The following is a 40,802-nucleotide window of genomic DNA, read 5'->3' on the forward strand; positions in this document are numbered from 1 at the left end:
GGTGTTCGGCGAGGACACCTTGCTGCTGTGCATCGTGGTGAATCAAGAAGGACAGAATCCGGTAGCCCGGTGCCTGCAGCTCCGGATGGATCGCTCTGGCGCGTTCGCGGATTGTTTGGCGGGCGCGAAGCAGGGTGGTGGTGAACTCTTTTTCCACCTCGGAAAGCAGCTTTTCATCGTGCATGGTTACCATTCTAGGTATCTCCGGCCCGGTCATCGACTTTTAGCTCGCAAATAAGACCATGGTGCGGTTGCAGACACCGTGCGCAGGATGCGTTTCGCGGCGGGGTGGTGCCATGGATAACAACGCTAATTACTTGAAGCTTCAATAAACTTGAGTGTATCCTTGTCTCATGACGCAGCCAGCAGAACTCCCTCCAGTCCTATTCCTTAGCCACGGCGCACCGCCATTGGCCGATGATGCCCGATGGACCAGCGAATTAGCTGACTGGTCAGGCGCCATCGAAAAGCCCAAGGACATTCTGATGATCTCCGCGCACTGGGAAAATGCTCCGGTGACGCTGAGTGCCACGCAGCAGAAAAACGAACTTGTCTATGACTTCTGGGGCTTTCCGCAGAAGTACTATGACGTACGCTATGACGCGCCTATGGCTCCAGGCCTGGCTGCCGAGGTTGAGCGGCTGACCGCAATACATGGCCACCACGTGGAACGCGATGAGACTCGCGGGCTCGACCATGGAGCCTATGTGCCGTTGAAGGAAATGTTTCCGGATGCCGACGTTCCGGTGGTGCAAATGTCGATGCCGACCTTGGATCCAGCTGGCTTGTTCGAACTCGGAAAGTCACTGGCCCCGTTACGCGACCGCGGAACGTTGATTGTCGGGTCGGGGTTCACCACCCACAATCTGCGTTGGTTCAATCCTGCCGCGGGAGCCGATTCCACTCCGCCGGCGGCCTCTAGCGAATTCGACCACTGGGCCGAAGAGGCGATGGCGCGCGGAGATGTGGACTCTATCCTAGATTTCATGCACAAGGCGCCGGCGGCACGCGAGGCTCATCCTCGCTCCGAGCACTGGGCGCCGCTGTACGTATCCCTCGGTGCCGCCTATGCATCCGGCGGTATCGACGCGAAGACGGCAATCGACGGCTTCTGGTACGGGCTGTCCAAGCGCTCCTGGACGCTGACCTAAGACTCTGCAAGGCCCCAAGTAGCAAAATAACGATCCCGCGGCCCCTTTGGACCGCGGGATCGTTTTTGGTGCCAGATCAAAGGTGGCGTGACGAGCGGTTTGTGCGCCGTTTCTGTGACGGCAGGCCAATTCGGCTGGAAATATTGAGGCTAAATGTAACTGGATCCAGAGAGGCGGAGCTTGGGGTCCGCAGGTTTTCTGGTGAGGTCAGAACTTCAATGCCCCTTCCCCTCGCGGTCCTCTCGGCGGCTGTGGCACAATCCATTGCGTGACTACCCTCACAATTTATGTGAGAATAGGTTATGCTCTTATGGTCAGACCATAGTGGTCTGACCATAAGGTGATTGGTTTCTCGCACTAAGTGAAGCTGCCTGGACGCAGACTGGAACTCTGCGGAAGTATGGTCAGAGAGGATCAGAAATATGGACAACTTAGCTGTGCTCGCGTTGCTCGCGCTGGCGCCGATATTAGTGGTTGGAGTGTTGCTCGCAGGCTTCCGCTGGCCCGCGAAATTCGCGATGCCGGTCGGATATGTCGTTGCGGTGCTGGTAGCACTGTTCGTCTGGAAAATGGACTTCAGCGGTGTGCTTGCAGCCTCGATTGAGGGGCTCGTCGTCGCGGCAACCATGCTCTACATTGTGTTCGGCGCTCTGCTGTTGCTCGCGACGCTTACAGTTGGTGGCGCAATGTCCACCATCAGGGCTGGCTTCAACAACATTTCTCCTGACCGTCGCGTCCAAGCGGTGATCATCGGCTGGCTATTTGGCAGCTTCATCGAAGGGGCCTCGGGCTTCGGTACTCCCGCCGCCGTGGTCGCACCGTTGCTGCTGGCCTTGGGCTTCCCGGCTATGGCCGCGGTGATGGTGGGCCTGATCATCCAGAGCACGCCGGTGAGTTTCGGCGCGGTGGGCACCCCGATCCTGATTGGTGTCCAGCAGGGGCTCGGTGGCGATCCTGCGGTGGCAGAACGCATCAGCGTGCTGGGCGTGACCATGCCGGAGTTCGTGGGCTCAATCGGACTGCAAGTCGCAATAATCCACGCCATCGTCGGCTTGCTCATTCCCTTGATCATGGTCTGCATGCTCACCGGATTCTTCGGACCGGAACGCCGCTTCCGGGACGGTCTGGCCGTATGGCCCTTCGCCATCTACGCATCCCTCGCCATGACGGTCCCCTCCGTACTTACTGCCCGCTTCCTCGGTCCTGAATTCCCTTCGCTATTCGGCGGGCTGATCGGCCTCGCACTGGTCATGTTTACCTCCAGCCGTGGATTCCTGATGCCCAAGGAAGTCTTCGACTTCGGGCCCAAGGAGACCTGGTCCGAGCGTTGGATGGGCTCCCTCGAATCGGCCAAGGCCGTTGACCTTACCGGGCGCATGGGCGTGCTGCGCGCCTGGGCGCCCTATATTCTGATGGGCACTCTATTGGTCGCGACTCGAGTGATCCCGGATCTTAAAGCATTCCTGACGGGACTGGCGATTCCAGTAGCGGACATTCTCGGCACCGGAATCAGCACCAGTATCCAACCGTTCTACCTTCCCGGCTTCGTGCTTATCCTCGCTTCCGTCTTTGCCTTCGTCTTGCATAAGATGAACGGCGCCCAAATTGCGCGCGCATTCAAGGTGTCGGCAGGGCAGCTCTTTGGCACCGCCGTTGCATTGCTCTTCGCCGTTCCGCTGGTGCGCATCCTGATCCAATCGGGACCGGAACTGAATAATTCGGGGCTCTCCAGCATTCCGGTGACGTTGGCCGAAGGGGCCGCGGCGATTTCCGGGGGCTTCTGGCCGCTTATCGCGCCGTGGATCGGTGCGCTGGGAGCATTCGTGGCAGGCTCCAATACGATTTCGAACCTGACCTTCTCGCAGTTCCAATTTTCCACAGGGGCTCAGATCGGGGTTCCTCCGGAGTCCATTGTGGCGGCACAGGCCATCGGTGGTGCTGGTGGCAATCCAATTTCCATCCATAACATCGTGGCCGCCTCGGCGACTGTTGGATTGCTAGGGCGCGAAGGTGACTTGCTTCGCAAGACGATCCTCGTCACGATCTACTATTGCTTGGCTGGCGGCACACTTTCCTTCCTGTTCATTCACGGGTTGGGGCTGAATGCTGGCACAATCATGTTGGCGGTGCTGCTGATAGCCATCGCGCTGATTGTCCGGTGGATGCTCAAGCAAAAGCCATATGCCGCAGGCAAGCATCCCGGCGCCCATTCGCCGAAGTTCTCAGAATAGAAAAAGCGGAGCCCAGGCAAGCCGGCAATCATGCGGGCTTGCCTGGGCTCGCTCGTGTGCTCTGGGTTTTGCGAATCGACCGCGAACGGCGAGGCAGGAGGCTGCACGCTTTGTCGCTCCCCTTGGACAGGCATGAAAACGGCTGAAGCGCACTTTTCATCTGTGCCCAGCCCAGCCTAGCCCAGCAGGAACGTTGCCAGCAGTACTACCGGGATGGTGAGCAAGGTGCTGGTCAGCACCACTTCTCGGGGCACAGCAACTGGCAGTTTGAACTGCTGGGAGAATAGCAGGACGTTTTGCGCGGTGGGCAGCGCCGCCATGATCACCACGCCGAGAAGCTCGATTCCAGCCAGGCCAAAGACGAATCGGGCCACGAGCCAGGCGAGCACCGGCATGAAAATCACCTTGAACGCGGTCGCCAGATAGATTTCGCCTCGCAGGTCCTTATCGGACAGCGGACGCTGGCCGTACAACGCCATGCCGAAGGCCATTAGCAAGAGGGGGATCGACGCGTCGCCGAGCATTTGCACCGGAGCGTGAATGACTTCGGGCAGCCGCAAGCCAAAGAACGAGAAGACCGCGCCGAGCAAGGTAGCAATGGTGACCGGATTGGCGATGGATTTGAGGATCGTCTTCGCGAGCGGCATATTGCCTGTGTCGCCGCGCGGAGCTCGGGAGACCACCGCAAACATGCACAGGTAGACCGGTGCAATGATCAGCAGCTGCGCAATGAGCACCGAGACCACAGGGTTGGTGCTCCCCACCGCGTACAGGGCCAGCGGCACCCCGATATTTCCGGCGTTTACGTAGCTCGTGGACATGGCCGCGGCGGGCAGGCGATGGGCCGGAGTCTTAAAAACCAGCCTTGCGACCATCGCATACAGCGCACCGGTCAGTACCGCGGTGATCAATGCTATCGGGGTGAATACTCCGATAACCGCATGCAGGTCCGTGCTTGCCAGCAGGGTGAACATCAGCGCGGGGTTGGTGATGTAGAAGATGAGTGGGGTCAGCCCCTGGGCAATTGCCACGCGTTTTCGCGGCAAGGCTATCGAGGTCACCAGGCCGATACCGATGAGGATCAGGACAATGGCAAATCCTTGCAATACTCCTTGCATGTTGCCCTTTCTCGCCCAAAGATGGTGCTGCCAGGTCCGAGGTTATTCACGGCCATGGACGGTAGGGATAAGTATGAAATTATCCCCACCGTCCATGGCACATTATTCAGATTCTACTGCTGCCCGCTAGCGAACCAGGGCGGGACTCTTCGCATCGAAGGTCCAGCCGGGGATCAGATATTGCATGGAGACCGCATCATCGCGTGAGCCCAGTCCGTGTTCGAGATACAGCTCGTGAGCTTCTTGCACCCGATCCATATTCAGCGCGACACCTAAACCTGCGCGCTGCGGAACCTTGATTTCGCCATCTCGAATCAGCAGCGAATCCTCGGTGAGTCCCTGGCCATCCTGCCAAATCCAGTGCGTATCCAGGGCAGTGATCTCGCCCGGCGCCGCGGCGCCGACCTGAGTGAACATGGCTAACGAAATATCGAAGTGGTTATTCGAATGCGACCCCCAAGTCAATCCGAATTCGTCGCAGAGCTGGGCGACGCGCACCGAACTGGACATGGTCCAGAAATGCGGGTCGGCTAGCGGGATATCCACCGCGTTGGTGCGCACCGCGTGAGCCATTTCCCGCCAGTCGGTGGCGATCATGTTCGTGGCGGTTTGCAGTCCGGTGGCCCGGCGGAACTCGCTCATCACCTCGCGTCCCGAGAAGCGCCCCTCCGGACCGCATGGGTCCTCGGCGTAGGCCACGACGCCGGCCATGCGCTTGCCCAAGCGGATCGCGTCCTTCAACAGCCATCCGCCATTGGGATCCAAGGTGATTCGAGCCTCGGGGAAACGCTGCTTCAGAGCGATGACGGCATCGACTTCGGCGTCACCATCCTGAACTCCTCCCTTCAGCTTGAAGTCCTTGAAACCGTAGCGTTGCTGGGCCGCCTCGGCCAAGCGGACAATGGCTTCGGGAGTCATGGCCTCTTCCCGGCGCACGCGCCCCCAGGCATCTGCGCCCTGTGGTTCGCGCAGGTACGGAAGGTCGGTCTGATCCGGGTTGCCCACATAGAACAGGTAGCCAAGCATTGGTACCGCATCGCGCTGCTGCCCGTCCCCTAGCAGCTCGGCCACCGGCACACCGAGGAACTGGCCATGCAGATCCAGCAAAGCGGATTCGAGGGCCGTCACCGCGTGCACGGTGGTGCGCAGGTCAAAGGTCTGCGCACCGCGTCCGCCGGAATCCCGGTCCGCGAAACGGGCAGCGACCTGGCGCAGCAGCGTACGGTATTTCGCGACCGGAGCACCGGTAAGCAGTACCCCGGCTTCCTCGATGGTTGACCGGATCGCTTCGCCGCCGGGAACCTCGCCCAGGCCGGTGCGGCCCTCGGAGTCGGTGATGATGGCGATATTGCGGGTAAAGAACGGGCCATGGGCGCCGGAGAGATTCAACAGCATCGAATCATGTCCGGCGACAGGAATGACCTGAATCGAGGCGATAGTTGGCTGGCTGCTCATCGACTACTCTCCGGTGGTTGTCAGGGTGCCGTCAATGCGTCGGGTCAGGTTCCAAGGGTTGTCCTTGGCGATCGGCCGTGGCAGCAGGGCATTGGGGAAATTCTGGTAGGCGACCGGGCGCAAGAAACGTTCGATGGCCAGCGTACCTACCGAGGTGGTCTGCGGATCGGAGGTGGCTGGGAACGGCCCGCCGTGCACCATTGCGTGGCCCACCTCAACGCCCGTTGGCCAGCCGTTGACCAGGATACGGCCAACCTTGGTTTCCAAGGTCGGGAGTACCGCGGCAGCGGTCTCGTGGTCAGCATCGGTCAGCTGCAAGGCCGCGGTGAGCTGGCCTTCCAACTTTGACAGCGCGGTGACCAGTTCGGCAGCAGAATCGTAGCGAATCACTAGCGAAGCCGCACCAAAGATTTCATCCTGAAGCACCGGATTTTCCAGCAGCTGTTCTACCGAGGAGGAGTAGATGGCAGGTGCCGGTGCATTCTGACCGGCTCCTTCGGTACCGCGACCCAACAGCTCGACGCCCGGCTGGCCGCCTAAGGCCTCGACACCCTGTATCCAGGAGTTGTAGATGCCCTCGGTCAGCATTGTCTGCCCCGCGGTATTCGGAGCCTGGCTGCTGATGGCCTGCGCAAAGGCGTCACCGCCAGCGCCGGTAGGCACGAAGACCAATCCAGGTGCGGTGCACAGCTGACCCGAGGAACCGGAGACAGAACCCAGGTAGGCTTTTGCCTGCGCGGCTGGATCTTCGGACAGCGCACCGGCAAAGAAGATCACTGGGTTGATGGAGCTCATCTCGGCGTAGACCGGAATCGGCTCTGGACGTGCGGCCGCGGTAGCCATTAGTGCCGTGCCGCCCGAACGCGAACCGGTAAATCCAACTGCCTTGATCACCGGATCCGCTACGAGGGCCTGGCCGATGGTCGCGCCCGGACCATAAACCAGCGAGAAGACGCCCGGGTGCAGGCCGAAGTCCGCAACGGCCTTGCTGATTGCCCGACCGACAATCTCGCTAGTGCCAGGATGAGCGTTATGTGCCTTGAAAATAACCGGGCAGCCAGCGGCCAGCGCCGAGGCGGTGTCTCCGCCCGCGGTGGAGAATGCCAGCGGGAAGTTGGAGGCGCCGAAGACCGCAACCGGTCCCACGGCAATCTTGCGCTGGCGAATGTCAACGCGCGGGAGCGGGGCGCGATCGGGCAGTGCCGGATCAACGCGGACCCCATGCTGGTCGCCTTGGCGGATCACCTTAGCGAACAGCCGCAGCTGCCCGGTGGTGCGCCCGCGCTCGCCGGTCAGGCGCGCCTCGGGAAGCCCGGTTTCCGCCATGGCGCGTGCCACCAGCTCGGCACCCACGGCTTCGATGTTCTCGGCAATCGCATCCAGAAAATCCGCGTGCTTCGCGGGCTCCAGCGAGCGGAAGGATTCGAAAGCCTCGGCCGCCGCCGCGGTGGCGATCTTCAGCTGATCCAGATGGATAAGCGAGTAAGCCGGCTCCAGCGGTTCATTGGTGGCAGGGTTGTAGCCGTGTACGGCGCGGCCGTTGCCGGTGGTAGCAGCACCCGCAAGGATTGATTGCCCGCTCAAATTCTGAGTATTGGTGGTCATGTTTACTCCTGATTCGACGTGTTGATTTGCCGGTGATGTACGCGGCTTGGCTTAGTGGGTGGCCTCGGCGGGCACAATGCCTGCCTGCTGGATCAGTGCGCTCAGATCCGCAAGGTCCTGCTCGGTGAGGTTCTGCAGCGGTGGGCGGACCGAACCCGAGTCGCGGCCGATGGCCTTCAACCCGCCCTTGACGATGGAGACACCGTAGCCCTTGACGCGGTCGCGGATATCCAGGTACGGCAATACGAATCGGTTGAGCTTTTCATTGACGGCCACGCGATCCTGGGCGCGCACGTCCTTGTAGAAGTCCAGGGCGAATTCCGGGACGAAGTTGTACATCGCCGAGGAGTAGGTGCTCATGCCCAGCTGCAGCAGTGGCAGCGCAAAAGTCTCGGCGGTGGGCAGGCCGCCGAGGTAGAACAAGCGGTCACCGTTCTTGGCATAGACCTTGGTCAGGTGCTCAATGTCCCCGTTGGCGTCCTTGAAGCCGATGAAGTTCTCGTGGTTCTCTGCCAGTCGGGCCACGGTGTCCGCCGAGTAGACGGCGTTGGCGCGGTTGTACACGATCACGCCGGTTTTGGTTGCGGAGCAGATCGAGGAGACATGCTGGTACAGGCCTTCCTGGTCGCACTCGGTCAGGTATGGAGGCAGCAGCAGCAACCCCTCGGCGCCTGCAGCTTCGGCGTCCTGGGCGTTCTGGATGGCTTGCTTGGTCGAACCGCCGGCCGAGGCGAGCACCGGAACTCGTGAGCCCGCTTCTTCCACAGCCATGCGAACAACCCTGGCCGCTTCCTCTGAGATCAGGGCAAAGCCTTCGCCGGTGCCGCCGGCCGCGAACAGGCCTGCGACCTCGAAGCTCGACTGCCAATCCAGATGGCGGCGGTAGGTTGGCTCGTCGATTTCAAGGTCAGCATCAAACGCGGTGACCGGGAAGGAAAGCAGTCCGTCTTTGAGCTTGTCGGCGAGTTCGGCGGGAGTGTACTGAGCCATGGGGGATGGTCCTTTTCTTGATCCGTCGCAAGGTGCATCGACGGAAGGTGGGTGGATTGAATCCGTTGTCCCCAGCGTATGGAGCAAGCATGATGCCTGTCCAAGCCCATATTTATATTGTTTGATACCCTACGAGCATCATTAGCCGTGGAGTGATCCGCGCACAATCTCCACCAGGCGTTCGAGGGCCGGGTTGCGGGAGGTCTTGCTCCAGATGGCGTGCAATTGCACGGGATCGTCGGTGACCTCTCCTAGCCGCAGGTAGCTGACCCCGTGCACGCCCAGCAGCTTGGCGCTTTCCGGAACAATCGCGATACCGCGCCCGGCGGAGACCAAGGCGATCATGGTGAGGATCTGGCTGACGGTATGGCGCACGTTCTTGTGCTCGACATCCAGCCGGCGGACCACCAGATCGTAGAAGTAGCGCGCCTTGGTCGAAGAGTGCATGATCAATGGTTCTTCGCGGAGGTCATCAAAAATGAGTTCTCGCTGCAGCAGGTCAAGCCGATGCCCCGTAGGCACCGCGGCGAACAGGCCTTCGGAGAAGAGCAAGGTGGATTCGAAGAGCTTCTCGTCAAAGGGCGGCCGGGCGAGCCCCAGGTCCAGATCCCCGTCGAGCAGGGCGCCTACCTGCTCGCTAGTAACCATTTCCACGAGATCCAGATGGACCTCGGGCATTTGTTCGGTGATTTCGGCCAGCAGCGGACCTAAGAGGCTAAAGCCCGATGCGGCGGTAAACCCGATGCGAAGTTCACCGAGCTGGCCCGCTGCAATGCGCCGCGCGTTATCCGGCGCCCGTTCGGCGGCAACCACAAGCCGCCGGGCATCGGCGAGGAATGCGTGGCCGGCAGCGGTGAGTGACACTCGGCGGTTATCTCGTTCGAGCAGCTCAACTCCGACGGATCTTTCCAGTTTTTGAATCTGCCGACTCAGCGGAGGTTGCGTCATATTGAGACGTTCAGCGGCCCGTCCGAAATGCAGCTCTTCTGCTACCGCAACGAAGCTGCGGGCCTGATCCAGAGTGAACACTTGATACCTTTCGGGAATCATTCCATGCATAGTTGACCTTGGACATGCATCATATCCGTTTTCTAGGCTGTACCGGAGACCTAAATGGTGAGCTGACTCACGAGATCGGCTTTATTAGGACTCATACACTCGAAACCATAGGAGATCTTCCCGTGAAAAATCGCATGACCCGACGCACTCTCCTCTCAATCTCCGCAGCCGGCGCGGCTCTGGCTCTGACCGCATGTGGCGGCAACGTGGGCGGCGGCAGCTCTTCATCCGCTGAGTTCCCAAGCGGACCGGTAACGCTCACCGTGGGCCAGGCTCCTGGCGGTTCCACCGACCTGATTGCCCGCGCCGCCGCCGAAGGCATGGCCGAATCACTAGGCGTTGCTATGCCCGTCGTGAATAAGCCCGGTGCCAACGGCGCCTTGGCTACTCAGGAAGTAGCGGCCTTGGATGCCGATGGCCAGAACCTGATCCTGCTCAACGCGTCGCTGATCACCATCACTCCGCTGGCGGTTTCGGAAGAAGAAGCGGTCTCCCTCGACGACTTGGATGTCCTCATGGGGCTTTCCCAGGACGACTATGTGATGGTCGCCAGCACCGACTCGGGCGTGAAGAATCTGGATGATATTAAGAACAGCGACAAGAAGCTCTCCTTCGGCACCACGGGCGTTGGCACCGGTTCGCAGCTGGCCCAGGCGCTGCTCTTGGCACAGGCCGGCATCGAGGGAACCACGGTTCCCTTTGATTCGGGCTCCCCGGCTTTGACAGCAGTTATGGGCGATCAAGTTCAGGTTTCCACAGTTCAGCTCGGCGAAGCCAAGCCGCAGATCGACGCAGGTACCGTCACTCCAATCGTGGTCTTTTCCAAGGAGCGCAACGAATTCCTTCCGGATGTACCAACCGCCATCGAATCAGGTTATGAGGTGCCGGTGTCCCAGTACCGCGCCATCGCGGCACCGAAGGGCCTGGACGATGAGGCGAAGGAAACGCTCGTCGCCTCGATCAAGGACGCAGTGGGCACCGATAGCTACAAGAGTTTCAACGAACAGAACATGCTCTCCCCTCACGAGATTTCGGGCGAAGAGGTTGTCTCCGAATGGAACGAACTGGCTACCAAGTACAAGGATCTGACCGAAGAGCACGGCATCTCGCTGGCAGGTAAGTAGCCAAAAGCTACCGGCCCCAATCCGAAAGTGAGTACCAAAGGATGAAAGTAATGGACGCGAAAAAGGTCGCACAGGATCCAACGGATCTGCCGGCGAACGTCGAAGCAATGCAGCATGCCGATGAAGCAGATGCCCTCACGCCCGAGGAACTTGCGGCGCAGTGGGAAGCGGAAGCTCCGGAGCCGGCTGGACCAATCGCAAACCTGGTTTCCTCCCTGGTGGTTCTCGGACTGAGCCTTGCTGGACTGGGGCTGTCAATCGGGTTGGGGCTGGGCACCCCTGCGGCGCCGGCGGCAGGCATGTGGCCATTTATCATCACACTGATCGCAGCGGTGATGGCAATCGCGCAGATCATTGTCGGACGCTCCGGAGGCAAGGACGGCGAGAAATTCAGCGGTATGAGCTGGTATGCGGTCATCGGTTTCGGAACACTGATTCTGATGGTGGTGCTGATGCCGCTGATCGGCTTTGAAGTTCCGGCACTGCTGTTGTGCTTCGTCTGGATGCGTTGGCTAGGTGGTGAACGCTGGAGGTCGGCCACGATCTACTCGATCTTGATTGTCGCCGCCTTCTACGCGATCTTCATCGCCGCACTCGGCACCACCATTCCCCGACTGTTTTAAGTCGCAAGTAAAGGTATATGCGCATGGAATTCTTCGGACCGGTCCTCGACGGCTTCACCGTCGTCTTGGATCCCACAAACCTTCTCTACTGCCTGCTCGGTGTCGTCGTCGGTATGCTCATCGGCGTGCTGCCGGGCCTCGGCCCCGCCGCGACGATCGCGATTCTGCTGCCGATGACCTATGGCGTCGAGCCGGTCACTGCGATCATTATGCTCGCAGGAATTTTCTACGGTGCCCAGTACGGTGGCACCATCACCTCGGTACTGCTTCGCCTGCCCGGTGAAGCAAGCAGCGTGGTCACCGTCTTCGACGGATATGTCATGGCCAAGCAAGGTCGGGCAGGTACCGCACTGGGAATCGCGGCCATCGGCTCTTTCTTTGGCGCCACGGTCTCTATTATCGGGTTGACCTTCTTGGCCCCTCTGGTTGCAAGCTTTGCCTTGGACTTCGGACCACCGGAATACACCGCGCTGGCAATGCTCGGCATCCTGCTGGTTGCCACAATCTCCGGGGGCACGAAGATCAAGGCGATCATCGCCGCCGCGGTAGGCCTGTTCCTTGCCACCGTAGGCCGTGATGGATTCACCGGTGCCGAACGTTTCACCTTTGGAAACCTGTCGCTGGCCGACGGAATCGATTTCGTACCCATCGCCATGGGACTCTTCGGCGTCGGCGAGATCCTCTACAACCTTGAAGAACGCCACCGTGCAGCCACGGCTCCGATGAAGGTCTCTAATGTCTGGCCCAAGGCCAAAGACATCAAAGAAGCTTCGGGCGCTATTGGCCGCGGTTCGGTGCTCGGGTTCTTCCTGGGAATTCTGCCAGGCGGCGGTGCGACTATCTCTTCGCTTGCCTCCTACGCCATGGAAAAGAAAACCGCGAAGGACCCCTCGCGATTTGGCAAGGGAGCCATTGAAGGAGTTGCGGGCCCTGAAACGGCAAACAACGCCGCGGCGACCAGCTCGTTCATCCCCTTGCTGACCCTGGGCATCCCGGCGAACGCCACCATGGCAATCATCTTCGGTGCCCTGTTAATCCAGGGAATCACCCCTGGCCCGCAGCTGATTAGCAACGACCCCGAACTTTTCTGGGGCGTGGTGAACTCGATGTATATCGGAAATATCCTGCTGCTGATCATGTCCATTCCCCTGATCGGGGTGTTCGTCAGGATCCTGCGCATCCGTGCAGCGATCCTCGCTCCGATTACCGCATTGATCACCCTGCTGGGGGCCTACACGATTCGAAACTCGATGTTCGACGTGCTGCTGGTGGTGCTCTTCGGCGCCCTTGGCTACCTGATGAAGAAGTTCGGTTTTGAACCAGGCCCACTGGTCTTGGCCTTCGTCCTAGGAAGCCTGCTGGAATCCAACCTGCGCCGCTCACTGCTGGTGCTGGAAGGAGATCCCGCGGGGTTCTTCACCCGCCCAATCTCTGCAACGCTGCTGGCTCTGTTCATCTTCGTTGCGGTATGGCCAATGATTAAGTCAGCTATCGACAGGCGCAAAAACGGCTCGCTAGCCGACGCGGCCGCGAAGGAAAAGGAAAACGCATGAGTATCATCGTCGGATACGTCCCCAGCAATGTCGGAGAGGCCGCGGTAGCCGCGGCAATCAAAGAATCGAAGTTGCGCCAGGAGGAGTTGCTGATCGTAAATTCCTCGCGCGAAGGTTCTTTGGTGGACAAGAACACCGCATCATCAGAAGATCTGGACAGAGTCCTGGAAGCCGCTACACAGGCGGGCATCGATGCTCGGGTACTCGAATCGACATACCGTGATGATCTCACCGAAGAGTTCCTGGGATTGGCAGATGAGCACCAAGTGTCGCTCATTGTCATTGGGCTTCGCCAGCGCTCGCAGGTGGGGAAGTTCATCATGGGTTCCCAAGCGCAACGCATCTTGCTCCAGGCCCAGCACCCGGTGCTAGCGGTGAAGGTAGAACAAGCGTAGCAAGCGCTTCTCCGCAGATAATTCAAGGCCGTAGCTACCCTGGAATATCCGGGGTAGCTACGGCCTTGATGCTGTCGCAGTGAGCACCTGTGCTGCCTAAATGCCAGTTAGTTGCCCTCGGGAATGCCAGATTCAAGGTCCAATCGGTGCAAGGAGTTCGCGAGGTGCAAGCGCATGGCGGCGCTGGCAGACAATTGGTTTCCCGAGGCAATGGCAGCTCGGATGGCTTCGTGTTCCTCGGCTACGCGTTCCAGGCGCGGGGCAAGCTTGCCATCAGGGATCTCGAACCGCTGACGCGGCATGGCGATCATTGCCGGTCCGAAGAGCTCTACGGCTTGCACGAAGTATGGGTTCGCGCTGGCGCGAGAGACCGCCAGATGGAATTCATAGTCACAGCTCATGGCTTGGGCAGCGTTGGGGCCGGCGGCGCGGAAAGCGGCCAGTGCCGAGTCCATGTCGGTGAGATTCGCTGAGGCAGACCGGCTTGCGGCACGAGCCGCCGCCTCGGATTCAATGCCCATGCGGAACTCGATCAGCTGACGGCGTTCGGCCAGGGTGCGCGGTACACGCGCCTGCGTCGAGGCATCCTCTGCCGGGGGAGTCAACGCGAAGCTGCCTGCGCCCCGGCGAGTATGCACCAGTCCCTCGGCCTGCAGCCGGGTGATGGCTTCTCGGACCACTGTGCGCGAGACCCCGTGGTCGGCAATGAGCGTATTCTCGCTGGGAAGCTTGTCGCCGGGGGCGATTGCCCCAGAACTTATCCGCTCACGAAGGTGTTCGACCAGCGTGGTGGTCAGATTCGGTTTCATGCTCTCCATAGTTCAACAATAAGCGCCGGGACACCTCAACGAGGTGTCCCGGCGCTTATTAATGCTCCCTTAGGCCCGGCCGAACTCAACCGATTCGGTGGTCCAGGCGCGTGCCTGATCGCTGAAGCTGAATCCCAGACCTGGTCGATCTGGCACGATCATGCGGCCATCCTTGGTTTCCAGGCGTTCATTGAACAGCGGATCCAACCAGTCGAAATGCTCCACCCAGGGTTCGCGTGGGTAGACGGCGGCTAGATGCAGATGGATTTCCATGGCGAAGTGCGGTGCCAGATCCAGTCCTGCCTGATCGGCTAGCGTCGCCAGACGCAGGAACTGGGTGATGCCGCCGACGCGTGGAGCGTCGGGCTGAATGATGTCGCACGCACGGGCGGAGATCAGCCGCTCGTGTTCGGCGACCGAGGCAAGCATCTCGCCGGTGGCGATGGGGGTATCCAGGGCAGCGGTCAACGCCGCATGGCCCTCGGCATCGTAGGCGTCCAATGGCTCTTCGATCCATACCAGGTCGAACTCTTCGAGCTTGCGGCCCATGCGCAAGGCGGTAGCGCGGTCCCACTGCTGATTTGCATCCACCATCAGCGGGAAGTCCGCCCCGATGTGCTCGCGCACGGCGGCGACGCGGCGCAGGTCTTCGGCGCTGTCGGGCAGGCCGACCTTGATCTTGATGCCGCCGATGCCCTCGGCAATGGATTGGGTCGCGCGGTCCTTGACCTCTTCGATACTGGCGTTCAGGAATCCGCCGGAGGTGTTGTAGGTGCGAACCGAATCGCGGTGGGAGCCAAGGAACTTGGCCAAGGGAAGCCCCGCGCGCTTGGACTTCAGGTCGTAGAGCGCAATGTCCAAGGCGGCTAGTGCCTGGGTGGCCACCCCCGAACGTCCCACCGAGGCACCGGCCCACAGCAGCTTGGTATAGAGCTTGGCGATGTCGTTGGGGTCCTCGCCGATCATTGTCTGCGCGACTTCCTTGGCGTGTGCGTACTGCGCGGGGCCTCCGGCTCGCTTGGAGTAGGAGAAGCCAAGGCCCTGGTGGCCCTGTTCGGTGGTGATTTCCGCGAAGAGGAAGACCACTTCGGTCATCGGCTTCTGGCGTCCGGTGAACACCTTGGCATCCGAGATCGGCGTGGCTAGGGGGAGCCGTGCGGTGGAGAGTTTGACGTGGCGAATGGCATCGGGTGTGTAGCTCATGGGGTTTCGAACTCCTGCAGTGGATGTGCCCTGTGCGGGCCCTTCATGCAACTTATGCTACAAGTTCAAAACTTATAACACAAGTAGTTTATCGGGGAATCCGAAACCGATTCTCACGGCACATCGAATCGCCTTCGCCGTGGTTAATGTGAAAGACCGCCCGGAAAATCCGAGCGGTCTTTCGTGTGGGAGGCCTGAACTAGCTGATGGCCTCGGGGATGGGGGTCGAGCCGTCGTAGAAATTAACTGTTCCGCGAGTCGCCGCGTCCGTAGCCAGCACGTGTGTGATGACCTCGGCGACGTTCTCACGCGAGGTGCTGGCTTGGTCATCTTGCGCGGCTTGACCCTGAATCTTGCCTTCTGCATCGGCCAAGACGATCTGCCCGGTTGCCGGATCGAGGGTCAACACGCCCGGGCCGAGGATCGTGTAGTCCAGATCGGTGCCGCGCAGGTACTCATCCGCGTCATGCTTGGCCTTCGCGTAGCCAAAGAATGAATTTTCCGGATCGAGGGTGTCCACGTCCACCGCGGCGCGTGAGTACGAAACCATCACAAAGCGCTTCACCCCGGCTTGCTGTGCCGCTTGCATGGTGCGCACGGCTGCCTGGTAATCCACCGCGAGCGTGCGTTCGGGATTGCCGCCGCCGGCACCGGCGGAGAAAACTACGGCCTTGGCGCCGGCAAACTGCCGGGCAAGGGTGTCCACGTCCGCTTGCTCAATGTCGAGCACGACCGGAGTCGCGCCAAGCGCGGTGATTTCTTCTGCATGGTCCGGATTGCGGATCACGGACTCGACGTCCATTCCCTGACGTGCGAGTTTGGGGGCCGCGAGAAGTGCGATCTTCCCGTGTCCGCCAATAATGACTACTCGATTTGTTTCGGCCATATTCTGCTCATTTCTCCTCGGTTGTCCTCTTTGGCACAACACCAAGTAGTGGCGCGATATTCCATACCCCGGTCTTCAGCTGCTGGCTTTGTGTCCTCGGCCGCTGGAGAGCATGTGGCCGAAAGCCATTTCCCGTGGCTGATCCCTCCGAAGCGGGACTAATTCCTGCAGGTTAAACCGGCACTTGATGCACCTAGCTGGCGGCCTTGCCGGCGCTGCATTACACGGCCTCCAGCAAGCCAGCGCGTAGCAGGCCAGATTGCGTTGCCTCATAGTGGCCTGCCAGATAGGCGAGTGGCGGGCGAAAGTGACAAGATGGTTCCAGACGTGTTCAACAACAAGGAGTCATCGTGAGCTACCAAGTCGGTCCCGCAGAACAGATTGCCAGAGGAGACGCATTGCTGGTCCCCGCCAGTGACAGCGGCGCCAGCGAAGACATTGCGATTTTCCATGCAGCAGACGGCAATTTTTATGCGTTGCAGGACGAATGCCCCCATGAGATCGCTTCGCTCTCCGACGGCTGGGTCGAAGGGTGCGAGGTTGAATGCCCCTTGCACGCATCCACCTTCGATTTGAAGAGCGGAAAGGTGCAGTGCCTTCCCGCCACCGATGACGCGCGCACCTACAAGGTTGCGGTAGTTGACGGGAATTTGGAGCTAGATATCTAAATGCCGTCAGTTCATATTGTCGGCGGTGGCGTTGCCGGATTTACCCTTGCGCGCGAATTGGTCAACAAGGGATATTCCGGAAGCATCAAGATCAGTGACCCCGAGGGGCTTCCCTATGACCGGCCACCGCTAAGCAAGTCGCTGCAGCGTGAGCACTTCGTTCCGCTTGCTTGGTTCGAGGAACATGGTGTGGGCCTGGTCCAGGAATCGGTCACCGAACTGAGCCTACCCACGGAGCCGGACGATTGGGTGGTGCTCGCCACGGGCACCACTCCCAACAAACTTCAGGTGCCAGGCGCAGAATACGCGCGCAGCCTGCACACCGGAGACGACGCCGCTTACCTGTCGTCGATGCTGGAAGATGGAATGTTCGGCCAAAGAGTCCTCGTCATCGGCGCCGGGCTGGTCGGTGCGGAGTTCGCCGCCACCGCAAAAATGCTCGGTGCGCAGGTGACCCTCGTGTCCAGCTCTTCGGCGCCACTGTCCAAAGTCTTGGGCACAGACATGGCAACGGCGTTGCATGCCGAGCATTCCCGCCGAGGGATTACCTCGATGACCGGTGCGGTGACCGAGCTCGGTCCGACGCACGCGATGGTTTCCGGTCGGCGGATCGACGCAGAAGTCATCGTTGCAGCAATCGGTGTCACCGCCGAAACCACGCTCGCAGCAGAGCTGGGGCTGGAAATCAACGACGGGATTCTCGTCGATGAATCCCAGCGTGCCACCGGTCAGCGGCAAGTCCTTGCCATCGGGGACGCCGCGCGCATGGTTCAGCGGCCACGCGCGGTGCACTGGGAAGCAGCCATGGAAGACGCAGCCATCGCTGCCGCAACCATCATGGGCACCGAAGCAACCGCACACTCGGTTCCCTGGTTCTGGTCTGACCGCCACGACAGCCACGTCGAAACGGTGGGGGACTTCGGCAAGGCAAGTCGAACCATCTCGCGGTTGAACCGGAGAGGCCAGCTGCAAGTACTCTTTGGTTTGGACGAGTCTGGAAGCCTGATCGCCGCATCAATGGTCGATGGCGGGCTGATGTCCAAGGCAGTTAAACGACTTATCGCCCGAGGCGTCACCCCGAGCATTGAAGAACTACGAGACCCACTGGTCGGTCCTCGCGACCTTGGACGGCAGGACCGAGCATGATCACAGAACGTAATTCGCAGTTGCCCGAAGCTCTTCGCGTTCCGACGAAGCGCGTAGGAGCCGGCTGGATAGCGGCGGTCGTCATTGTCCATATCGGCATCAATGTCGGCTTCTTCGCGCCGATTCAGGTGCTGCTCGGCCTGCACGCCGAACAGCTGGACGCCAGCCAGAAAAACGCCATTCTTTCGCTGGTCACCGGCGTGGGCGCCGCGGTATCGCTGGTTGCCAACCCGTTATTCGGTGCTTTGAGTGACCGGAGTACCTCGAAGTTTGGTCGACGCGTCCCGTGGGTGATGTGTGGAACCGTCTTTGCCGCGCTGGCATTGCTCTTGATGTCCACCGCGCAGACGGTGACCGTGCTGGTGATCGGCTGGGCGTTGATGCAGGCCGCCGGCAACGCGGCACTGGCCGCGATCTTCGCGGCCATCCCGGATAAGGTGCCGGTGGAACAGCGTGGACTGGTCGGTGGACTGGTAGCACTGGGCCAGACCTGCGGTTCGCTTATTGGCGCGGTCATCGGCATGGTGGCCGCCTCGAACCTGGTTTTCGGCTATGCCATGGTCGCTACCGCGGTGGCGATCTGCGCCATCCCGTTCGTATTAATGCGCCAGGACGTGCCATTGCCCAAGGGCACGCTGGAACCGTTGAAACTCTTGGAATTCATCAAAAGCTTCTGGATCAATCCGGTGCGGTACACCGATTTCGGGTGGGCTTGGCTGACTCGATTCCTGCTGTATCTGGGCAGCCAACTGTGTTTGGTCTACCTGCTTTTCTTCCTGCAAGACGAACTGCATCATCCGGAGCCGGCTACCGGGGTGCTGGTGCTGACCGCCATCTACGCCTTCTGCGTAATCTTCTCCTCGGTGATCTCCGGACGGTTGTCAGATCGGGATGGGAAGCGCAAGAAGTATGTAATCATTTCCTCGGTCATCGTGGCCATTGCTGCCCTCACGCTGGCTTTCGCCTCGTCCTTCGGCACAGCAATCATTGCCGCGGTACTGCTGGGCATTGGTTTCGGAGCCTACCTGGCGGTGGATTTTGCCCTGCTGACCCAAGTGCTTCCGCATGAAGACTCGCGGGGCAAGGATCTGGGCATGATCAATATTGCGAACTCCCTGCCTCAGGTCGTAGCCCCGCTTGTCGCTTGGCTGTCGGTGACTTGGTTCGGCGGGTATTCAACCTTGTTCATCTGCTCCGCGGTGATCAGCCTCGTTGGTGCCGTACTGGTCACGAAGATTAAAAGTGTTCCGTAGTGGTAAATGACAATTGATTGGCTGGTGCATGACGCACCTTTCCTGGTGACCTTCACTTTCTTCTTTTGCACAGCGTTGCTTCGCGGCAACGCGACCTATTGGGTAGGCCGCGCAGTGGCACGCGGAGTGGAAAATACCCGGTATCAAAGAATCATGCACGGAATTATGTACCGGCGTGCCCAAAGATTCATTGCCCGGTGGGGAATGCTTGCGGTTCCATTGTGCTTCCTCACCGTCGGAATTCAGTCTGCGGTCAATGCCTCGGCCGGGGCTAGCCGGATGCCACTACGGCGCTACCTGCCTGCGGTGACAGTAGGAGCGCTGGCCTGGGCCTTGATCTATTCGACCATTGGCATGGCGGTGTTCTACGCCTGGCTCTTGCTGGATTGGCCGTTTATTGTTGCTGCACTATTGGTCATCGCGGTGATCGTGTATTTTTTCCTCCGCTACCACAAGCGCAATTCGGAACGGATTAGAGATGCCGCTTGCGATGATACCATGCCTGATCAAGCATGAACTCACTATGATGTTGTTCTAGAGAATGCAAAGACGTCCAAGACAGCAAGGCCCGCAAATTTGGTAGTGAAAGCTGGTGCAAATAGATGCTCAATACCCCCGCGTCTGGCGAAAAAAGAACTGCCCAGCTCGATGAGCTAGACCGGCGGTTGTTGGCGCTGCTCTCGGAGAATTCGAGGAGAACCAACAACTCGTTGGCCGAGGAATTGGGAATCGCGGCATCCACCTGCTTGGCTCGACTCAATGCGCTACGCGACTCCGGAGTCATCTCCCGATTCACCATCGAGGTCGACCCGCAAGTACTTGGTCGGGAGCTCGAGGCGCTGATCTTCGTCAAAATACGCCCGGGTGCACGTCACCTCATGTCCAGCTTCGCTTCGGACATGCGCGCTAAGCCCGGAGTCCGCCAGCTGTTCTTCCTCGGCGGCGCCGACGACTTCGTCCTGCACGTTGCGGTCCGAAACTCTTCAGATGTGCGGCAGTTCGTCTTGGACAACCTGTCGGCAAATCCCGCGGTGGCCACCACCCAAACTTCTCTTGTCTTTGAACACAGCCACGGTACCGACGAATATTAGCGAACGGTTGCAACCAGGTTGGTACCCCGCGACGATACTGACGCGTGGAAAAGTGCGTATCGCCAGCTGTAGAACACAACAGAAGCGAAGCCATCCCACGAGCGCAGACTGATTCGTACTTCCTGACTATTATGTTTTGCATCGTTCGAATAAAAATGCTAAAATAATCGTTCACTTCTTAGGTGAGATGTGTTGAAGTCGCGAACGATCGCTGACGACACCTCAAATGAGGTGGGCCGCATCCGCAATTGAGTTTTGAGGAGGCCGAGAACTTAATGGGTATTGAGGTAACTGTACTGACCGCATTAGTCACACTTACGGTGCTTGCTGGTGCCAGTATCTATCTGGTCGCGAAATATAGGCGAACTCACGCGGCAAAGATTCGCGAGTCGCTGATTCGGCAGGCAAATAAGCATGGCGTCGCATCCCCGGAGAGCCTGGCGAATCAGGAGCTCATGGCACGCATTCACGAGGCCAAGCGCGACCGCAAGCAAGCGCAGATGAAGACCGCCTAGCGAGTCTGCGGAATCTGCGCTAAGCGATGGCGGTGAGAGGAACTTTTCGAGTTCGCTCACCGTCATCATTAATTTTCCCACTAGGGCGATTCGGATAACCCGTCGCTTTCGCCACCTGAGCGATGTTGAGTTAGACCATCGGGTAATAATTAGTTAAAGAATAAAGAACTTTCTGAATCAGGTTTACGCGTTGATTTATGGGCCCTTTGATAAATGGCGCAAGTCACCATCTCCGTGGCAACTTCGATCTATTTATGCGTATTGAATCACAGGGGACTGTGACGTTGTGAACGAATTAGACTGTTCCGTAAAAAGGGGAAAAATTATGGGCTTTACTGGAATTAAGATGTTGGCAAAAATATAGGAGCAGAACATGGGTGCGATCCCTCTTGGTGAAGACATACTCTTGGCCCGTCATGGCGCGAGTATCGTCAAATTTCGTCAGGATCGCAAAAACCGTGCAACCGTTGCCTATTTGCGTGGTGGCACGACGGATTCGGCGTCGAATCTGCTCAGTGCTCGAGCGCTTAGCCCGGCGGAATCGATTAGTCGCGGAGCGGTTTCCTACCTGGAAGATGAATCGGTTGTCAGTCGTCAGGAAGTTCGCTCGCTAGTAAAGATATCTCTCGGATTCAGTGCGGTGACGGGAATCGTCTTCGGCGGATTGCTGCTGGCCCTGTACAAGGTTGGAGGCAACGAGGCGATCGCATCGCTGTCGACCATGGGCGCCATGCCGTAACTCTATAATTTTCACGCAGCAAGGGCGAGAAACCTATTGGTTTCGCCCTTGCTGCGTCTGTGCTGCTGGTACCTCGCAAGTGCACGCATTTCGGTGCGCGCCTGACAAGTCTCGTAATTAAGAATTTCAGGGCATAAGATGGCGACAATCCCAGGGATTGGAGCACGACATGCGTTTCGTAATGGAAGTAAACTTCGACTCCGAGAGTATGAAGCTCAAGCCGCTCGAGGAGTTGCAGAAGATACTCGCGGACTGGTCGAGGAATATCGCCATCTACCCGATTGAGCCTGGCGCTCAGGGGGACATTCTCGACGCCGAGGGTGAAGAAGTTGGCGAGTGGGCGTTCCTTGACGACTAATCCCGATTCTTAGAGAAGCGTCCAATCACATAGCCTATGGCCAAGGTTGCGGAGAGTACGGCCCACAGCGGAGCGGCGGTATGGAAGAGCAGTAGTTCCACGCGCACGAATTGAAGGTTCTGCAGGATAAAGATCAGCGCAATGATTCCCAGAGCGATGGCTGCCCACTGTTTGAGCGAAAGCCGTGAACCCCCAGCAGGCGTTGGGTTTTGCCTCATAGCTGGTCTCGCGAAGCCAGCAAGCCGAGTACCAGCGCGCGGATTCCGCGTCTAAAGGAATCGTCGCTGGTATTGATTCCAGTCTCGCGCTGCGCGGCAACGGACTGAGTGAAGTTGGGGGTGGTGTCTTGGCGATTGCTCGTGTCAAAAATGTCATGTGGCGCTGCGGTATCCATGGCTGAGCCAAAGATGAATGACTCCAGGGCGACGATCGTCGGAATGATCTCGGATTCGGCGAGCCCGTGGTTTTTCAACGTCTTTGCCACATGCTCATACATGCCCAAGGTGCGTGGCGAATCGGCCACCGGGAGCACCGCGATAATCGGGATCAGCGGAATGTGCTTTGCGAAAATATCGCGATAGCTGGTTGCCCAGTGGATCAGCGCCTCGTGGATTTCTAGTTTTTCGAAGGCCGAAGTGTCCACCTCTGCCATCACCAATTCCTGGATCCATTGCAGCAGGTCTTGTTTGGAATCCACGTGGTTGTACAGCGCCGAAGGTGAAACCCCCAAGGACCTGGCCAGCTGCTGCATGGTCAGTGCGTCATAGCCATCCTGCGATACGAGACCCAGCGCGTGCTCGGTGATTCGGTCTCGGTTGAGTATCGCTGTGCGTGGTCGACCCGCCCGTCGGGCACCTTCGGTGGTCATTCCAATTTCCCCCTGACGTGGCATGCTTCACAAGCGCATGTTCGTACTCTATGCTATACGCAGAGGTAAATGAACCAAATTCATTTAGCGTTGAGGAGAATTACCATGAAACAACTTGAACGTGACGTCGTTGTGATCGGCGCTGGGCCATCCGGTCTCACGGCAGCCTTCGAACTGCAAAAATGCGGAAAGACGGTGGCGGTGCTCGAAGCGCGTGACCGCGTAGGCGGGCGCACCTGGAGCGAAGAAATGGACGGCGCCACCATTGAAATCGGTGGCCAGTGGATCAGCCCGGATCAGACCGGACTGTATTCGCTGATCGACGAGTTGGGCATCGAAACCTTCGAACGCTACAAAGCGGGCAAGAGCGTCTATCGAACCACCGATGGCGAGAGCATCGTCTATGAAGGCGCGGATTTCCCGGTCGCGGCAAGCACCGTAGTCGAAATGAACAAACTCATTGAGCTGATGAATGAGCTTGCGGCACAGATGAATCCAGACAAGCCATGGGAGCACCCGCGCGCCAAGGAGCTGGACATGGTCTCCTTCCATCATTTCTTGCGCGAACATTCGGCAGACAATCTCGCCTGCGAAAACGTGGGTCTATTTATCGCCGGTGGCATGCTGACCAAACCGGCGCATACCTTCTCGGCATTGCAAGCGGTGCTGATGGCATCCTCGGCAGGATCTTTCGACAACCTTGTTGATGAGGATTTCATCCTTGACCGACGCATCGTGGGCACCATGCAGGGAGTTTCCAAAACGGTGGCCGCGCGCCTCGGCGACGACGTGTTCCTGGAAAACCCGGTGTTGAAGCTCGAATGGTCTGAAGATGGGGTCATCGCCCACGGAGCCAACATCAGCGTGAAGGCCAAGAAGGCTGTCATTGCTGTTCCGCCGAACCTGTATTCGCGCATCAGCTATGTGCCGGCGCTTCCCCGCAAGCAGCTGATCACCCACCAGCACCACTCCATGGGTCTAGTGATCAAGGTCCATGCCGTGTACGAGACGCCCTTCTGGCGAGAAGCCGGACTATCCGGAACCTGTTTCGGCCCAAGCTCCTTGGTGCAGGAACTCTACGACAATACCTACACCGGAGAAAGCACCGGCACCCTGGTCGGCTTCATCTCGGACGTCAATGCCGATGCCATGTGGGAACTGAACGAAGAAGACCGCAAGGAGCAGATCCTGCAGGGGATCTGCGAATTCCTCGGCGAGAAAGCCTTGGAGCCAAAGGTCTTCTACCTTTCGGATTTCGGCGCCGAAGAATGGACCCGCGGGGCCTATGCCACCAGCTACGACCTGGGCGGGCTCTCGCGATTCGGCGCAACCCAAAATGACAACGTCGGACCGCTCTACTTCTCCTCCTCAGACCTCGCCGGAGAAGGATTCCAGCACGTGGATGGCGCGGTGCGAATGGGACGCCGCTCGGCCGCCCGAATCATCGCCGAGCTCGACGGGGCCAGCTACGACGAAAACTATGACGGCGTGGCTCCACTGAACAAGGTCACCGCCTAGCCATGAATTTGCTCGTAGGATACACCGCAGATCAACGCGGTGCCGAAGCCATAGAACTGGCCGCTGCCCTGGTGCAGGGCACCATGTCACCCAGCTTGGTGATCGGAATAGTGCTCCCTGCCAGTACCCCGTTTAGCGCGGTCTATCCCGGCGGGGACCACGGATTCGACTCGATTCTCTCGGCCAAGGTCGATGAATGGGCCGCCCACGCACTGAACCAGGTGCCGGCGGGAGTCACGGTTCGCGTGGTAGCCCGCTCGGTGCCCTCGGTGGCCGAAGGACTGATGGAGCTGGCCGAAGAAACCGGAGCCCACGGGATCGTTTTGGGCGGACGCAAACGCCACCGGGCGGGTTTCTTCATGCCCGGTGCCGTGGCGAACGCGCTCTTGCACGCCTCGAGCGTTTCGGTGATCATGTCCAGCCCGCAAGCGCTAGCATCGCTGCGCGCGGCCCAAGGAAGGATCACCCGCATGACAGCATTCGTGGGGGACCGACCCGGGGCACGCGAGGTGATCGCCAGCGCAGCTAAATTCGCCACAGCACGTGGCGTGGGATTGCGTGTGGCCACCCTCGTGGCGGACTCTGATGTGTCTGACCCGGCCACCGAGCTGAACCAACATCTGGTGCTCACCCGGAAGTTCCTCACCGAACTGACCGACTCCATGGGACTGCAGGCATCCGTTGAAGTCGTTTCAGGCCAAAGCCTGGATGCGGCCATCGAGTCACTGGAATGGATTGATGGCGAATTCGCAATTCTTGGCTCGGCGCGGCTTGCCACCACCCGGCGCCTATTCATAGGCCCCAAGGCACAACGAATTCTGCGCCAGCTCAATGTCCCCATGGCCGTGGTGCCTAACTAAAAATCCTTGGAGCGGGCCGTTGCCCGCGCCCTGGTCAGACGACGATGCCTGCCCAGAATGAACCCCAGAAGGTAATCACTATGTCGCAAGATCTCAGACGGGAAACCGTCCAGCAACCTGACACCGGCCTGCACTCCAAGGGCCTGTCCACCGGCACCGTAGGCGTACTGGGACTGGTCGTGATCGGTATTTCCTGTATTGCCCCGGCCTACACGTTGACCGCTGGACTAGGGGCTACGGTGGCCGAGGTCGGCACGCAACTTCCGGCCATCTTGCTGGCGGGTTTCATTCCGATGCTGCTGGTCGCATTGGGCTACCGCGAGCTCAACAACGCGATGCCGGACTCGGGGACTTCATTCACCTGGGCCACCCGCGCATTTGGACCGATGATCGGTTGGATGGGCGGCTGGGGACTGATCGCGGCCACGGTGATCGTCTTGTCGAATCTGGCGGCCGTAGCCGTGGATTTCTTCTATATCCTCGTCGCCCAGCTCACCGGCAATCAAGCGATTGCCGAGCTGACGGAGAACTTATGGATCAACATTCCCACCACACTGTTATTTATCGCCGCGGCAGCATACATTTCCTATCGCGGACTGAATGCAACCAAGGTGTTCCAGTACGTTTTGGTGGGTTTCCAAGTATCGGTGCTACTGCTCTTTGCCGTCATGGCCTTCACCAACAGCACGCCCTTTGACCGCACTCCAATAACCTTGGATATGTTCAACCCGGCGAGCGTGGATTCATTCTCGGCCTTTGCCGCGGGCATCTCGCTATCCATCTTCGTGTTCTGGGGATGGGATGTCACGCTGACCATGAACGAGGAAACCACCGATCCGAATAAGGTTCCCGGACGTGGCGCGACCTGGACAGTGCTCCTGATCATCGCCTTGTATCTAGCAGTTTCCTTGGGGGTCCTCTACTGGGCAGGTGTGGGTGAAACCGGGCTCGGGGCGGGCAATGAAGCGAACCAAGAATCGATTTTTGCGGTGCTTTCGGGGCCGATCATGGGGCCACTGGCCATCCTGATGTCATTGGCGATTCTCTCTTCCTCGGCGGCTTCGCTGCAGTCAACTATGGTGTCTCCGGCACGTACCTTGCTCGCCATGGGCTATTACAAGGCCTTGCCGCCGAGCTTCGCCAAGATTTCGCCACGCTTCATGTCACCCTCGGTAGCTACCATCGTCTCGGCAGCTGCCGCCGCGGTGTTCTATGTCGTGACCCGGCTGATCTCCGAAAATGCGTTGTGGGACACCATCACGGCGCTCGGGCTGATGATCTGCTTCTACTACGGTCTGACGGCACTGGCCTGCGTCTGGTATTTCCGCGGTGAGCTATTTAGCACCATGCGGAATTTCTTCTTCAAATTCTTGGCTCCTTTGGTCGGCGGCGTGGTGCTGCTGGTGATGTTCTTCAGCACCGCCGTCGAATCAATGAACCCCGATTACGGTTCCGGATCCGCGATCGGAAACTTGGGAATGGTCTTCATCCTCGGCGTTGGTGTGCTGCTGCTTGGCGTAGCAATCATGCTCTTCACCAGGATGCGGCATCCCGCTTTCTTCAAGGGAGAAACAATCAAAATGCGTTGAGCGCAGCCAAATTGTGCGCTCAACAAATATCATTGAACCACCCGCGAATGCCTTGTGGGTGGTTCAATGAGTTCATGGCTACTTCGGTTCTATTTATCTGCTCGCGCAATGCAGGCAAGTCGCAAATGGCTGCGGCCTTGATGGATCTTGTTTCTGGCGGCACAGTCACCAGCTATTCGGCAGGTACGAATCCTGGCACCGTGATCAATCACGAGGCGGTCGATTCTTTGGCCGAAACCGGTGCAGACATGTCCGCCGGAACTCCTAAGGCTATTGATGCGTCGGTCGTGGAGAAGGTGGACCGCGTAGTCATCTTAGGGAGCGAAGCCAACCCGAGCATTGACGAAGCGATCCCCACCGAACGCTGGATCACCTATGAACCGAGTGAAGACGGGGTCACCGGTGCGGAACGGATGAATATGATCCGTGACGAAATCGCAGATCGCGTTCGCGAACTGTTCCATGAACTGGAGAAGTAAGATCGCCACGAGCAAGACCAAGCAGAGCAAAAATTCGTGGTGGCTTCCGGGCATCTGTCTCGTCCTCACTGGCTGGTGCGCCAACCAGTACGTATCGCTTATCAGCTGGTACCAGCAGCACCGCGAGTTGAACGAAATTGAAGCGATGCTGGTGATGGGCAGCTATCTGCTCGGCATGATCCCCACTTTGCTCTTGGGTGGGCCTCTGGCCGACAAATTTGGCCGCAAGCCGTTCACGCTGCTGGCACTGACCGCGTCCACGCTGGGTTCGGTTGCCATGATGTTCGGCATGGTGAACGACTCCGGGTTGTATCTCGGACGTGTCTTCACTGGAATGGGGATGGGCCTGGCGATGGTCGCGGTGACCAGCTGGGTTAAAGTACTGAGCGTCGGTCCGGCAGGAGCCACTCGTGCGGCACTGTGCACCTCGGCCGGCTTTGCCTTGGGACCGATAATTTCCGGGGCAATAGTTGGCGCGAGCGCTAGTCCCGAACTGGCTTATGGAATTCACGCCGTAGCTGCTGTGTCTTGGCTGCTGCTGATCACGAGAGTCAAGGAAGAAAAAGCTCCCAAACTTCGAACTGCTGGAGGCAGCACCACGGCGGAGAATCTCGCCCGCTTCAGATTCGTAGTACTTCCAGCGGCTCCGTGGGTCTTTGGGCTGGCCGCTAGTGGCTTTGCCATAGTTCCCGCATTGAGCGCGGACGCTGGCCAGTCATCGCTGTTCTACACCACCGCCGCGGTTGCCATCACCATGGGCATGGGAGTGCTCATCCAGCCACTGGCCAAACGATACAACAACACCAGCAAGGTGAACCTCTTGCTTGCCGGGCTCACCCTGGCGGTCCTGGCTTTTCTCTTGATGATCGTGGTTTACATGACCGGCTCCGAGGCCTTGGGCGTCATTGCCTTTATTCTCTCGGGTTCGGCTAATGGCGTCTTGTTGGTGGCTGGATTGAGCCAGGTGCTTGACCTTGCCGGATCGGCGGAAATGGGCAAGCTCACCGGACGGTTCTATGCGGTGTGCTTTATCGGATTCAGCTTCCCGACGCTCTTCGCCATGTGGCGTCCGTTCGCGGACCCCATCTGGTTTATCGCGTTGCTGATCGGGCTTTGCGTGCTGAGCATGGTGTGCGTATTTGCCGCGCGTAGATATCTTCCGGCAAGGACATTGGATCTGGTGGCTAGCTAGTTCTTGGTTCCGCTGAGTTTCTTGAGCAATTCGGTGGTGCGGTAGGGGATCACGTCGCGCAGAATCATCGAGGTAGATGTGCGCGTGATGCCCGGGCATAGGCGGATCTCTTCGGAGACTCGATATAGATCATCTGGATCGGTGGCCGAGACGCGGATCATCAAGTCGGTTTCTCCGGCAGGAGCAACACATTCGAGTACCTCTGGAATGCCGCGCAGTGCTTCGATGGCTTCATTCAAACTTGACTGGTTGAGCTCTGCACTGACGAACGCGCTGACTCCGCGCCCCATCGAGCTTGGCAGGATCCGTGCGGTATTCGGACGCAACGCGCCAGAGTGGGCTAGCCGTTCCAACCGGGTCTGCACGGTGCCGCGGGCCAAACCCAGCTGCTGTGCCAGCATCATGATCGGCACTCGGGGATCGGCATCCAGAGCCAACAGGATTCGGCGGTCGGTCTCATCGAGCTGATACGTTTCCGAATGCATATGGAGTTTCTCCTGTGCTGGCAAGTTGGGTGGGCGGCGGCGTAAGTGCCTTCATAGGATTTTAGTCAAAATGACCAGCCGCACCCAAGTGTGTTGCACGGTCTGACCGGTTTTGTTGCGTCTAACTCATTATGTGTCATCGCCCGGATGCAGTCGAATCTTCGAATGCCGACTTATCCACAACCTGCCTATTTTCACACCAAATAACCGCAAATAACAGTAACCTTTCAAGTATGAGGTTTATGAGATTGGAAGACGTCGCCGAAGAGCTGAACGTCAAGCTTCCGCAGGTACGCGCACTGGTGAAAAGCGGCGAGCTTCCGGCGATACAGATTGGTGGACGCGGCATGTGGCGGGTAGAAAGGGTCGAATTGGAAAACTACATTCAGCACCGCTATGCCCAAGCCCGCGAGGAAATCAGCGACGGCAGCGAATAGCGCATGTGCAGGCGACAGCAGTAAATCCCGACCGAGGGACAGCCCCGGACGGGATTTACATCCAGGAGTTCAACTATTTCTGCATAAAACGTTCCAAAGATGCCTTCACGAAGGGAGCTTGGTCTTCGTAGTTCTTCGCGAATCGTTCATCGGCCACGTACATCTCGGCCAACCCCAATACATATTGTCTTAGCTGCGCTTCATCTCCCTCATGGCCCGGAGTTCCGGGGATGCTATTGAGCCAAGCTACATGCTCCGCAGCAATTTGTTGGGCTTGGTCACCGCTTGGGTCTATGCCCGAACGCCCAGCCTGTATCCACTTTTCATTTAGGTCCTTCACCAGCTGCAGCTGTGCGGCCTGTTGGCCCTTCGACTGTCCGCGCCACCACTGATCCGACTTTACGTAGCTCTCTTGGCTCCAACGGGCGACTACCTCGTCTTTGTATTGTTCGTTGAAGCCGTCGAAGGCTTGATCTACATTCATGCTCTCTCCTGATTTTAGCGATTGGATGGTGTGCCTCAGGGCGTTGATTTGCGCATCTAAGGCAGCGCGTTGGTTCCGCAACTCGGTGATATGGGTTTGGAGGGCAGAAATCTCATCTTGATGCTCGTCAATGATTTCGCCAATGGTTTCCAGCTTCAGGCCCAACTGACGCATTAAAAGAATGCGCTGCAGGCGCACCAACTCATGCCGTGTGTAAAAGCGGTACCCATTGTCTGCGGTCCAGCTCGGATGGAGCAGACCGATATGGTCGTAGTGGCGCAGGGTTCGACTACTCACACCTGCGGCCCGTGCCACTTCGCTGATCGAGTGCGCACCACCGGGATTGGTCGGCAGAAAATCGTTCATGGCTACCACGCTAGGGGTTGACGCAGCGTCAAGGTCAAGGCGTAGTGATGATTCTGCAGACAAAGTTGTCCTGCAAATACCAACCTTGTGTAGATTTACTATGAATGCCGATTTCGGCACCGACTGCACCCGCACCAGGAGCGGAATTGGCACCGACCATTACCCAACGCCGTTGGGCGCTGTATACGCTGTTTTTCCTTCCCGGGCTGACGATGTCCTCTTGGATTACCCGAACACCGGCCATTCGCGATCTGCTCGAAGCTACCCCCGCCAAGATGGGGCTTGTGCTCTTCGGCTTGTCCGTAGGATCGATGCTTGGAATTATCTTCTCCGGAAAGCTCGTTGCGCGTTTCGCGGCCCGTCCGGTGATCCAAGCAGGCTCATCCGCCGTGATTATCTCTATGCCGCTGATTGGAATGAGCGCCCACTTCCAATTGGAATGGTGCGTCGCTGCGGGTCTATTCATTTTCGGCGCCGGAATGGGCAGTGCAGAAGTTGGCATGAACGTGGAAGGCGCCGAGGTGGAACGAATCACCAAGAAGCCATTCCTTGCCAGCCTGCATGGCTTCTTCTCGCTCGGTACCGTCATTGGGGCGAGCCTCGGGATAGTCTTCACTTCGCTGGCCTTCCCCGTAATTTGGCACTTAGTGCTCAGCGGCCTGCTTTCCCTCGCACTATTCTTCTGCGTCAATCGCTATCTTCCGCAGGGAACCGGCAAAATCGATATGCACAGGCAAGATGGAGAAGCGCCGCAGCGCACCGCGCGGTTGTGGCTGGATCCTCGCCTGTTGCTAATCGGCTTCATCGTCTTGGCGATGGCGCTCGCCGAAGGGTCCGCCAATGATTGGCTCCCGCTAGTCATGGTGGACGGCCACGGATTTGACCCGGCCGCGGGCTCCCTGATTTTCACCGGCTTCGCGCTGGCGATGACCATTGGCAGGTTCTGCGGCGGCTGGTTCATCGCACGTTTCGGCGCGAGCCGGACTTTTGCCGTGAGCGCCTTCCTCGGTGCGTCCGGCCTGTCCGGCGTCATCTTTCTCGAAAGCCCGGTTCTTGCAGGCAGCGCAGTCATTCTTTGGGGAATTGGCACCTCGCTCGCATTTCCGCTGGCAATTTCTGCCGCTGGAGCCTCGGGAAATGATCCTGCAGGACGAGTAGCTGTGGCAGCAACCATTGGATACATCGCATTCCTGGTCGGTCCGCCACTCCTCGGATTCGTGGGTGATGAATTTGGGCTGCGTCAGGCATTGATCCTGCCTTTGTGCTTTGTCATCGTGGCGATGTTCTTGTCCTCCGCAGTGTCCGAGCGAAAGATCAAGATTGAAAGAGTCCATAGCGAAACCGTTGAAGACAGTGACCCGCGACACTAAATTCAGCGCATTCGGCAGAATGTCGGCTCTAAGGTACCCCAAGGTACTAGGACTGATCATATTGATCACTCATCAATAGGTCGGTTGCACACAGTGATTGATTTGGTATTTACTGGTTTCAGTTGAAGTCATCGGGTTACCGCCTGGCATGGCTTACGCCGATCACCGCAAAGATCACCCATATCTTCGCTGGCGCATCTAGACACGGGACAAATACACCGTCGTCGGGCATCGAAAGGTCTGATCAAGAGACCCGTACACGCTTCCCCGTTTTGAGGAGAAACGTGGACGGGTCTCTTTGCCGTTGTACCGCAGGGCAGTGCAGCCCAAAACGATCCGGACCGCCGAAACCGTTGAGCTTGTCGACGCTGTGACACCGGTGGCCGACGCGCTGAAACAGCTCCTCGGGTCCTAGGATCAGACTCGCTCCTCTGACACAATGAGCCCGTGGGAGCACATACGTTGAACATGAGAAGCAGCCGGAACTTCTGGAGTCCCTGGTGGGCTCAGATCGTTGCGGGGTTATTCGTTGTACTGCTTGCCGTTGCTCCTTGGCTCTGGTTATGGCTTGGGCAACGAGACGAGTCACTGTTGCCTGCTCCGAATTCCGATGCAGCGGGCCTGATTATTGTTTTGTCTCTTGTCGCTTTACTCGGCGGTTGGTTTGCCCGAGTCATTGGGCGGAGTGCGACGAGCTTCGCGATTCTGACCGATGTGGGCATGATGCTCTCCCTCTTAGGACTTGCAGCGCAATGGATATTGGGCGGCGACCCGGATTTTCTGCAGGGAGGTGCCAGCCCCGAAACCCAAGGGGAACTATGGGTTTTCGGAACACTGCTGGTGATTTCCCAGGTCCTCTATTTTGTCATCGCAAAATTGCGGCTGAGCCTGGTGGCGCTGGTGGTCGCCTTGCTCGCATTCAGCGTGGGCCAATGGATACAAATGGTGGCGACTTATACTCCGGCAGATCCGAACATCTATTCCTCGCTGATTTACGCCGGCCCGTTGCTGCTCGGACTCGTGCTGGGATTCCTCGGTTTTCTCCGAGCCTGGCACCTGGTTCTCTGGATTGTTGCCTTGGCAATTCAATGGATCATGCCCGCGGTGATCTCAGCGGTAGTCACGATCCTGGAAAACCCTGTGGGGTCATGGGGCGAGTCCTTGAGCGAATTCGGCGGGCTGACCGTAGCTTCCGTGCGGCTATCCGACTGGATCATTCCGGCGTTGGTGACGCTTGCGACGGCGATGATGGTGAGCGTCATTCTGCTCATCGTCCGCAAGGTCAGGCGGCGCTCCTACTAGCCCCGCTGCGGCCAATGCGCTCGCAGCCTTGGAATGCAGGCAAATTCTGGAATACTCGAAGGAGATTGGACCTTCAGCACCGGGCACCACCTGACGTAAAGGAAGATTCGTGATGGACAAGGACGACACCAAGGTAGCAAGTACCCTGTTGGCTCAGGAATTGGGCGATCTTGAATTAGCGAATCCGATCAAGCCAGGGAGTTACTCGGCCCAGCGGATCAGTTCCGCTTCCGGCGCCACGCTCGTGCAGATCGCTTTTGACGCGGATGTCGAATTGGCCGAGCATAAGGCAGCGACTCCCATCATCGTGCAGGTTCTCGACGGGCAGGTGGACTTCAGCGTGGGTGATCAGACTCATCAGCTGAGCTATGGCGGAATGATCCGGTTGGAGGCAGGTGTGGTCCATGCCGTTTACGCGGAAAACCCTGCCCGCATTCTGATCACCTTCATCGACGCCTAGGGCTGTATCAGCTGGCCGTTCTCTCCTCCGAATAATTCTGCGCTGAGCTCCGCGACCGGAAGCGGCGCAGAGGCGGCAAGTGCCGAGACATGAGTGGCGGGCACCGGCAGCCAGCGCAGCTGGTATTCTGCCGGGTGCTTCACCTCGATCCAGCGTCCCTCACGCTCGGCACGAAGCGCACGCGCCGATAGCACCGGGACGGCGGACGGCTCTTGGCGCAGCCCCGTGCCCGAGGCTTTGAGCAGAGCCTCCTTCGCCGACCACGCGATGAGGCGCACCCGATCCGCGTTGGCCTCTCGACGAACCAGTCTGCGTTCCGCGGCGGTGAGCGCCACGTCATCAAAACCGGCAAAGACACCTTCGGGGGAAAAGCCGGGCCCCCGCTCGATGTCGACTCCAAGGTCGATCTGCTTCGGGCCAACTGCCGCAATGAACATTTTGCGGCTACGCGAAAGCGAGATCGAATGCTCTGGGGTTGCAGGTTTCCCATGCTCTACAGAGCCACACGAAGTGCAGCGACGTGAGATCCGCAGCTGCTCGGCCATCGCCAGATCGCCGTGCTGGACATGCGCCAGCAACAAGCGCAGCAGCGTGCGCGCCCCGAGGAAGGCCGCGCGGTCTTCGGCCTGCAGGAAGTCGGTGGCGCGCCTCGCCTCGGTGCCAAGAATCCGCTCTGGACCGCCGAATTTCTCCGCCGCCAGCTCGACCTCGCGGGCGGTAGCCACCGCGTAGTAAATCTGTGACTGAGAATTTTCGATGCCCATGTGCTTAAGCCTACGTGCTGGAATTCGGCAGGGGAGGAACCACGGGTCACGCCGGGTAGGGGCCAGTGGACCGCCTGATGCATCGGAAAAGTAAGCCAGCTTACGTCTGCGCGCGATAAGGCGACAAACCGGGAAAATGATGTGCAAGCCGGGCCAGATTATGGAAAGGTGTTGCGTAGAAGTACTTTCGGTGGCGAGCTTGGGGCGGCTTTCCTGATGGGGTGGGTGCCGATTGAAAGAACTAGCACACGCCGCTCGGACATTGCCAGATTCCCTATGAACCGTGATGGATGAGCGCCGCCGACTGATAGCAAGTAGGGACTTATGAGGAATCCGGGACGCACCGCAGCACTGGCCTTGGCCGTGACCATGACAATCGGAACCGGCGCTCAGGCAGCCGCAGCGCCACCGGCATCCGCAGATGTGCCGAACTCATTGCCGACGGCGAAGCTCACCGTCCAAACGGCCAAATCGGCAACTGTCAAGCGCACCACGGCAAACCTGCGGTTGCGCGAACGGGCCTCAACCTCCTCAGCCACGTTGCTGGTGATCCCGAAGGGCACCAAGCTCAGCGTGCTGGCGACCAGCAATGGTTGGAACAAGATCAAGTACGGCGGGAAAACCGGGTGGTCCGCTGGGTCATACCTGGAAAAGACTTCGTCCACCACGGATTCCAAGGGCGGTTCGGTCCGCTACACAACGGCGAACCTCAACCTGCGCACCGGGGCCGGGACCGGCTACCGTTCGCTCGGCGTGATCCCCCAGGGGGAGAAGGTCACCGTTTCGCAGACATCCAAGGGATGGGCCAAGGTGTCCTCGTCAAAGGGGACCGGCTGGTCCAGCGCCAGCTACCTGACCTCGAAGGGGTCTTCGTCGAAGCCAAGCAACCCGAAGACGGACTCCCCGGAGGGCTCGCGCTATACGACCGCGAACTTGAATCTGCGCACCGGGGCCGGAACCGGCTACCGCTCGCTTGGCGTGATCCCGGAGGGCGAAAAGGTCAATGTGCTGCGTACCTCGGGCAACTGGGCCCAGGTCTCCTCCTCGAAGGGGACCGGTTGGGTCAGCCGGACCTACCTGGGCGGTCGCGCCTCGAACACCGAACCAAAGACCCCGCCCACCGCCAAAAAGTCCGCGTACACCACGGCCAACCTGAACGTGCGCTCCGGGGCCGGAACCAGCCACCGTTCGCTCGGCGTGATCCCCAAGGGCGAAAAGCTCACCGTCCACCTGACTACGGCGGGCTGGTCGAAGGTGACCGCCTCCGAGGGCACCGGCTACGTCAGTGCCGACTACCTGAGCGACGAAAAGCCCTCCAGCGCGCAATACCGCTGGACAACCGGCAGCTTGCATCTGCGCACCGGCCCGGGGACCAGCTACGCCAGCAAGGGGATTCTCCCGGCCTATGGGCGCGTGCAGCTGATCAGCGCGCAGAACGGCTGGGCTAAGGTGACCAGCAGCGTCGGCACCGGATACGTCAGCTCCCGCTACTTGAGCACCGCAGAGCTGCACCCGGTGCGCAGCGATACCCAAGTGGTCATCAAGCAGCTGCGGCAGCTGTTCGCCGGTGACTTCACCTCGCTGGGCACGGTGCGTCCCGGATCCGTTGGCCACAGCTCCGGCAAAGCCGTGGACGCGATGATCGGCAACTACCGGAGCGCCGCCGGAATCGCCGCCGGAGACCGCATCTCCCAGTTCCTGCTGGATAACCGCAAGCAGCTGGGAGTCCACTACCTGATCTGGCAGGACAAGATCTGGTTGTCCGAGGCGAAGGGCTGGGAGCCGTACTCGACCTCTGGCAAGTACGGCACCCAATTCACCGACAACTGGAATGACACCACCCGGCATATGGACCACGTCCACGTGGAAACCTACGGAGATTCCGCCACCGGCGGCGCCCTGGATTACAGCGCGCTGAACGGCTAGCCAAGCAAACGGCCCCGTCCCCTGAGGGCAGGGACGGGGCCGTTTCGAGGTCATGCCACCACGCCGCGATTCATTGCGCGCGGGTTGACGGGCTACGCGCCGGTGAAAGCCTTGGGTGCTTCGTGGCTCATGGCACCCTTGAAGCTCATCGAATTCAGCACCGCAGCGATGGTGCGCGGACCATCCTGGTGCAGGCAGGCACCGGCGACGAAACGGTCTGGACGCAGCAGCACCATCGGGGTGGGGCGGTCGTCAAACCACTTCTTCAAGCGTCCGGTCACGTCCGAAACGACGAGGACCTCTGGGCTCATATCGCGTTTGGCCCATTCGTACTGAGTCTCCGGGACTACCGCGACCAGCCGGGCACCCAGCGCCTGCAGGTCTTCGATGGTCTTCGCCGGCAGCACGTCGATGGGGTCATTGCCCCAGACGAGCAGCGTCCACCAGTTGCCGACGACATCATCGAGCTTGCCGATTCCCAGTTCGTCGGTGCGCACATTTGGCTGGATGAACTGGACGCCTACGGGGGAGACGCGGGTGTTGGCGGTGGCTACCGGGATCAGTTTGCTGCGCAGCGTAGCCTCGGCGCTGCCTGCCTGCGCGGTAGTGGGATCCGCGAGCACCCCTGCGGTGTAGCGCGGCATCGGCTTGAAGCGCATATCCGCGAAGTAGCTCTTGACCGAGGGGAAGAGGTTCAATACGCTGGCCGCGGTATCGCGCAGTACCACACCGGCAGGGTTGGTCATCTTGATGACCTTGCCCATGGTCAGTGACAGCTCGACCATGGCCTTGGCATGCTGCTTGCGCTCGGCGGTGTAGGTATCGAGCAGTTCGTCGCCGGCCTGGCCGGCAAGGATCGAGGTGAGCTTCCAGCCGAGGTTTGTCGCATCGCGCATGCCCGAGTTCCACCCCTGGCCCATCCAGACGGGCATCAGGTGCGCCGCGTCTCCGGCGATGAGCTGGCGGCCCTTGCGGAAGTCGCCTGCCACACGGGCGTGGTGGGTGAAGACCCGGCGGCGAATATACTCAAGGGTCGTTGGGTCCGGCACATGATCGGCCAGCATTCGATTCACGAATTGAGGATCGGTGGCCATCTCTTCGGTTTCATCGTCAAGCAGCATGAACTCCCAGCGGCGAACCGCGTGCGGTAGGCCAATGGAAACGTAGGGACGCACCGGGTCGGCGCCGAGGAAGACATTCGGGGTGCCCAGCGGGTCGTTGTTGACATCGACCACCAGCCAGCGAGTCGCGGGCGATTCGCCCTCGAAGCTGACGCCCAGGCGTTTGCGGGTCGGGGACTTGCCGCCCTCGGCGCCAACGATGTACTTCGCCTCGAAGCTGCGTTCGGACTCATTGCCGTGCTCGTCGAGGACCTTGACCCGGGTGGTGACGGAGTCCGCGGTCTCGGTGACGTCGAGTACCTCGTGGCCGAACAGCACCTGGACGTTCTCGAAACGCGAGAGACCCTCAAAGAGGACGCGGTCCACCTCGGGCTGGATGAAGCCGTGCTTGCGTTCCCAGCCGAACTCGTCGGTCTGCGGATTGTTGATCAGGATGGTCTTGCCGCGGCCATTGACCAGGCGCATGATGTGCTGCGGGGTGGTATGCGGACGAACCTCATCCACCAGCCCCACGGTCTGGATGGTGCGCAGCGACTCGTCGTCCAGGCCTACCCCGCGTGGGTAATCGATGAGGGTATCGCGAGCCTCAAGGACGGTAACCGTCCGGCCATACATCCCAAGGATGTTGGCAAGCATCAGTCCGGTTGGTCCTGCACCGACGATAAGGACTTCGCTGGTAGTCGTTGACGACATCTAACCCTCACTTATTGTGTAAATAACGCACTGTAGTGAACTGCATATGCACTTAACCTGTGGTTCATCACACCATGAGGTGTGCTCTGGATCAAAGCAGGTGTTCTGCATGCCGGAACGTTTTGCCCCAACCCGGCATCGGGCCTATGCATCGAGGTCATCCAGCAACCGGGCGGCGGCAAGTTTGAGCGGTTCAATGCAATCAAGCGCGGACTGCTCGTGGAGAGTGATGACGTTCAGGCATGCGGTGGGCCTCGATCCAGCTGCTGGAAGCGGGATTGCCAGGCCATGCATATTTGGTTCGACCTCCCCAAAGGTCTGCGCGAAACCACCCTCCCTCACCAGCCGTACCTGGTCGGTATCTTGGGCGGATGCTGGCTCTGCGGCCAAGAGAGCTAATCCGGCTGCGCCAATGGTGACAGGATGCTGCGAACCTTCGGTGAACGCCACGTGGTAGGTGCCTGCGCGCGGGGAGACCACGGCCAGGGACACCGCGCTATTGCCTTCGCGTACTAGCAACGCAACCGTTACGCCTAGGGAATCCGCGGCACTACGCAGATGAGATGTTGCGGCATTGCGCAGATGCTGGTGTCCAGCAGCGGCCAAGGATAGCAATCCGGCAGCCCCACGGTATCTGTTGTCTTCGCCGCGGTGCAATAATTCAGCGTCGCAGAGGGTGTTCAGAATCCGGTAGGCAACCGTGCGGTGAACCTTTGAACGTTGTGCGACTTCCGTGGCGCTCAATCCGTCATGTGAGTCGACCACTTGGCGCAAAATTGCCAGGCCACGGGCAAGGGTTTGGGACCCCGTGGTTCGGGAGGAATTAGGAGTAGCGCTCTCATTCATATGTAGATAGTGCCATAAGACGTGCGTTATTTACTTAGACTTGTTCCACGTAGCGAAACTTGCTAGCTAACTTCTTTGCCGCTTTGTCCCGACATTCAGATTCCGAGTTACGACTTCACTGATTAGACAGCTTGGGGTTCAACCTGGAGACAGGTTCAGAGGTATTGGCATGTAAGACGTTTATAAGCTGAATACGCACCATTACATATCTAACTTTTCTTCGCAGTTCTGGGACCCGCTGGCACAAACGCAATCAACTCTGATGCGGAGCACTACAGATCTGTCAGGGCCCTATAAGTTGGAAAAATCCATTCGATCCTACTTTTTGGGGAGCACTATCTCCGTTCGCTTTAGCCCTGATGACGAGGGCGAAGATTTTGAGCATTTACTCTTCACTGGGGTTCAGTATCCGTTCCTTCGGTGGAGAAGCCTATGGAGCTGGTGTTGCGTACAGTGGGACGCATTATGGAGTTGGAGTGCTTCATCATCGAAGATAGTTAGGACCGTTCCATTCCTGAGACGCGAATCGATAAAGGAGTCCGATAGTGGCTGACAGTTCTCGTTGGTGGCTACCCGTTGCTATCGCATTGACTCTTGTGGGATGGGGTGCCAATCAATTCGCGTCGATGCTGGTTTTCTACCGTGAAGATTACGGATTTTCACAGCTAGAGGTAACCTCCATGTTGGGGATTTATGTAGCCGGATTAATCCCTGCGCTTTTATTCGGTGGAAGAATCTCAGACCGGATAGGGCGCAAAAGCACCACGGTGGTCGCCTTACTCGTAACTGTTGCGGCTAGTTCTGCCATGATGTTTGGTGCGCTTTGGGCCTTACCCATCTATCTAGGTCGTTTACTAGCGGGTGTGGCCACCGGAGCGGCGATGGCCGCAGGAACGAGTTGGATCAAAGAACTCTCGCCTGCCACCTCAAATCCCGCGGTTTCGAATGGTTCTGGCGCGCGTAGAGCTTCATTGTTTACCACCGCAGGTTTTTGTTTGGGACCCATAGCCAGTGGAATGATTGCGAACTTTGCTCCGCTCCCGGCAACTTTGCCCTACCTAGTACATATCGTGCTTTGCCTGCCCGTATTGCTGTTTTTGCTCCGCGTTCCAGGAACTAAACCCGAAGCACTGGCCGGCAATAACGCGGAGGCACGGATACAGCAGTATGCCTATGAGGGAGCTCAGCGACGTTTTCGCAGAGTTATCGTCCCTAGCGCTCCTTGGGTTTTTGGTGCCGGTACCATCGGGTTCGCGGTAGTTCCTAATCTGTTTGCCAACCTCGGCGAGCAAGCGCTCATCTATTCAACGGTTGCCGTCGCACTGACATTGGGTAGCGGAGTTGCAGTCCAACCAATTGCGCGGCGGCTTGATTCAACACGTTCGGCTCGTGCCATACTGGTTGCGCTGGGATTGAGCGTGGCCGGATTGTTGTTGGCTTTGATCTGTGGCTTATTCCAGACACCATGGCTTGCACTACTCGCTTGTTGCTGCTTGGGAGGAGGTTACGGCCTAGTGATGGTTGCTGGTCTCCTTGAAACACAACGGTTGAGTACTCCGCAGCGCCTTGGAACGGCGACCGGCAAATTTTATATGTTGGCCTATGCGGGATTCTTAGCGCCCACTTTACTTGCGTATCTTGGCCAATGGTTCGGACTGATGGAGCTGCTGATTACGGTCACCGTTCTGGCATTGCTTTGTTTGGTCGTGATCGCCTTGAATTCGAAGCGGCATCTTCCACCGCTCGCTGGACATCCAACGGAAGTAGCACAAACCAGTAAGGCACAAAAGCAATAGAATCGCCTGAGCTGCTGTTTACCAGTGGCGTACGAACACTCCTTGCTGCGAAGATGCTTAAACCCCTAGGATCCCAAATTCTAAGGCTCAAGGCAGACGGCTACGGATACAAGTGTCCGCTTACAATCACGTTCGCGAGGCAGCGGCGTTACTGCGCAGTGGAACCAAAATTCTCTTTTGTTGTTGCAAATAGGTAAAAATAGCGTCGGAAAACTGAGCTGAGCTGATATTTGGTCATCAGTACTGATGGCTGATCCTTAGCCCAGTGTTTACA

General features: G+C 58.9%; 41 protein-coding genes (1 of these 41 running past the window's edge). 25 read left to right on the top strand and 16 right to left on the bottom strand.

The genetic code is table 11. The features are described 5' to 3' along the window. A protein-coding gene (locus tag ACT3TP_RS05305) for a MarR family winged helix-turn-helix transcriptional regulator (RefSeq protein ID WP_176484056.1) crosses the window boundary here: on the bottom strand, positions 1-184 show its 5' end (the start). Its footprint begins 260 nt before the window's first position; 184 of the gene's 444 nt are visible here — the first part of the coding sequence; the start codon lies at positions 182-184; its stop codon lies beyond the left edge, outside the window. A 169-nt stretch (positions 185-353) separates the two neighbouring features. Between ACT3TP_RS05305 and ACT3TP_RS05310 the strand changes: the two genes are divergently transcribed. Next, positions 354-1,151 (top strand): dioxygenase family protein, encoded by a 798-nt coding sequence (locus ACT3TP_RS05310; RefSeq protein ID WP_444615711.1) that lies wholly within the window; start codon positions 354-356, stop codon positions 1,149-1,151. Between the two features lie 422 nt (positions 1,152-1,573). After that, positions 1,574-3,382, top strand: a complete 1,809-nt coding sequence (locus ACT3TP_RS05315; RefSeq protein WP_096283181.1) for an L-lactate permease — start codon at positions 1,574-1,576, stop codon at positions 3,380-3,382. A 176-nt stretch (positions 3,383-3,558) separates the two neighbouring features. Here ACT3TP_RS05315 and ACT3TP_RS05320 read toward each other — a convergent pair whose 3' ends face one another. The 5 genes from ACT3TP_RS05320 to ACT3TP_RS05340 form a co-directional block, all read right to left on the bottom strand. Further along, the gene (locus ACT3TP_RS05320) at positions 3,559-4,500 is read right to left on the bottom strand and encodes an AEC family transporter (RefSeq protein ID WP_096283180.1); all 942 of its coding nucleotides are present in this window, start codon (positions 4,498-4,500) and stop codon (positions 3,559-3,561) included. A 126-nt stretch (positions 4,501-4,626) separates the two neighbouring features. Continuing rightward, positions 4,627-5,955, bottom strand: coding sequence for an enolase C-terminal domain-like protein (locus ACT3TP_RS05325; RefSeq protein ID WP_444619732.1), 1,329 nt, complete (start codon positions 5,953-5,955; stop codon positions 4,627-4,629). A gap of 3 nt (positions 5,956-5,958) precedes the next feature. Further along, complete coding sequence (locus ACT3TP_RS05330) at positions 5,959-7,560, bottom strand: aldehyde dehydrogenase (NADP(+)) (RefSeq protein ID WP_444619734.1); 1,602 nt, start codon at positions 7,558-7,560, stop codon at positions 5,959-5,961. Between the two features lie 51 nt (positions 7,561-7,611). Next, a complete protein-coding gene (gene kdgD / locus ACT3TP_RS05335; RefSeq protein WP_444619736.1) occupies positions 7,612-8,550 on the bottom strand; it encodes a 5-dehydro-4-deoxyglucarate dehydratase in 939 nt (312 codons plus the stop codon). A 141-nt stretch (positions 8,551-8,691) separates the two neighbouring features. Continuing rightward, positions 8,692-9,579 carry a LysR family transcriptional regulator gene (locus tag ACT3TP_RS05340; protein WP_096283176.1) on the bottom strand — a complete coding sequence of 296 codons (888 nt, stop codon included), beginning with the start codon at positions 9,577-9,579 and terminating at the stop codon, positions 8,692-8,694. Between the two features lie 152 nt (positions 9,580-9,731). Here ACT3TP_RS05340 and ACT3TP_RS05345 point away from each other — a divergent pair, with 152 nt between their 5' ends. Genes ACT3TP_RS05345 through ACT3TP_RS05360 form a run of 4 tightly spaced genes read left to right on the top strand, consistent with a single transcriptional unit; the run spans position 9,732 to position 13,304 of the window. Continuing rightward, a complete protein-coding gene (locus ACT3TP_RS05345) occupies positions 9,732-10,733 on the top strand; it encodes a tripartite tricarboxylate transporter substrate binding protein (RefSeq protein WP_255248317.1) in 1,002 nt (333 codons plus the stop codon). Between the two features lie 50 nt (positions 10,734-10,783). Beyond that, the gene (locus ACT3TP_RS05350; protein WP_096283174.1) at positions 10,784-11,356 is read left to right on the top strand and encodes a tripartite tricarboxylate transporter TctB family protein; all 573 of its coding nucleotides are present in this window, start codon (positions 10,784-10,786) and stop codon (positions 11,354-11,356) included. Positions 11,357-11,379: 23 nt separating this feature from the next. Then, on the top strand, positions 11,380-12,909 hold the full coding sequence (locus ACT3TP_RS05355) for a tripartite tricarboxylate transporter permease (RefSeq protein ID WP_444615709.1): 1,530 nt from the start codon (positions 11,380-11,382) through the stop codon (positions 12,907-12,909). Continuing rightward, on the top strand, positions 12,906-13,304 hold the full coding sequence (locus ACT3TP_RS05360) for a universal stress protein (protein WP_096283172.1): 399 nt from the start codon (positions 12,906-12,908) through the stop codon (positions 13,302-13,304). Before ACT3TP_RS05355 ends, ACT3TP_RS05360 begins: the two co-directional genes overlap by 4 nt. Before the next feature lie 107 nt (positions 13,305-13,411). On the opposite strand, the gene ACT3TP_RS05365 is transcribed toward ACT3TP_RS05360, so the two are convergent. The 3 genes from ACT3TP_RS05365 to ACT3TP_RS05375 form a co-directional block, all read right to left on the bottom strand. Further along, complete coding sequence (locus tag ACT3TP_RS05365; protein WP_343252101.1) at positions 13,412-14,122, bottom strand: FadR/GntR family transcriptional regulator; 711 nt, start codon at positions 14,120-14,122, stop codon at positions 13,412-13,414. 60 nt (positions 14,123-14,182) lie between these two features. Further along, positions 14,183-15,316 carry an L-talarate/galactarate dehydratase gene (locus ACT3TP_RS05370; protein ID WP_444619738.1) on the bottom strand — a complete coding sequence of 378 codons (1,134 nt, stop codon included), beginning with the start codon at positions 15,314-15,316 and terminating at the stop codon, positions 14,183-14,185. Positions 15,317-15,515: 199 nt separating this feature from the next. Beyond that, the gene (locus tag ACT3TP_RS05375) at positions 15,516-16,202 is read right to left on the bottom strand and encodes an SDR family oxidoreductase (RefSeq protein ID WP_444619740.1); all 687 of its coding nucleotides are present in this window, start codon (positions 16,200-16,202) and stop codon (positions 15,516-15,518) included. 350 nt (positions 16,203-16,552) lie between these two features. Here ACT3TP_RS05375 and ACT3TP_RS05380 point away from each other — a divergent pair, with 350 nt between their 5' ends. The 8 genes from ACT3TP_RS05380 to ACT3TP_RS05415 all read left to right on the top strand — a co-directional run bounded on the left by ACT3TP_RS05380 (position 16,553) and on the right by ACT3TP_RS05415 (position 21,972). After that, positions 16,553-16,870 (top strand): non-heme iron oxygenase ferredoxin subunit, encoded by a 318-nt coding sequence (locus ACT3TP_RS05380; RefSeq protein WP_096283168.1) that lies wholly within the window; start codon positions 16,553-16,555, stop codon positions 16,868-16,870. Beyond that, a complete protein-coding gene (locus tag ACT3TP_RS05385; protein WP_444619742.1) occupies positions 16,871-18,016 on the top strand; it encodes an NAD(P)/FAD-dependent oxidoreductase in 1,146 nt (381 codons plus the stop codon). It abuts the gene before it with no gap. Beyond that, positions 18,013-19,269, top strand: coding sequence for an MFS transporter (locus ACT3TP_RS05390; protein ID WP_444615706.1), 1,257 nt, complete (start codon positions 18,013-18,015; stop codon positions 19,267-19,269). The genes ACT3TP_RS05385 and ACT3TP_RS05390 overlap by 4 nt, the downstream gene beginning before the upstream one ends. Before the next feature lie 6 nt (positions 19,270-19,275). Continuing rightward, positions 19,276-19,785, top strand: coding sequence for a DedA family protein (locus tag ACT3TP_RS05395; RefSeq protein WP_444619744.1), 510 nt, complete (start codon positions 19,276-19,278; stop codon positions 19,783-19,785). Positions 19,786-19,871: 86 nt separating this feature from the next. Then, entirely contained in the window at positions 19,872-20,360 is a 489-nt protein-coding gene (locus ACT3TP_RS05400) for an Lrp/AsnC family transcriptional regulator (protein ID WP_096283164.1), read from the top strand. Positions 20,361-20,635: 275 nt separating this feature from the next. Then, on the top strand, positions 20,636-20,875 hold the full coding sequence (locus ACT3TP_RS05405; RefSeq protein ID WP_096283163.1) for a hypothetical protein: 240 nt from the start codon (positions 20,636-20,638) through the stop codon (positions 20,873-20,875). A gap of 373 nt (positions 20,876-21,248) precedes the next feature. Then, positions 21,249-21,614 (top strand): hypothetical protein, encoded by a 366-nt coding sequence (locus tag ACT3TP_RS05410; RefSeq protein ID WP_096283162.1) that lies wholly within the window; start codon positions 21,249-21,251, stop codon positions 21,612-21,614. Between the two features lie 169 nt (positions 21,615-21,783). Continuing rightward, complete coding sequence (locus tag ACT3TP_RS05415) at positions 21,784-21,972, top strand: hypothetical protein (protein WP_096283161.1); 189 nt, start codon at positions 21,784-21,786, stop codon at positions 21,970-21,972. Here the strand turns inward: ACT3TP_RS05415 and ACT3TP_RS05420 are convergent. Continuing rightward, positions 21,969-22,190, bottom strand: coding sequence for a hypothetical protein (locus ACT3TP_RS05420; protein WP_096283160.1), 222 nt, complete (start codon positions 22,188-22,190; stop codon positions 21,969-21,971). The genes ACT3TP_RS05415 and ACT3TP_RS05420 overlap by 4 nt on opposite strands. Next, positions 22,187-22,840 (bottom strand): TetR/AcrR family transcriptional regulator, encoded by a 654-nt coding sequence (locus ACT3TP_RS05425; protein WP_096283159.1) that lies wholly within the window; start codon positions 22,838-22,840, stop codon positions 22,187-22,189. The genes ACT3TP_RS05420 and ACT3TP_RS05425 overlap by 4 nt, the downstream gene beginning before the upstream one ends. 105 nt (positions 22,841-22,945) lie before the next feature. Between ACT3TP_RS05425 and ACT3TP_RS05430 the strand changes: the two genes are divergently transcribed. From ACT3TP_RS05430 to ACT3TP_RS05450, 5 genes are all read left to right on the top strand, one after another. Beyond that, positions 22,946-24,358, top strand: coding sequence for a flavin monoamine oxidase family protein (locus tag ACT3TP_RS05430; RefSeq protein WP_096283158.1), 1,413 nt, complete (start codon positions 22,946-22,948; stop codon positions 24,356-24,358). A 2-nt stretch (positions 24,359-24,360) separates the two neighbouring features. Continuing rightward, on the top strand, positions 24,361-25,218 hold the full coding sequence (locus ACT3TP_RS05435) for a universal stress protein (protein ID WP_096283157.1): 858 nt from the start codon (positions 24,361-24,363) through the stop codon (positions 25,216-25,218). 80 nt (positions 25,219-25,298) lie between these two features. Further along, a complete protein-coding gene (locus ACT3TP_RS05440) occupies positions 25,299-26,807 on the top strand; it encodes an APC family permease (RefSeq protein WP_096283156.1) in 1,509 nt (502 codons plus the stop codon). 74 nt (positions 26,808-26,881) lie between these two features. Then, positions 26,882-27,286, top strand: a complete 405-nt coding sequence (locus ACT3TP_RS05445; RefSeq protein ID WP_096283155.1) for an arsenate-mycothiol transferase ArsC — start codon at positions 26,882-26,884, stop codon at positions 27,284-27,286. Continuing rightward, positions 27,270-28,478: an MFS transporter gene (locus ACT3TP_RS05450; protein WP_096283154.1), complete on the top strand. Its 1,209-nt coding sequence runs from the start codon at positions 27,270-27,272 to the stop codon at positions 28,476-28,478. Before ACT3TP_RS05445 ends, ACT3TP_RS05450 begins: the two co-directional genes overlap by 17 nt. On the opposite strand, the gene ACT3TP_RS05455 is transcribed toward ACT3TP_RS05450, so the two are convergent. Next, positions 28,475-28,963 carry an Lrp/AsnC family transcriptional regulator gene (locus ACT3TP_RS05455; RefSeq protein WP_096283153.1) on the bottom strand — a complete coding sequence of 163 codons (489 nt, stop codon included), beginning with the start codon at positions 28,961-28,963 and terminating at the stop codon, positions 28,475-28,477. The two genes, ACT3TP_RS05450 and ACT3TP_RS05455, sit on opposite strands and share 4 nt — an antisense overlap. Positions 28,964-29,205: 242 nt before the next feature. Here ACT3TP_RS05455 and ACT3TP_RS05460 point away from each other — a divergent pair, with 242 nt between their 5' ends. Beyond that, a complete protein-coding gene (locus tag ACT3TP_RS05460) occupies positions 29,206-29,400 on the top strand; it encodes a helix-turn-helix domain-containing protein (RefSeq protein ID WP_096283152.1) in 195 nt (64 codons plus the stop codon). Positions 29,401-29,473: 73 nt separating this feature from the next. Here the strand turns inward: ACT3TP_RS05460 and ACT3TP_RS05465 are convergent, their stop codons facing one another. Then, positions 29,474-30,250, bottom strand: a complete 777-nt coding sequence (locus ACT3TP_RS05465) for a MerR family transcriptional regulator (protein WP_096283151.1) — start codon at positions 30,248-30,250, stop codon at positions 29,474-29,476. A gap of 146 nt (positions 30,251-30,396) precedes the next feature. Between ACT3TP_RS05465 and ACT3TP_RS05470 the strand changes: the two genes are divergently transcribed. The 3 genes from ACT3TP_RS05470 to ACT3TP_RS05480 all read left to right on the top strand — a co-directional run bounded on the left by ACT3TP_RS05470 (position 30,397) and on the right by ACT3TP_RS05480 (position 33,382). Continuing rightward, the gene (locus ACT3TP_RS05470) at positions 30,397-31,620 is read left to right on the top strand and encodes an MFS transporter (RefSeq protein WP_444619751.1); all 1,224 of its coding nucleotides are present in this window, start codon (positions 30,397-30,399) and stop codon (positions 31,618-31,620) included. A 447-nt stretch (positions 31,621-32,067) separates the two neighbouring features. Beyond that, on the top strand, positions 32,068-32,922 hold the full coding sequence (locus ACT3TP_RS05475; RefSeq protein ID WP_444619753.1) for a hypothetical protein: 855 nt from the start codon (positions 32,068-32,070) through the stop codon (positions 32,920-32,922). A 112-nt stretch (positions 32,923-33,034) separates the two neighbouring features. Next, positions 33,035-33,382 (top strand): cupin domain-containing protein, encoded by a 348-nt coding sequence (locus ACT3TP_RS05480; RefSeq protein WP_096283148.1) that lies wholly within the window; start codon positions 33,035-33,037, stop codon positions 33,380-33,382. Here the strand turns inward: ACT3TP_RS05480 and ACT3TP_RS05485 are convergent. Continuing rightward, positions 33,379-34,146 (bottom strand): 4'-phosphopantetheinyl transferase family protein, encoded by a 768-nt coding sequence (locus ACT3TP_RS05485; protein ID WP_096283147.1) that lies wholly within the window; start codon positions 34,144-34,146, stop codon positions 33,379-33,381. The two genes, ACT3TP_RS05480 and ACT3TP_RS05485, sit on opposite strands and share 4 nt — an antisense overlap. Before the next feature lie 324 nt (positions 34,147-34,470). On the opposite strand from ACT3TP_RS05485, the gene ACT3TP_RS05490 reads away from it, so the two are divergent. Next, positions 34,471-36,072, top strand: coding sequence for an SH3 domain-containing protein (locus ACT3TP_RS05490; RefSeq protein ID WP_444619756.1), 1,602 nt, complete (start codon positions 34,471-34,473; stop codon positions 36,070-36,072). Between the two features lie 92 nt (positions 36,073-36,164). On the opposite strand, the gene mhpA is transcribed toward ACT3TP_RS05490, so the two are convergent. Together mhpA and ACT3TP_RS05500 are read right to left on the bottom strand one after the other, a co-directional pair. Next, a complete protein-coding gene (mhpA, locus tag ACT3TP_RS05495; RefSeq protein ID WP_096283145.1) occupies positions 36,165-37,886 on the bottom strand; it encodes a bifunctional 3-(3-hydroxy-phenyl)propionate/3-hydroxycinnamic acid hydroxylase MhpA in 1,722 nt (573 codons plus the stop codon). 144 nt (positions 37,887-38,030) lie between these two features. Continuing rightward, complete coding sequence (locus ACT3TP_RS05500) at positions 38,031-38,732, bottom strand: helix-turn-helix domain-containing protein (RefSeq protein ID WP_444619758.1); 702 nt, start codon at positions 38,730-38,732, stop codon at positions 38,031-38,033. Between the two features lie 545 nt (positions 38,733-39,277). Between ACT3TP_RS05500 and ACT3TP_RS05505 the strand changes: the two genes are divergently transcribed. Further along, the gene (locus ACT3TP_RS05505; RefSeq protein ID WP_444619760.1) at positions 39,278-40,528 is read left to right on the top strand and encodes an MFS transporter; all 1,251 of its coding nucleotides are present in this window, start codon (positions 39,278-39,280) and stop codon (positions 40,526-40,528) included. Positions 40,529-40,802 lie beyond the last annotated feature (274 nt).

This window comes from Glutamicibacter sp. AOP38-B1-38 (genome assembly GCF_052377485.1).
Lineage (GTDB): Bacteria > Actinomycetota > Actinomycetes > Actinomycetales > Micrococcaceae > Glutamicibacter.

What these genes read in the sequence shown, in the direction of transcription:
- ACT3TP_RS05440 (WP_096283156.1), top strand. Translation starts at nt 25,299, where the DNA reads ATGTCGCAAGATCTCAGACGGGAAACCGTCCAGCAACCTGACACCGGC.
- ACT3TP_RS05490 (WP_444619756.1), top strand. Translation starts at nt 34,471, where the DNA reads ATGAGGAATCCGGGACGCACCGCAGCACTGGCCTTGGCCGTGACCATG.
- ACT3TP_RS05485 (WP_096283147.1), bottom strand. Translation starts at nt 34,146, where the DNA reads ATGGGCATCGAAAATTCTCAGTCACAGATTTACTACGCGGTGGCTACC.
- ACT3TP_RS05435 (WP_096283157.1), top strand. Translation starts at nt 24,361, where the DNA reads ATGAATTTGCTCGTAGGATACACCGCAGATCAACGCGGTGCCGAAGCC.
- ACT3TP_RS05500 (WP_444619758.1), bottom strand. Translation starts at nt 38,732, where the DNA reads ATGAATGAGAGCGCTACTCCTAATTCCTCCCGAACCACGGGGTCCCAA.
- ACT3TP_RS05320 (WP_096283180.1), bottom strand. Translation starts at nt 4,500, where the DNA reads ATGCAAGGAGTATTGCAAGGATTTGCCATTGTCCTGATCCTCATCGGT.
- ACT3TP_RS05400 (WP_096283164.1), top strand. Translation starts at nt 19,872, where the DNA reads ATGCTCAATACCCCCGCGTCTGGCGAAAAAAGAACTGCCCAGCTCGAT.
- ACT3TP_RS05425 (WP_096283159.1), bottom strand. Translation starts at nt 22,840, where the DNA reads ATGACCACCGAAGGTGCCCGACGGGCGGGTCGACCACGCACAGCGATA.
- ACT3TP_RS05310 (WP_444615711.1), top strand. Translation starts at nt 354, where the DNA reads ATGACGCAGCCAGCAGAACTCCCTCCAGTCCTATTCCTTAGCCACGGC.
- ACT3TP_RS05405 (WP_096283163.1), top strand. Translation starts at nt 20,636, where the DNA reads ATGGGTATTGAGGTAACTGTACTGACCGCATTAGTCACACTTACGGTG.
- ACT3TP_RS05315 (WP_096283181.1), top strand. Translation starts at nt 1,574, where the DNA reads ATGGACAACTTAGCTGTGCTCGCGTTGCTCGCGCTGGCGCCGATATTA.
- ACT3TP_RS05455 (WP_096283153.1), bottom strand. Translation starts at nt 28,963, where the DNA reads ATGCATTCGGAAACGTATCAGCTCGATGAGACCGACCGCCGAATCCTG.
- ACT3TP_RS05445 (WP_096283155.1), top strand. Translation starts at nt 26,882, where the DNA reads ATGGCTACTTCGGTTCTATTTATCTGCTCGCGCAATGCAGGCAAGTCG.
- ACT3TP_RS05350 (WP_096283174.1), top strand. Translation starts at nt 10,784, where the DNA reads ATGGACGCGAAAAAGGTCGCACAGGATCCAACGGATCTGCCGGCGAAC.
- ACT3TP_RS05450 (WP_096283154.1), top strand. Translation starts at nt 27,270, where the DNA reads ATGAACTGGAGAAGTAAGATCGCCACGAGCAAGACCAAGCAGAGCAAA.
- ACT3TP_RS05370 (WP_444619738.1), bottom strand. Translation starts at nt 15,316, where the DNA reads ATGAGCTACACACCCGATGCCATTCGCCACGTCAAACTCTCCACCGCA.
- ACT3TP_RS05365 (WP_343252101.1), bottom strand. Translation starts at nt 14,122, where the DNA reads ATGGAGAGCATGAAACCGAATCTGACCACCACGCTGGTCGAACACCTT.
- ACT3TP_RS05390 (WP_444615706.1), top strand. Translation starts at nt 18,013, where the DNA reads ATGATCACAGAACGTAATTCGCAGTTGCCCGAAGCTCTTCGCGTTCCG.
- ACT3TP_RS05410 (WP_096283162.1), top strand. Translation starts at nt 21,249, where the DNA reads ATGGGTGCGATCCCTCTTGGTGAAGACATACTCTTGGCCCGTCATGGC.
- ACT3TP_RS05430 (WP_096283158.1), top strand. Translation starts at nt 22,946, where the DNA reads ATGAAACAACTTGAACGTGACGTCGTTGTGATCGGCGCTGGGCCATCC.
- ACT3TP_RS05415 (WP_096283161.1), top strand. Translation starts at nt 21,784, where the DNA reads ATGCGTTTCGTAATGGAAGTAAACTTCGACTCCGAGAGTATGAAGCTC.
- ACT3TP_RS05420 (WP_096283160.1), bottom strand. Translation starts at nt 22,190, where the DNA reads ATGAGGCAAAACCCAACGCCTGCTGGGGGTTCACGGCTTTCGCTCAAA.
- ACT3TP_RS05360 (WP_096283172.1), top strand. Translation starts at nt 12,906, where the DNA reads ATGAGTATCATCGTCGGATACGTCCCCAGCAATGTCGGAGAGGCCGCG.
- ACT3TP_RS05355 (WP_444615709.1), top strand. Translation starts at nt 11,380, where the DNA reads ATGGAATTCTTCGGACCGGTCCTCGACGGCTTCACCGTCGTCTTGGAT.
- kdgD (WP_444619736.1), bottom strand. Translation starts at nt 8,550, where the DNA reads ATGGCTCAGTACACTCCCGCCGAACTCGCCGACAAGCTCAAAGACGGA.
- ACT3TP_RS05395 (WP_444619744.1), top strand. Translation starts at nt 19,276, where the DNA reads ATGACAATTGATTGGCTGGTGCATGACGCACCTTTCCTGGTGACCTTC.
- mhpA (WP_096283145.1), bottom strand. Translation starts at nt 37,886, where the DNA reads ATGTCGTCAACGACTACCAGCGAAGTCCTTATCGTCGGTGCAGGACCA.
- ACT3TP_RS05385 (WP_444619742.1), top strand. Translation starts at nt 16,871, where the DNA reads ATGCCGTCAGTTCATATTGTCGGCGGTGGCGTTGCCGGATTTACCCTT.
- ACT3TP_RS05465 (WP_096283151.1), bottom strand. Translation starts at nt 30,250, where the DNA reads ATGAACGATTTTCTGCCGACCAATCCCGGTGGTGCGCACTCGATCAGC.
- ACT3TP_RS05460 (WP_096283152.1), top strand. Translation starts at nt 29,206, where the DNA reads ATGAGATTGGAAGACGTCGCCGAAGAGCTGAACGTCAAGCTTCCGCAG.
- ACT3TP_RS05330 (WP_444619734.1), bottom strand. Translation starts at nt 7,560, where the DNA reads ATGACCACCAATACTCAGAATTTGAGCGGGCAATCAATCCTTGCGGGT.
- ACT3TP_RS05325 (WP_444619732.1), bottom strand. Translation starts at nt 5,955, where the DNA reads ATGAGCAGCCAGCCAACTATCGCCTCGATTCAGGTCATTCCTGTCGCC.
- ACT3TP_RS05480 (WP_096283148.1), top strand. Translation starts at nt 33,035, where the DNA reads ATGGACAAGGACGACACCAAGGTAGCAAGTACCCTGTTGGCTCAGGAA.
- ACT3TP_RS05375 (WP_444619740.1), bottom strand. Translation starts at nt 16,202, where the DNA reads ATGGCCGAAACAAATCGAGTAGTCATTATTGGCGGACACGGGAAGATC.